Source organism: Pseudomonas sp. MDV22-iso1, from assembly GCF_058145095.1.
Genome location: NZ_JBYVMF010000001.1, coordinates 401958 through 458972, shown reverse-complemented (window position 1 = coordinate 458972; position 57015 = coordinate 401958). Strand labels below are relative to the sequence as shown.

Here is a 57015-nt window from a genome sequence, read left to right as displayed (position 1 = left end):
CTGATCGCCATCCTGGTGGTGCTGGGCATTTCAGTTACGGCCTATCAGATTTTCGTGCTCGGCATTCCCGTGACCGAAGACGCCACCGACGACTTGTGGAACATCGACGCCAAGGTCGAGTTCGTCGCCAGTGCCAAAGACCCGGTCAAGATCCAGATGTTCGTGCCGCCGCTGAGCCGCGATTACGTCAGCCTCAACGAGAGCTTTATCTCCAATAACTACGGCGTGGCCGTGAACCGTGTCGACGGTAACCGCAAGGTCACCTGGTCGGCACGCCGGGCCAAGGGCAACCAGACGCTGTATTACCGCCTGGTGCTGACCAAGCGTTACACCGGTGAGAAAGCCAAGATCAAAGGCCCGACGTTCCGCGACAGCATCGTGGTGGAAGGTCCGGAAAAAATCGCCGCCGAGGCCCTGCTCGCGCCGATTCGCCAGCACTCGGCCGACGTCGAAACCTTCATCGGCGAAGCGATCAAGCGGGTCAACAACGTTAATGACGACAACGTGAAACTGCTGCTGGGCGGCGATCCGTCCACCGTGCACAAGGCGCGCATCGTCGAATTGCTGCTGTCCATCGCCCATGTGCCGATAGAAAAAGTCCATACCATTCGCCTGGTGGCTGACCAACCGCAAACCCCTGAGCTGTGGCTGCGCAGCTTCAACGGCACCGATTGGCTTTACTTCAACCCGGAAACCGGCGAACAGGGCCTGCCGACTGACCGCCTGCTGTGGTGGACCGGTGACGAAAACCTGATCACCGTCGATGGCGGCAAAAAAGCCAACGTGACGTTCAGCCTGAACAACAGTGAAATGAACGCCATTCGCCTGGCCAAGCTGACGGACGAAAACACCGACGCCAACTTCCTCGAGTACTCGCTGTACGGCCTGCCGCTGCAGACCCAGCAAACGTTCATGATCATGGTGATGATCCCGATCGGTGTGCTGGTGATCCTGATCCTGCGCAACCTGATCGGCCTGCAGACCCTGGGTACCTTTACCCCGGTGCTGATTGCCCTCGCCTTCCGGGAGACGCAGCTCGGCTTCGGGATCGTGCTGTTCACCATCATCACGGCGCTGGGGCTGTCGCTGCGTTCCTACCTTGAGCACCTGAAGCTGCAGATGTTGCCGAGGCTGTCCGTGGTCCTGACGTTTGTGGTGGTGCTGATCGCGGCCATCAGCCTGTTCAGCCACAAGCTCGGACTCGAACGCGGGCTGTCGGTGGCGTTGTTCCCGATGGTGATCCTGACCATGACCATTGAGCGCCTGTCGATCACCTGGGAAGAACGTGGCGGCGGTCATGCCATGAAAGTGGCGATCGGCACGCTGTTCGCCGCTTCCCTGGCGCACCTGATCATGAGCGTGCCGGAACTGGTGTACTTCGTGTTCACCTTCCCGGCGATCCTGCTGATCCTGGTGGGCTTCATGCTGGCGATGGGTCGCTATCGCGGCTACCGCCTGACTGAACTGGTGCGTTTCAAGGCGTTCCTGAAGAAGGCTGACGCCTGATGTTCGGTTTCTGGAAGACCTGGAAAGCCCTGGAAGCCCGGGGCATCATGGGGATCAATCGGCGCAACGCGGACTATGTGCTCAAGTACAACAAGCGCAGCCTGTACCCGATTGTCGATGACAAGATCATCACCAAGGAACGCGCCACCGCTGCCGGCATCCATGTGCCGGAACTGTATGGCGTGATTTCCACCGAGAAAGAAATCGACAAGCTCGACGAGATCATCGGCGGACGCAGCGACTTCGTGATCAAGCCGGCCCAAGGCGCAGGCGGTGACGGCATCATTGTGATTGCCGACCGCTTCGAGGGCCGCTATCGCACGGTGTCCGGCAAAATCATCAGTCATGAGGAAATCGAGCACCATGTCTCCAGCATCCTCACCGGCCTGTACTCCTTGGGTGGCCACCGTGACCGTGCGCTGATCGAATACCGGGTGATCCCGGACCAGATCTTCAAGAGCATCAGCTACGAAGGCGTGCCGGATATCCGCATCATCGTGCTGATGGGCTATCCGGTCATGGCCATGCTGCGCCTGCCAACGCGCCAGTCCGGCGGCAAGGCCAACCTGCACCAGGGCGCCATCGGCGTGGGTGTCGACCTCGCCACCGGCCTGACCTTGCGCGGTACCTGGCTGAACAACATCATCACCAAACACCCCGACACCACCAACGCGGTGGACGGCGTGCAACTGCCCTACTGGGACGGTTTCATGAAGCTCGCGGCCGGCTGCTATGAGCTGTGCGGGCTGGGTTACATCGGTGTGGACATGGTGCTTGACCAGGAAAAGGGTCCGCTGATTCTTGAGCTGAATGCCCGGCCTGGGTTGAACATTCAGATTGCCAACGATTGCGGCCTGACGCTGCGCACCCATGCGGTCGAGGCGCGGCTGGAAGACCTGAAGGCCCGCGGTGTGACCGAGACGGTTGAAGAGCGGGTTGCGTTCGTTCAGGAGATGTTTGGGCATATTCCGCCGGTTGAAGGTTGACCAGGATACTGTGGTGAGGGGATTTATCCCCGCTGGGCTGCGCAGCAGCCGCAAGATCAGACTGCCGGATGTGACTGGAGAACTTAGGGGGCCGCTTCGCAGCCCAACGGGGCGGTGCGACGTTTCGCTAAATCCCCTCGCCACAGGTGTCGTTAGCCGCTCCTGAGGTGTCTTTTCCCGACATCCCCTCTAGGAGCAACTCCCCGAGGGGACTACAATCGCCACCCCGCCTCGCTGGCTGATCTGCCCCTCCCATGTTGACCTGTTCCGTACACTCGCTGCCCTATTGCGCCAACCCCGCCGAGTACTTCGCGGTGATTCGTCACGCCCCCGGTGCCGTGCTGCTCGACAGTGGCCGGCCCATCGCTGATCGCGGTCGCTATGACCTGCTCAGCGCCTGGCCGCTGGAAGAATTGGCGGTGCGGCCTGACGAAAGCGGCAGCGATTTCCTGCAACGCCTGCGCGACCAGCTGGCACAACTCGGTGAAGCGACTGTCCCTCTGGACCTGCCCTTCGCCGGGGGCCTGATCGGTTACCTCAGTTACGACTTCGGCCGGCACCTGGAAATCCTTCCAAGCCAGGCACAGGACGACCTGAACCTGCCCGACGCGCGTTTTGGTGTGTACGCATGGGCGCTGATCAGTGACCACGATTGCGCGACCAGTCAGCTGGTGTTTCACCCGAAACTGGACGAGACCGAGCGCCAACGGCTGATCACACTGTTCAGCCAGCCTGCGGCTCATGCCGTCGAGCCATTCAAGCTAAACGGCCCGATGAGCGCCGACCTGAGTGCTGATGAATATCGCCAGGCGCTGGCGCGCATCCAGCACTACATCCAGGCCGGTGACTGCTACCAGGTCAACTTCGCCCAGCGGTTCCGGGCACAGTGCTCAGGTGATCCATGGGCGGCGTACTGCGCGTTACGCGCGGCCTGTCCGACGCCTTTTTCCGGGTTCCAGAGCCTGCCCGACGGCGGTGCGGTCCTCAGTCTGTCCCCAGAACGCTTCGTGAAAGTCAGTGAACGCCAGGTTGAAACCCGCCCGATCAAAGGCACCCGTCCACGGGGCCTGACTGCAGCTGAAGACGCGGCGAATGCCGCCGAGCTACTGGCCAGCCCCAAGGACCGGGCAGAGAACCTGATGATCGTCGACCTGCTACGCAACGACCTCGGACGGACCTGTCGCATCGGCTCGGTGCGGGTGCCGGAGTTGTTCAGCCTGGAAAGCTACCCGAACGTGCACCACCTGGTGAGCAGCGTCACCGGTGATCTGGCGGACGATCGGGATGCGCTGGACTTGATTGCCGGCAGCTTTCCCGGCGGCTCGATCACCGGCGCGCCGAAAATTCGCGCGATGCAGATCATCGACGAGCTGGAGCCCACCCGGCGCGGGTTGTACTGCGGTTCTTTGTTGTACCTGGACGTGCGTGGCGAGATGGACAGCTCCATCGCGATTCGCAGTTTGTTGGTCAAGGATGGACAGGTATGTTGCTGGGGCGGTGGCGGGATCGTCGCGGATTCGCAGTGGGAAGCGGAGTATCAAGAGTCGATTACCAAGGTGAAGGTGCTGCTCGACACCCTGCAGAACCTCTAGCTTTCCTGATCATTCCCACGCTCCGCGTGGGAACGATCAGCGGCCGTAATTACAGGCTGAGCGCCCGGTTGGAAGCCTTGATGAATTCCTGCTTCAGCTCTTCAAAGGTATGCACCGCCGGGAACTGCGGGAACTCGCGAATCACATTATCCGGCGCATGGAACAGTATCCCCGCGTCCGCCTCACCCAGCATGGTGGTGTCGTTGTACGAATCCCCCGCCGCGATCACGCGATAGTAGAGACTCTTGAAGGCCAGGACCGACTGGCGCTTGGGGTCTCTCTGACGCAACTGGTAGCTCGTCACCCGACCGGTATCGTCGGTAATCAAACGATGACAGAGCAAGGTCGGGAAGCCCAATTGACGCATCAGCGGCTGGGAGAACTCGTAAAACGTATCCGACAGAATCACCACCTGAAAGCGTTCACGCAGCCAGTTGACGAACTCGACGGCGCCGTCCAGCGGCTTGAGCGTGGCGATCACTTCCTGGATATCGGAAAGCTTGAGGCCGTGCTCGTCGAGAATCCGCAAGCGCTGCTTCATCAGCACGTCGTAGTCGGGAATGTCCCGGGTAGTGGCCTTGAGGGATTCAATCCCGGTTTTTTCGGCGAAGGCGATCCAGATTTCCGGGACCAATACACCTTCAAGATCCAGACAGGCAATTTCCACAAGACACTCCCATTTGTATTGTTTATTGAGTCGAGCGAGTAAAAAGACTGCCGAACTCTAGCGACTCGCACGGGCCGGCGCAACGCAGAGGGCGCGCCAGCGACTGCAGGATTTTGTTACCATCTGGCCCATATAGAGCGCCCAGCGCCACCGACCTGTAGGAAGCCGCCCTGATGAGCCCATCGTTCGATGTCGTGGAACTCGCCACGACCTATGCCAATAAATCTGCACAGGACATCCTGAAACTCGCGTTCGCCGAGTTTGGCGATGACCTGTGGATATCTTTCAGCGGTGCCGAAGACGTGGTGCTGGTGGACATGGCCTGGAAGCTGAACAAAAACGTCAAAGTGTTCAGCCTCGACACCGGCCGCTTGCACCCCGAGACCTACCGTTTTATCGATCAGGTGCGCGAGCACTACAAGATCGAGATCGAGCTGGTCTCGCCGGACTACACGAAACTTGAACCGTTCGTGAAGGAAAAAGGCCTGTTCAGCTTCTACAAGGATGGCCATGGCGAATGCTGCGGCATCCGCAAGATCGAGCCGCTGCGGCGCAAACTGTCTGGCGTGACCGCCTGGGCGACCGGCCAGCGTCGCGATCAGAGCCCCGGCACCCGCAGCGCTGTCGCCGTAATGGAAATCGATACCGCGTTCTCCACCCCGGAACGCACCCTGTACAAATTCAACCCGCTGGCGCAAATGACCAGCGAAGAGATCTGGGGCTACATCCGCATGCTTGAGCTGCCATACAACAGCCTGCATGAACGCGGATTTATCAGCATCGGCTGCGAACCCTGCACCCGCCCGGTCCTGCCGAACCAGCACGAGCGAGAAGGTCGCTGGTGGTGGGAAGAAGCGACGCAGAAAGAATGCGGATTGCATGCCGGTAACATCATCAGCAAGTCCAAGGCGTAATCTGCGAACCCTGCGAGACTGAAAATGTGTACACAAGAATGTCACCATCGGTGCCATTTATGTGTGCACTTTTTGTTTTAGCGCCCTGAAAAGTTACATCCCTCCTGGCTAACCTCCTCCACAACCTTTTCTCTTCCCCCGCACCGCAAAAATAAATACCTGTTCAATCGGTCAATTTATTTCTCTTTTATTTCCTGCATTTATCGAAAACAGATAACAAAACGAAATTACAACTACGTTTGATAGATCGCTAACTGGCATAGATCTGGCTTGAGTGCATACATGTTTTGTATACAACACAAATCAAAACATACACACACTTTAGATCCGCACGCCTGAAGCGCCCTATCCCGTACAGGCTGCAGATGCCCCGTAACCAATGATGCTTATCGCCCGCGACGAAGATTTGTCGAGCCAACGCTCAAGCACAGTCATCGCGACGCCAAGCTTCAGGAGCCTGCCGGAATGCGTACTAGCCTCTTAAACAAGAACATCGCGCTGGATCTACCCTCCTCTCACCCCACTACCGTTCCCCACGATCAGACGTTTCAGAACCCGGTCGTGCTAAGCCCGCGCTTGCACAACAAGGACCTCGCCCCGACCAAGGCCGAAGGTCGACGCTGGGGTCGCTACAGTATTTTCGCCCTGTGGACCAATGACGTGCACAACATTGCCAACTATTCCTTCGCCATCGGGCTGTATGCATTGGGGCTGGGCGGCTGGCAGATTTTGTTGTCCCTGGGTATCGGCGCGGCGCTTGTGTACAGCTTCATGAACCTCTCCGGCTACATGGGCCAGAAAACCGGTGTGCCGTTTCCGGTGATCAGCCGTATCAGTTTCGGCATTCACGGGGCGCAGATTCCTGCATTGATCCGCGCCGTTATCGCCATCGCCTGGTTCGGAATTCAGACGTACCTGGCGTCGGTGGTCTTGCGTGTGTTGCTGACCGCCGTACACCCTGGCTTCGCCGACTACGATCACAACCTGTTCCTCGGCCTCTCGAGTCTGGGCTGGGTGTGCTTCGTCGCGATCTGGTTGGTGCAACTGGGCATTCTGGCTTACGGCATGGAGATGGTTCGACGCTACGAGGCGTTCGCCGGGCCAGTGATTCTGCTGACGGTCGCAGCGCTGGCGGCGTGGATGTACACCCAGGCCGACGCGACCATTGCCTGGTCCGTCCGCGAGCCTCTGACCGGCAGCGAGATGTGGCGCAACATCTTCGCCGGCGGTGCACTGTGGCTGGCCATCTACGGCACGCTGATCCTCAACTTCTGCGACTTCGCCCGCTCCTCGCCCTGCCGCAAGACCATCAAGGTAGGAAACTTCTGGGGATTGCCGGTGAATATTCTGGTGTTCGCGGCCATCACCGTCCTGCTCTGCGGCGCGCAATTCCAAATCAATGGCCGGATCATCGAAAGCCCGACCGAGATCATCGCCTCGATCCCCAACACCTTCTTCCTGGTGCTCGGCTGCCTGGCGTTCCTGATCGTGACCGTGGCGGTCAACATCATGGCCAACTTCGTGGCCCCGGCGTTCGTGCTGAGCAACCTGGCACCTAAATACCTGACCTTTCGCCGTGCCGGATTGATCAGCGCGACCATCGCCGTGCTGATCCTGCCGTGGAACCTCTATAACAGCCCGCTGGTGATCGTGTACTTCCTCTCTGGCCTGGGCGCCCTGCTCGGCCCGCTGTACGGGGTGATCATGGTCGACTACTGGCTTGTACGAAAAGGTCAGGTCAACGTGCCGCAGTTGTACAGCGAAGACCCCAACGGCGCTTATTACTACAGCCGCGGCGTCAATTTACGCGCGGTCGCGGCGTTTATTCCTGCGGCACTGATCGCCATCGTGCTGGCGCTGGTACCGGGATTCCACAGCGTGTCGCCCTTCTCCTGGCTGATCGGTGCCGGGATCGCCGGAATACTCTACCTGATCATCGCCAAACGTCAGCCTCATTACGCCGACGTCAGTGGTGAATCCATCGCGGTCGACAACGCCAGCCACTAAATCCCCGGCGGCCCGGCAGCCTCGGGCCGCAGAACTGCCCCGCTTTAAGGACTTCTCATGCGAATTCTCGTGGTCAACGTCAACACTACCGAATCCATCACCCAGGCCATTGCGCGCTCGGCGCAGTCCGTGGCCGCGCCGGGTACTGAAATCATCGGCCTGACCCCGTATTTCGGTGCCGACTCGGTCGAGGGCAATTTCGAGAGTTACCTCGCAGCCATCGCTGTCATGGACCGGGTGATGTCCTACGACGAACCCTTCGATGCAGTGATCCAGGCCGGTTACGGCGAGCACGGTCGCGAAGGGTTGCAGGAATTGCTCAACGTACCGGTGGTGGACATCACCGACGCGGCGGCGAGTACTGCGATGTTCCTCGGCCATGCCTATTCGGTGGTCACCACCCTCGACCGCACCGTGCCGCTGATCGAGGATCGGTTGAAACTGTCGGGGCTCTGGGACCGCTGCGCATCCGTACGGGCCAGTGGTTTGGCGGTCCTGGAGCTGGAGCACGAACCGCAACGGGCGCTGGAAGCTATCGTGCATCAGGCCGAATTGGCGGTCACTCAAGACAAGGCTGAAGTGATCTGCCTGGGCTGCGGCGGCATGGCCGGGCTGGATGAGCAGATTCGCCGACGCACCGGCGTGCCCGTGATTGATGGCGTGACGGCGGCGGTGACCATTGCCGAATCTTTGGTGCGATTGGGGTTGTCGACGTCGAAGGTGCGGACTTATGCCACGCCGCGGCCGAAAACCATCATAGGCTGGCCGGGGCGGTTTGCTCGGTAGACCGCGTGATCGTTCATCGCTAGCAGGCTAGCTCCCACACTGGATCTGCGGCGTCCACAAATCCCCTGTGGGAACTACCGCACTGGATCTGCGGCGTCCACAAATCCCCTGTGGGAGCTACCGCACTGGATCTGCGGCGTCCACAAATCCCCTGTGGGAGCTACCGCACTGGATCTGCGGCGTTCACAAATCCCCTGTGGGAGCTACCGCACTGGATCTGCGGCGTTCACAAATCCCCTGTGGGAGCTAGCCTGCTGGCGATGGCGGCGCCTCGGTCCCAAGAATTGCTCAAACCGCGCTAAACCGTTGCCCCAACCCCAGCGCCGTAAACTGCTCGATCACAAAATCGACAAACGCCCGGGTCTTGCCCGGTAGCAGTTTGTGCTCCGCGTAATAGATAGAGATATTGCCATCATCGACGTACCAATCCGGCAACACCCGCCGCAAGGTACCTGCCTCCAGGTACCCGATGGCAAACGGCATGCTCACCAGGGCGATGCCCAGTCCCTGGGTCGCCGTGGCGCATGCGGCCTCCGAATCGCTCATCGTCATTCGCGCCTTGAGCGTCAGCGGGCTGTGTTGCTGGGTGCGACTGGTCAACTGCCATGAGCGCACGCGACCTGTTTGCGGTGAACGAATCAGGATGCCTTCGTGCTGTTCAAGATCATCAGGCTCGCCAATCAATTCATGCGCATCCAGGTAGTCGGCTGAGGCCACCAGCACCCGATGGGCCGGGGTCAGCTTGCGCGCCACCACCCCCTGCGGCAGCTCGAAGCCGCCACCTATTGCCGCATCGAATCCCTGGCCGATCAGATCGACCTGACGGTTATCGAAATGCCAGTCCGGATTAATCGCCGGAAAGCGTCGCAAAAACTCACCCAGCATCGGCACGATGTACAGCCGACCGAACACGGTGCCCATGCTGACTTTCAGCGTGCCGGCCAGGCGTCCTTCGGCACTGGCAAGATTGGCGACGGCGTTCTGGATGGTGTGCAAACTGGCGCTGACTTCGCCGAGAAACAGATGACCGGCCTCGGTCAATGTCAGGCTTCGGGTGCTGCGCTGGAACAACCGCACACCCAGCCGCGCTTCAAGCTTGGCGACACTTTTGCCCACTGCCGCCGGGGTCAGGCTCAAGCGTCGAGCGGCTTCGGCAAAGCTGCCGACCTCGGCGCTGCGCACGAAGCATTCGATACTGCTGAAGGTTTCCATAAGCACCACTATAAACTTCTGGTTTACACAGACTATCGCAATTACCGTCTACTCAGACTGTAATCAAGAATCGATACTAGGCTCCATCAACCGAGGCATCTCGCCTCGGGACTTTGGAGATCGACATGACTACTCAGAACCTCAGCGGCAAAGTGGCGTTGATTCAAGGCGGGTCTCGCGGCATCGGCGCAGCCATCGTCAAACGCCTGGCCGCTGAAGGCGCGACCGTTGCCTTCACTTACGTAAGCTCCACCGCAAAAGCCGAAGAATTGCAAAACAGCCTCACGGCCAACGGCGGCAAGGCCCTGGCCATCAAAGCCGACAGCGCCGATGCCGACGCCATTCGCAGCGCTGTCGACCAGACCGTCAAAGCCTTTGGCCGCCTGGACATTCTGGTCAACAACGCCGGCGTGCTGGCAGTTGCGCCGCTGGAAGATTTCAAACTTGAAGACTTCGACCAAACCCTGGCCATCAACGTGCGCAGCGTGTTCATTGCCACGCAGGCCGCCGCCAAACACATGACCGAAGGCGGTCGCATCATCAACATCGGCAGCACCAACGCCGACCGCATGCCCTTCGCCGGTGGCGGTCCCTACGCGATGAGCAAATCGGCACTGGTCGGGCTGACCAAAGGCCTGGCTCGCGACCTTGGTCCACGGGGCATCACCATCAACAACGTGCAACCAGGCCCGGTGGACACTGACATGAACCCGGCCAGCGGCGACTTCGCTGAAAGCCTGATCCCGTTGATGGCAGTGGGCCGTTACGGCAAAGCGGATGAAATCGCCAGTTTCGTCGCTTACCTGGTGGGACCTGAAGCGGGCTACATCACCGGTGCCAGCCTGACCATCGACGGTGGTTTCGGCGCCTGATACGGGTCGGTCAAACGCAAATCAAATGTGGGAGCGAGCCTGCTCGCGATGAGGGAGTATCAGCCGACGTCAATCTCGCCTGATACACCGCTTTCGCGAGCAAGCTTTGCTCCCACAATTGATTGGACATCAAGCCCACTCAAGCGCCGGCAAACCACAGTCAGCGGGTCTGAAAGCCTTCAACGTACGAAGAATCCCGTCGGCGTGTGCGTATTTTTCATCGGCCATCGCCGCATCCGGAATCGCAATGGCGCTCATCCCCGCCGCTTTCGCCGCGGTGACACCGAAGGGCGAATCCTCGAACACCAGGCAATCCTCCGGTGCGACCCCCAAGCGGCGCGCCGCGGTCAGGAAAATGTCCGGCGCCGGTTTGGCTGCGCCGACTTCCGGGTCATCGGCCGTCACGATGAAATCGAACAGTTCAAACCAGTCACGGTGCAGGGTGGTTTTCTGGCCAAACGACTGACGCGAAGAGCTGGTGCCCACCGCGATAGGAATGTTGTTGGCCTTCAAATGCCGAACCAGTTCCTGTGCACCCGGCATCGCCAGCGCGGTCGGAAAACGCTCGCGCATCAGCGGCTCGCGAATCTTTAGAAACTCTTCGGCGGTAATCGGCAGATCGAGCGCCTCGACCACATAACGCGCCAGATCACCCGCGCCACGGCCAATGATGTTCTGTTTGACGCTCCAATCGAAAGTACGGCCATAACGCTGGGCGATGATGGACGTGACTTCGGTGTAAATACCCTCGGTGTCCAGCAGCAAGCCGTCCATATCGAAAATCACGGCCTTGATCGGGCCGATGTCGTTCAGCGGTGCATTCATCGCATCTGATCCGTTTTCAATGACATCCCAATGCGGCAAACGTACGGCCGGATCCGGATTTGATTAAAGGTTTCAGCAGCATATCGAGCGCGGGCGGCATAGGGCAACGAACAATGACAGACGGGTGAAAATTCACTCACCACGTTGACGACGTCATTTGGCGATTTCCCCTACAGCACCCGTCTCTTTCCCCGACTTCTTTCCTCCCGCATCCCACGCAAAGTCTCGCGAAATTTAATCAGTAGGCGCGAGAGGCTGCGAATGTTCGATCCTGACAAGGTTTTGGCCTTGAACAACGCCATCGGGCTGCTGGTCGTTGCCGCCATGAACCCTGCGCAACCCGACGTCGAAGCGCTGATCGCTGACTTTCGACTTTGCCTCAACAACTACGAGTCCTGGGCGGAAAGTTACTGGACAGGCTCTGCGCTAGAGGTCGAGCAAGTCTTCACGGTGGGTGAAGAGCACCAGCTCAGCGCACCGACTCATTCGACGGTCAGTTCTACCGTCGCCACCTGCCCCGCAAGCGGTCCTTTGACGCTGGTGCACCGGTTCGAAACCGCGCGCTTCGTCCCGATCGGCAATACGCCGTTGACGCTCGAACTGATAACCCAGGGGCGAGAAGGTGAGATCCGCCATGGCGCGCCGACTCACCACACCATCGGCCCCAGCGGCATCCTCGAAATACCTGAATGCTCGCGCGGCGAGCGTTACCGCATCACTTTTTTCCCGAACGTTTCCGCGCAACACGTCAAAGCACTTTATGCCTCCTATCAAAACGTCATCAGCGATCTGGAAGGTTGGCTGCGCAACGAATGGACAGCCGAGTTCGCGCCTTTGTGGGCCGGGTTTTCCGAAGCGGGTTTCAGCCAGCGTTACGGCATGCTGCAACAGGCCGACTGGCGCGGTTTCGAGCAGTCGCTGTTCGGTTTATGGGATGGCGTGAAGCAGGTTTATGGCTTGATCGCCGACCTGCAAACCAACAGTGAGAAGCTGCTCAAATACCTGACCGAGGGCGAGCTCGACACCCTGCTCAACGCCTCTGCAGACGCCATCGCCAGCCTGTTGATGATGCTGAGTGACGAGCCGTTGATGTTCATTCATCTCGCCGCGTTCACCAGTTGGCTGAGGATGCTGCCGCCGCAATACATCGCCGAAGTCGTCGCGCAAATTCGCACCGAACTATTGATTGGCTTCCTGCTGACCTGTTTAACAGGCCCGGCAGGTTTAAACGTCGGCATCAGCAGCAAAGTGCTAGGCAAGGTCGATTCGCCACGCGCCAGGCAATGGCTGGCAGCGGCCAGTCTGCGACTGGCGGAGCTCACTAATCGGTCCGACCTGAGTGCTCACGCAGGCGCACTCAAACCCTTGATGGTCACTGCGCGAAATGTCCCATTGAAGCCCGCTGCTTCGGTGCCGCTAACGATTCGCGCCGTCGACTCAAAGGTTGTTCGGGTGGACAATCCGTTAGTCATCGCCCGCCACCCCTCCGTCGCAAAAACCCGATTAAGCAAACAAGAACGCCAGGACGACGCGCCCGACCAAGCGAAGAATCCCAATGGTGACAGCGCTGATTGCGGGCCGCTGACGTGCACCAACGGCTGCCCCGTGTCGATGGTCACGGGCGAAGAGTTGCTCACGCTGATCGATGGTTCGCTGGACGGGATTTTGCCGTTCGACTTCACCCGGCTCTATCGCACCAGCGCAGCAGACATCGATTGCGGGCTCGGCTTCGGCTGGAGTCATTCCCTGTCCCATTCGCTGCACATCGATGCAGATAAGGTCATCTGGACCGACCACGAAAACCGGCGCACGACGTTTCCCCTGCCAACTGCCGAACGTCCGGCGATTCACAACAGCCTGTCCCGTGCCGCCATTTACAAAGGGGACGATTCGCAGGAACTGATCGTCGCCCTGGCCGGTGAGACCGCACGTTTTTTCCACTTCCGTGCAGGGCAATTGGCGACGATCAGCGATGCCTATGGCAACCGTCTGACGGTGCAGCGCGATTTCGCGAACAGAATCGAACGCCTGGACAATGGTGCCGGCCGCTCACTGCGGTTGCGCTGGGATCGTCGACACCTGGTCGCCGTCGACTATCAGAGTTTTCATCCGGCCCCCACGCTGCAAGACGCGTGGCGCACCGAGCAAGTCCTTGCGACCTACCGCTACGACGCCTGTCATCGCCTGGTAGCGGCAAACAACGCGGCCGACGAAAGCGAGCGGTACGACTACGACGACCAGAACGTCATTCTTCAACGGCAATTGGCCGGTGGGGCAAGTTTCTTTTGGGAGTGGGAAAGATCCGGCAAGGCGGCGCGATGCATCAGGCATTGGGCGAGCTTTTCGCAGATGGACACGCGTTACCTCTGGGACGACCACGGCGAGGTGGTGGTTAAGAACGCCGATGGTAGCGAAGAGGCTTACCGGCATGACGAACAGGCTCGTCTGATACGCCGCGTTGAAGCCGATGGCGGCGAGCATCTGAACACCTATGACAGCAAAGGACGGCTGACGGCCGAACAGACGCCACTCGGCGCGATAACCGAATACCGCTATGACGAAGCCGGACGGCTGATTGCTCATATTCCCCCTGAGGAGGAACCCACTTCCTACGAATACCGGAACGGCTTCCTGCACGCACGCCATCGCGCCAACGCGGTCTGGACGTATCAGCGCAATGCTCAGGGTGATGTGACCCGGGCGACCGACCCCGAGGGCCATTCCACCTATTACCACTACGACATAAAGGGACAGTTGCTGTTGATCCGCTACCCGGACAGCAGCGGCCATACCTTTGTACGAAATGCCTTGGGGCAACTGGTTGAAGAGACCTTGCCAACGGGAGGCCAACGACGCTTTTCCTACGACTGCCTGGGGCGTCGGATTACCCATCAGGACGAACACGGTGGCGTCACCCGGTATGAATGGGACGCAGTAGGACGTCTGCTGCAAACCACCTTCCCCTCGGGTGCCAGCCGCGCTTTCACCTACAACGCGTACGGCAAGATCACCGGGGAACGTTGCGAGCTGGGCCGCGTCACGCGTTTTGAGTACGCCGCGGACTTGCATCTGGTCAGTCGCCGGATCAATCCCGACGGATCGCAGCTGAAGTACCGCTACGACAATGCGCGACTGCTGCTGACCGAGATCGAAAACGAATCCGGCGAAAAGTATCAGCTGGACTACTGGCCTGGCGGATTGATCCGACAGGAAACCGGGTTCGATGGTCGACGTACCGCTTATGCCTATGACTTGAATGGGCACTTGCTGCAGAAAACCGAGTTCGGCGATGACGACTCGCGATTAGTGACCGGCTACCACCGCAATTCCGCCGGCCGCCTACTGGTCAAGACGTTGCCGGACGGGAAAAAAGTCGAGTACCACTACGATGCGCTCGGCCGCCTGACCCGTGTCGACGACAACAACGATCACCCGCTGGAATTCGAGTACGACGAACAGGATCGCCTGGTCTCCGAGCATCAGGGCTGGGGCACGTTGCGTTACCGCTACAACGCCTGCGGCCAGCTCGATCACATGCGCCTGCCGGACCACAGCAAACTCGACTTTCATCTTGCCCAGGGTGGCGCACTTGCAGCCATCGATCTCAATGGATCACGGTTGTCGTCCCACGCATTTATTGCCGGGCGTGAACGGCAGCGCCAGCAAGGTCTGCTCAGCAGCGATTACGAGTACGACGACCAAGGTCGGTTGACCGCTCACGCTATCGGCCAGCCGTTACGCCCTCTTTACCGCCGAGATTATTCCTACAGCGCAAACGGCAATCTCGACAGCATTGCTGACACCCGAAACGGCAAGCGCAGCTATCAACACGACTTCCTTGACCGCCTGATCCGCGTCCACCACTCCCGCGAGCACCAACCGGAAAGCTTCGTTCACGACCCGGCAGGCAACCTGCTGATGCTGGATCGTCCAGGGCCGATTACGGTCAAAAACCACCGCCTGCTCAAACAAGGCAATCGCCAATACACCTACGACGCCTTCGGGAATTTGATCCGCAAGCGCCGAGGAACTGCGCCGGCACTGGTGACCGAGTACCGCTACGACTGCCAGCATCGACTGATCGGCATCACCCTGCCCAACGGCACGCAGGCCACCTATCGATACGATGCCTTTGGCCGCCGGATCAGCAAGATCGTCGATGGCAACACCACCGAATTCTTCTGGCAAGGCGACAACCTCGTCGCCGAAAGCAGCGCCGAGCACTACCGCAGCTACGTCTACGAACCCGGCACCTTCCGGCCATTGGCGATGCTCGACGGCAAAGGCCCGCGCAAAGCCTGCCCTTATTACTACCAACTCGACCACCTCGGCACCCCCCAGGAACTGACCGACTACAGCGGCGAAATCGTCTGGGCCGCCCAATACACCGCCTACGGCCGCCTGACCCGACTGAACCGCGATACGCACCAGGTTCTCGATCAACCGCTGAGGTTTCAGGGCCAGTACTTCGACGCCGAAACCGGCCTGCACTACAACCGGCATCGCTACTACAATCCGGACGTCGGCCGATACCTGACACCGGACCCGAAACGGTTGGCGGGTGGGCTTAACGGGTATCAGTACACAAGGAATCCGACGGGTTGGGTTGATCCGCTGGGGTTGAATGAGTGTCCCGGGCGGGATGGGTGTAAGAAGCCTTCGTTTGGGGATGAGGATCCGGCTGGGAAGGTTGGGGTTGATGAGGGGGCGGTTAAGGTTCCGTCACCTAAGGAAGAAGGCGATTATCTTTATCGGGGGGATCTTCGCAAACCAAATGAAATATTCGCTGATGGCTTCATCAGCCTTGGAGACAGCACCGATTTATTAATGCATGCGTTGGACAACAGAAACCCTTTGAGTAATTTTGTGAGCACCAGCACGGACCTTGAAGTAGGGATTGATTTCGGTACAAAATTCAGGACTACAAAGGGGTTTTTATATACATTGAATAAAATTGAAGGTCGTGACGTTAATAAAGAACTTGCTAAAAACGCAGGACACTACAGCTACGAACATGAGATCGCCATCCCGAATCTAATTAGAAGCGAAGACATACTCGGCGCCACACCATTAAAGAAAGATGGCTCCTATGTAGGATACTCCGTTCCAAACCCTAAACGGGACACAACAAAATGACCGTGAAAAAAATATCTGTATTGATAGATAACAAAATAGAAAAAGCGGTCTTGGATTATGACGAACATAAACTAACAATAAACCTGAAACTTAAAAACAAACCGGAGAGAAATTATAACGGCTTAGATCTTTACGATTGCTTTGGGAAAATACTCAAAGATCTGCCCAGTATAAATTTTTTATGTAAAGGTGCGAAACTCAATGTGCGCCCATCGACCATGTCATCTCAAATGACTGCTGGCATAATGGCCTATGACCACAAAATAGGAATGCCAGTTGATAGAACTGACATTGTGAATATTTTCGATTATGAAAACCAAAATATTATTAACGACCCGCAACTTCAGAAAGACTACTTCCTTCGATGGGTGAGTTCATTGAAGTAGCGAACTCTAGATTGTGCGCAACAAAACAGGCAAATCAATATAAGTCAACGAAAGAAAACGTAAAAAGAGAAGCTGTTCCGCAATCGAAAACATGCACTCCGAGATCGCATTAGAAAAATGCATAAACTGCCGTAAGTTAGCCCAGCAAAAGCCGGGCTACTTAGTCGGCCTAATTCATCCACCCGCCCCACCACCACTACTTGCACCACCCGAACTACTACCACTCGCTCCAGAACCACTCGACTCCTCAGAGCCACTCCCGGATCCGCTCCCCATCGAACTCCCACCACTCATCGACCCACTTCCCGTCCCAGGACTTGTACTACTCCCATTAGCATCACCCGCATTCCCACTATCAATACTGCCAGGCGGCAAGGCATTTCCGCTCGCTGAACCCGCATTCATTTCAGTAGAAGGCGGCATGCCGCCTTTATCGACCGGCGCATCGTTGCCGGAAGATTGACCAAACGCCACAAATGAACTGACCGACAACACGCCGGCCATTGTCATGGCTGTCAACGTTGACCTATTCATCATGCATCTCCTTAAAAAGACACTGTCCTGATGTCTGGCAGCGTTCGATTTTTAAAGGTGCCACTCAATCGACGAGCGGCACTAAGGACATGCGCGTTTCAGCTGGGTTCACCGGAGGCATCATCACCGGCTATATCGGGATCATCGGGGCTGGCTTCCACGTCGCCACGCTTGACATCGTCATTGGGGACTTGCTCAACGGCTGTGTCATCGTCCGGTGGACGTTGATCACGGCTTAATGAGTCAGTGGGTGATGGCAGTGGGTATTCGGGAGTTTCGTCAACGTCGGAAACATTAGGATCTGAGTTCATGGAGCACCTCTCAAGGGGCCTGAAAGGACAGGCCCTGAAAGTTCGAGAACATCGCAAAGCGCCGCGTTCGATCAAGTGGACGATCGGTCGGTCGACTATTGCTCGTCTTCGTCTAAATCCTCTTCTTCATACTCTGTATTTCCTACATCGCCCGCATCATCGGAATCGTTAAGCGGTACGGTGGCATCATCCATGAGTGATCCCGGATCTTCGTTACCAGGGTCATTGAGATCCTGCCCTTTATTTGGATCGTTGATGTAGGGAACACCGCTCGGTCCTTTTTCTTCATTACCTTCGGTTTCAGGCGTCATGGCATACCTCGCACGGATCGGCGTGAATTAGCGATGCTTGTTCTTGTGTTTATGTTTATTTTTATGGCCGCCGCCGGAATGGGAGCTGCCGTTGTCACTGCCCAGGTTATTACCGACTGCGCCACCTGCCGCGCCGCCGAGGCCCGCGCCAATGGTCGAACCGGTGGAGCCGCCCAGACTGTTACCGATCACTGAACCGCCCGCCGAGCCCAAGCCACCGCCAACGGCCGCTTCAGTGCGGCTACCTTTGGGGGCGCCGACAGCACTGCCGGCCGCGCCGCCGACACCGGCACCAATCGCCGCACCAGTGCTACCGCCCATCTGCCCACCGACGACATTCCCCAGCGCACCGCCAAGGCCACCGCCAACCGCCGCAGTACCGTCGCCGGCCGCCAGCGCCCCTTGAGCGAAGAACACGCCCAACACAAATGCAGACAACGTCAAACGGTGACAACTAAAGCCGCCCACTTCCTTGCCTTCGGTAGTCATGGTGTACCTCTCATTTGTTTGGGTTTGTAAAGGATTTGAGCCGCTGCAGAGACAAACGTTCATAAACGCAAAAACCCGGCACGAGGCCGGGTTTTTTTGGTCGATCAGGATCAGTGACGCTTGTGGCCCTTGGCAAGGTTGCTGCCAACGCCGCCGCCCAACGCACCGCCCAAACCTGCGCCGATGGTGGAACCGGTCTTGCCGCCGAGGCTATTGCCGATCACCGAGCCGCCTGCCGCACCGACACCGCCGCCAATGGCCGCTTTGGTGCGGCTGCCTTTACGTGCAGCAACGGCACTACCGGCTGCGCCTGCAACACCCGCACCAATAGCTGCGCCGGTGCTGCCGCCCATGCTTTGGCCAACCACGTTGCCCAGTGCGCCGCCCAGACCACCACCGATTGCAGCGGTGCCGTCACCGGCCGCCATTGCGCCTTGAGCAACCAAAAGACCCAGAACCAGAGCGGGCAGTGTTAAACGCATGACGAAAACCTCAAAAAATAGGGGGGAACCGAAAGCCGGGCATTGAATGCCTCAGCGGAGGAAACGTCCACACATATCCTCCGTTCTTCGAAATAGGCGACGGTTGGACAGCATTTTTTGAAAAGGTTTTATGACAGGCAAAAAAAAGCCCGCTGGGGAACGGGCTAGGTGTTGCTTTCTAACGGATGAGCTGAGAGTACGTAGGGTCGTGTGAAAAGTTTGTGAAAGATCCTGACTGAAACACGCTCTGTGACATTTTCTTAAGTTATAAAAAACCCCGTACGATGACGGGGTTTGACGAAGGGTTGCTTACTTCCTGGACGGTGCCGCTACCTTGGGTAAAAACTTGGCCTTAGGCCCGGGCCGCACCATGGCTTTCATCTTGCCGACTTTGATTTGATCTTCACCAAAGCTCGCTACGTACTCCGTCTGGCCACACTGCACGCAATTGTTGATCGGAAACTCGGACCCGTCGTCTTCGATATACGGTTCAGTCATCTTCTCGCCCCTTCAAAAGCGGGATCGACACCGGCAAGCCCTATTTGCCCGAAAAATATCGACCACCAAGGATTTTGAGACTAGCCGGTCATTACTGGACCTGTCATTCAGATGGCTTCATGCCCGACGAATGGACCGCTTTTTTATTTGGACAAATACCGAGCCAGCGCCTCGAATGCTGGCAACGTCACCGGATCATTCGCGGAGTTAGCCGCCACGGGATGGGAGGCGTAGCGAACGATCACCAGCTCGTCCTTCGGGTCCACATAGATGCGCTGCCCATAGACGCCTCGCGCCATGAATGCACCACCCTCCTTGTCCGTTACCCACCACATCGAGCGATAGCTCCAGCCTTTCAGCAGGTCATATCCCGCCTTGGCGAAAGCCTGTTTATCGGCTCCAAGACGGATGTCCTCGACCACCGCCTTGGGCACGATCTGCTGTCCGTTAAACCGACCGTCATTGCGCAGCATCTCGCCGAAGCGGGCCAGGTCCCGCAAACCAGTATTCAAACCACCACCGGCGAACGGCGTCCCGATCGAGTCCACGGTGAAATACGCATCCTGCTCCGCTCCCAGGCGACTCCAGATCCGTTCCGACATTAACTGCGCGACGTTACGCCCGGTCACCCGAGCGATCACCCATCCCAGAACGTCGGTGTTGATGGTCTTGTAAGCGAAGGCCTCACCGTGTTCGCCCTGTGGTTTTACCGTCTGCAAGAACTCGTAGTAACTTCTCGGACCGGTGTAATCCTTGGGTTTGGGCAACGGACTCCCGGCGTTTGCATGGGCCCAGACCTCCGCGTTCGGATCGGCATAGTCCTCGCTGTACTTGAGGCCCGTGGTCATGTCGAGCACCTGGCGCACCGTGGCGTTACCAAACGCAGAACTCGCCAACTCGGGCACATACTCGGCCACACGCTTGTTGGGGTCGATCTGGCCTTCTGCGACCAGCATGGCGCCCAAGGTGCCGACTACCGACTTGGTCACCGACATCGCGGCGTGCTGACCGTCCGGTTTCAGGACGCCAAAGTAACGCTCGTAGACCATTTTCCCACGGTGCATCACCACAATGCCGTCGGTGTAAGTGGCAGCAAGGGATTGCTCCCAGGTCATCGGCTCCTTTGCGCCCAACGGCGTAAAGCTGATCGCGTCGATGTCCTTGCGCAGCGCGCTTTCCAGCGCAACAGGCGCGCCAAGGCCGCGGGAAACGTTGATCGTGGGCATCAGCTGTCGAAAGTTCGAGACGCTCCAGCGCATCGCCGGGAACTGGAAATAGCTGCCATCTTCGAAACGCACCGTGCGATCGGCGGGAGGGGGTGAGCCGACCATCCAGCCCAGTTTCGCGGGATCGCTGGCAGTGGCGTCAGGGAACGCTGGCGGCGTGGAGGCGTTGGCGATCGACGAAAGAACGGAAATCAACAGAGCGGCCGCTGATTTGATAACAGGGTATGAGGCAAAAGCGTTGGGCATGAGGTCGAGTCCGTTCGATGAATTTGCAATAAGTCTAAAGCGAAAAGGCGTACGCAAGTTCCGACTCACAAACTATTCATAAATCAGCGGCGACTGAACGACCCGTTGCGCTTCGAGACGCTGATCGCGTTCATCAAGGGTCAACGACTGCACCACCACGCCTTCCAATTCGGTCTGATTTATCCATTCGAGCAGTACTTGCGCATCACGGCGCGATATCAGCGCATCCTTTGCCGATGGCGACAGCGCCAGCCGAGCGTCCAATGCCCCGCCGATCAATCAGCGCCCCCGCCACCACACTCCATGGAAACAGGCCCTCGGATTACACAAGCACTCCGCTGGATTCCATCCCCTCTCCACCCTCGTCCAAGTAAAGATCAACCAAATCATTGAGTCGGCAGCTTTTCCAACGCGGCACGCAGTTCATCAGCATTGGCAAATGCCTTCTGTGCCACCAGGGTGCCGTTTTCAAGCTGCAGCCAAAGTACCTTGTCTTCAGCTCCAGGGTAATTAGCTGCAACACTGCCATCGCGGTCGAGCACGACACGGTAGCTGTAATTACGCATGGACGGAATCGCAATGAACTTGCCGATCAACGAAGGCATTCGCTGCACATCAGCGAGGAAGATGACGTTACGTGCTTCCATATAGCCTTTAGGTTCATTTTCCAATGCAGCCTTCACCATCTTGGAGCCGTCCATACTTCGAGCTACCAGCAAGACGTGGGTTTTTTCGTCCAGGGTGTACGGTTGGTCGTGCTGATCTTGTAAGGTCCAGGGTGTTAGGCGCTCACCAATAGTGGCCGCCATGGCCTGCATGGACAGCGCGCTCAACAGCAGCACAAGTGCAATTCTCACCGTTTAATACCTCTTTATTCAGGACAAAGTATTCGAATCGTGTTTAGCCTGAAGGCCTCAGGCACGCGAGGAGGTATGGTATCTGCGCTGACGGGGTAACGATATCTGCATTGTTACGGGTCATGTCGAGAACGAAGAGGGACGCAAGATTAGATGAGTCTGGCAGCTTCCAGAGCTTATTCAGGCGCATGCAAGTAGTCCCTCGAACGAGTTGTATGAAGGACAACCCACCAATACCCACTAACGATGAGGGGACTGGCTCCAGAACGCTCACCGTCGGGAAAACGGACCAGAATTTCATAACATTCCGATTGGCTTTTTTTCAGACGCCAGAAACCACAAACCCCCGACTTTCTCTAGGAAAATCAGGGGTTTGTGTTTACTTAATGTGGCGGTGAAGGAGAGATTCGAACTCTCGATACAATTTCTTGTATACACACTTTCCAGGCGTGCTCCTTAAGCCACTCGGACACTTCACCGTATCTCTTCAAACAAGTTCTGTCTGTCGAGGCGCGCTAATGTAGTCGAAACCTTTTCCGATGGCAAATATTTTTTTCAGAATTTTCATGCGGTTAGCGATTTAGTGGTTCCGGCTGTCTGCACGCCATGGCATACCTGCCAATCTCCGGCTCGGCACGGCCTTCTATATAGAGGCGAAGGTCTGCCGGGTGTGGCTGGCCAAGCCTGGCGCGTGGGTAAAGGGTGACTGGCGAGTCAGTCACGGCGCTTTACCTGGCCTGCGACGGTGGGTAACGTCTGCTTCAACTTTCATACAAGGAATAGCGTCATGAGTGAGTTGATTTCCTACCACCTCGAAGACGGTATCGCGACCCTGACCTTGAGCAATGGCAAGGTCAATGCCATCTCGCCGGACGTGATTACTGCGTTCAACGCTGCGCTGGATCAGGCCGTGACTGATCGCGCAGTGGTGATCATCACCGGCACACCCGGCATTCTGTCGGGCGGTTATGACTTGAAGGTGATGACGTCGGGTCCGAAAGAAGCCGTGGCGCTGGTGACGGCAGGTTCAACACTGGCCCGTCGCCTGTTAGCCCACCCTTTCCCGGTGATCGTGGCGTGCCCTGGGCATGCAGTCGCTAAAGGTGCGTTCCTGCTGCTGTCAGCGGATTACCGCATCGGCGTCGAAGGCGCCTTCAGCATCGGTCTGAATGAAGTGCAGATCGGCATGACCATGCACCACGCCGGCATCGAACTCGCTCGTGATCGCCTGCGTAAGTCAGCGTTCCATCGCTCGGTCATCAATGGCGAGATGTTCAATCCGCAGAGCGCGGTTGATGCAGGCTTCCTCGACGTGGTGGTCTCAGCGGATGAATTGCAGACCACCGCGCTGGCGGCAGCTCGTCAGTTGAAGAAGATCAACATGACCGCGCACAAGAACACCAAGCTCAAGGTGCGCAAGACCTTGCTGGAGACGCTGGACAACGCGATCGTCCTCGATCAGGAGCATATGGGTTAAGTCCAAAGCTGCTCCATAGAAAAGCCCGACCGTCGTGTCGGGCTTTTTCTTACACGCTGTGTTGAAAAGCCTTCCACTGCTCTAGAACACGTCTGACCTATAAGTCGGAAACATGCGCTCAAACATCGCCTATCTCCTACCTCTATAGCGGCAATTGCTGAATAGAGTGCACATCCGTACACTGCGCCACCTTTCGTCTCGGTGGGCCAGTAGATGCTGTTTGTGTTTCGTATGTTATTGATGGGCCTGCACTTTATCCTGGCGGGTGTGCTGGGTGTGATTCTGGGTGTGTGCCGCCCGTTCAATCCGGACAACAGCCGCTTGTGCGCGCGTTTATACGCGTGGCCGGCCATGTGCATTTTGCGCCTGCGGGTAAAGGCGGAAGTCGGCCCCCTGATGGACAAGCAAGACAGTTGCGTGATCATCGCCAACCATCAGTCCAACTATGATCTTTTTGTGCTCGGCAACGTGGTGCCCCGTCGCACCGTGTGTATCGGCAAGAAGAGCCTGAAGTGGGTACCGCTGTTCGGCCAGTTGTTCTGGCTGGCCGGCAATGTATTGATCGATCGCGGCAATGCGCATAAGGCGCGTCAGTCGATGCTGACCACTACCCATACCCTGCAAAACAAGGACACCTCGATCTGGGTGTTTCCGGAAGGCACGCGCAATCTGGGCGAAGACCTGCTGCCGTTCAAGAAAGGCGCGTTCCAGATGGCGATCGCTGCCGGCGTGCCGATCATTCCGGTGTGCGTCAGCAGTTACGTCAAACACATGCGATTGAACCGCTGGAACAGTGGGAAGATTCTGATTCGCTCGTTGCCGGCCATTTCTACAGCGGGAATGAGCCTGGATGACATGCCCCAGCTGATCGCTCAGTGCCGCGAGCAGATGCGCGAGTGCATCGCCTCGATGGACCGGCAACTGCAAGCTGCCTGAAAACAAACCCGCCCTGTGCGGGTTTTCTTTTGCCGGCGAACTCTCCCGATTTTGCTGACTCTCAACCTGCAGACAAGGCTAAGCTGATCACTGCCTGCCACGGCCATTTGCCAATAAAAAACTGCCAAGAAGAAGTGAACCAACATCATGGGTAGAGTTGTTGCTGCTGCGGTTTACAGCGCGGGTAAGAAAGTCACCAATATCACCCTGGACGAAGGCGCAGCCTGGGCTGCAAAGCCTGACCACTTTGTCTGGATCGGCCTTGAAGAGCCCAGCGCTCAGGAACTGACCAACCTGCAACGGCAGTTCAATCTGCACGAACTGGCCATCGAAGATGCCCTGGAAAAACACAGCCGCCCGAAGCTTGAGAGCTTTGGCGATGCACTCTTTATCGTCACCTATTCGCCCATCCGTGATGATCAGGGGAAACTCGAGTTCATCGAGACTCATATCTTTGCCGGCAACGGTTACATCATCACCGCACGCAACGGCCACTCGGCGTCCTACGCCTATGTCCGGCAGCGTTGCGAAGCGCGCCCGTTGCTGCTGGAGCATGGCGAGGACTTCGTCCTCTACGCCATCCTCGACTTTGTGATCGAGAACTATCAGCCCGTGGGCGAAGCGATTCATGCCGAGATTGATGAGCTGGAGCGCAACGTGTTGTGCAGTGCGCTGAACGAACGCGACATCCAGAAGCTCCACGGCCTTCGCCGCGATGTCCTGCGTCTGCGTCGTTATGCTGCGCCGATGGTGGAGATCGGTGAGGAGTTGCAGAAGCTGAGTTTTCCGTTCATCGACAAGAACATGCGTCCGTATTTTCGCGATGTGCAGATCCACGTCACGCGACAGATGGAAGACCTGACCACCCTGGCGGACATTGCCAGTCAGACGATCGAGGTGGGGGTGTTGCTGGAGGCGTCGCGCCAAAGCGTGGTGCAACGCAAGTTCGCAGCGTGGGCGGCGATCCTGGCGTTTCCGACGGCAGTGGCCGGGATTTACGGGATGAACTTCCAGAACATGCCGGAACTGACCTGGCACTACGGATATTTTGCGGTGTTGGGGTTTATTGCCGTGGGGTGCGTGAGTTTGTGGGCGAGTTTCAAGAAATCGGGCTGGCTTTAAAAAAACCGTGTGGCGAGGGGACTCGCCACAACTGCTCACGCCACTTTAAACCGCTTTGGCTTCAGGCTTGTGCGCCACAAACCGCATCATCCATTCCGCCACAGTGGCACCGTGGTGCTGATGCTCAAGACTCGCCACACCTTTCTGATAAATCTGCTCGCCCAGCGCTTGCTGACGGATATCCAGCAAGGCCCGGGAGTAATCGTGAATGAATTCCGGATGGCCCTGGAAGCACAGCACCTGATCGTTGATGTGGTACGCCGCAAACGGGCAGAAGTCGCTGGACGCGATCACGGTGGCATTTTCCGGCAGTGCAGTGACCTGGTCCTGGTGACTGATCAACAACGTCAGCTCTTCCACCACCGGGCTCATCCACGGCGCCTTGGCCGCCAGTTTGTAGTTGTGCGTGCCGACGCCCCAGCCTTGGGTGGCTCGCTCACTCTTGCCGCCCAGCAACAGCGCCAGCAACTGATGACCGAAACACACGCCCAGCAATTTGTCGCCGCGCTCGTAGCGGTTCAGCAGATAGGTCCTGAGGGTTTCGATCCACGGATCGGTGCCGAAGGAGTCGGCTTTGCTGCCCGTTACCAAATAGGCATCGAAGGTCAGGTCGTCACTGGGGTATTCGCCCTGCATGACGTTGTAGACCGTGAAGTCGGCCGCGATAGGCTGTTGCGTGAACAGACGCTGGAACATCTGCCCGTAACCCTGATATTGGTCGACCAGTTCCGGACGCAGGATGTCGGTTTCCAGAATGCAGATGCGTAACGACATAAAAAATACCTGACACGTGATGGGAATAATGCACACCCCAAAGCCTGCCTCGAAACACGGCAACAAGGCAAGCCCCGAAAGCGTCATCCTCCCTTAGAACGTGCTTCCCTGCGCCGCCTTCTCCAGCAGTAATGCCGGTGGCGCGAAACGCTCGCCGTACTGCTCGGCCAGGTATTGCGCACGGGCGACGAAGTCCTTCACGCCGTACTGATTGATGAATTGCAGCGCGCCCCCGGTCCATGCCGCGAAGCCGATACCGAAGACCGAACCGACGTTGGCATCCGCCGTGGAGGTCAGCACGCCCTCTTCCACGCAACGCACCGTTTCCAGGGCCTGCACGAACAACAACCGATCACGCACGTCCTTGGTCGAAATCTGCCCGTCGGCTTTCTCGAAACGGGTTTTCAGTTCTGGCCACAGGTGCTTCTGTCCGCCGGCGGGGTATTCATAGAAACCACCCCCCCCGGCTTTGCCCGGACGCTTGTATTCATTAAGCAACAGGTCGATCACCGCGAACGCCGGGTGCTCGACCAGCGGCTTCCCTTCGGCCTGCAGGTCCTTGGCGGTTTGCTGGCGAATATGGCTCATCAGGCTCAGGGACACCTCATCGGAGATCGCCAGCGGCCCGACGGGCATGCCGGCCTTGCGCGCCTCGGTTTCGATCATCGGCGCGCTGACACCTTCGCCGAGCATGGCGATGCCTTCGTTGGTGAACGTACCGAAGACGCGAGAGGTGAAAAAGCCGCGACTGTCGTTCACTACAATCGGGGTTTTCTTGATTTGCAGGACAAAATCGAAGCCGCGGGCCAGGGTTTCATCGCTGGTATTGAGGCCTTTGATGATTTCCACCAGGGGCATTTTTTCGACCGGGCTGAAGAAATGCAGGCCGATAAACTTCGTCTGGTCCGCAACGGCGGTGGCGAGGCCGCTGATGGGCAAGGTCGAGGTGTTGGAGGCGATGACCGCGTCCACGCCGACGATTTCTTGCGCGGTCCTGGAGACCTTGGCCTTGAGCTCACGGTCCTCAAACACTGCTTCGATGATCAGGTCGCAACCGGCCAGATCAGCATCGTTTTGCGTCGGTAGAATCCGCGCCAGAATTGCTTCCCGTTGCTCGGGGAGCATCTGTCCGCGAGCGACTTTCTTGTCGAGCAAAGCTTCTGAGTGAGCCTTGCCCTTCTGCGCCGCCGCCAGCGTGATGTCCTTGAGCACCACGTCTATCCCCGCCGAGGCGCTGACAAAGGCGATACCGGCGCCCATCATCCCGGCACCCAGCACACCGACTTTTTTCGTCACGTAAGGCGCGAATCCCTGAGGTCGCGAGCCGCCGGCGTTGATTTCGTTGAGCTGGAACCAGAACGTGCCGATCAGGTTTTTCGAGACCTGACCGGTGGTCAATTCAGTGAAGTAGCGGGTTTCGATCAAGTGCGCCGTGTCGAAATCGACCTGGGCCCCTTCGACTGCCGCGCAGAGAATTTTTTCCGGTGCGGGCAGGCAGCCCTGGGTTTTGCTGCGCAGGATCGAAGGCGCAATGGCCAGCATTTGCGCGACTTTGGGATTGGAAGGCGTGCCGCCGGGAATCTGGTAGCCCTTTACGTCCCAGCGCTGCACAACGGCCGGATTGGCCAGAATCCAGGCGCGGGCCTTGCTCATCAACTCGTGACTGTCCGTCGCCAACTCGTCGATCAAACCGGCCTGCAACGCCTGTTGCGGCCGGACTTTCTTGCCTTCGAGCAGATATGGCAAAGCCTTTTCGATCCCCAGCATGCGCACCATACGCACCACCCCGCCACCACCCGGCAGCAGGCCGAGAGTGACTTCTGGTAAGCCGAGTTGTACGGAAGAGTTGTCCAGTGCGACGCGGTGATGACACGCCAGGCAGATTTCCCAGCCGCCACCCAGGGCCGCGCCATTGATCGCGGCGACCACCGGTTTGCCGAGGGTTTCCAGGGTGCGCAGCTGGCCTTTGAGGGTCAGTACCATGTCGTAGAAAGCTTTGGCTTCGGGCTTGCCGATTTTGATCAGTTCATTGAGGTCGCCACCGGCGAAGAACGTTTTCTTGGCCGAGGTGATGATGACGCCGGCAATCGAGTCTTTTTCAGCAACCAATCGGGCGACACAGACGGCCATGGCTTCGCGGTAGACCGCGCTCATGGTGTTGGCGCTCTGGCCCGGCATGTCGATGGTCAGGACGACGATCTGGTCCTGGCCCTTTTCGTAACGGATGGCTTCGGTCATGGCAATTCTCCTTGAATTCGGGGCTCAGAGGCGTTCGATGATGGTGGCAATGCCCATACCGCCACCGACGCACAGCGTCGCGAGGCCATAGCGCAAGTGCCGGGCTTCCAGTTCATCGAGCAAGGTGCCCATAATCGCGCAGCCAGTGGCGCCCAAGGGGTGGCCCATGGCGATGGAACCGCCGTTGACGTTGACCTTCTGCGGATCGATGGCCATGTCCTTGATGAATTTCAATACCACAGAGGCGAAGGCCTCGTTGACCTCGAACAGGTCGATGTCTTCGGCCCGCAACCCGGCCTTGGCCAAGGCTTTGCGCGTGGCCGGCGCGGGTCCTGTCAGCATGATTGTCGGATCGGTGCTGGTGACTGCCGTGGCGACAATTCGCGCCCGCGGTTGCAAGCCCAACGCCCTGCCCTTCGCCTCAGAACCGATCAGCATCAACGCTGCGCCATCGACGATCCCGGAACTGTTGCCCGGCGTGTGCACGTGATTGATCCGCTCCACATGGCTGTAGACCCTCAGCGCCGTGGCATCGAACCCCATCTGCCCCATCATTTCAAAGCTCGGTTTGAGCTTGCCCAGGCCCTCGAGCGTCGATTCGGCCCGGATGAATTCGTCGTGATCCAGCAAGATGATTCCGTTCTGATCGCGCACTGGCACCAGTGACTTGTTGAAGGAACCGTCCGCCCGAGCCCGTGCAGCCTTCTCTTGCGAATGCAGCGCGTAGGCATCGACATCCTGACGGCTGAAGCCTTCGAGCGTGGCGATCAGGTCGGCCCCTACGCCCTGCGGCGTGAAGTGGCTGTGCAGGTTGGTCTCAGGGTCCAGCGCCCAGGCGCCGCCGTCGCTGCCCATCGGTACGCGGGACATCGACTCGACGCCGCCGACCACCACCAGGTCTTCGAAACCTGAACGCACTTTCATTGCGCCGAGGTTCACGGCCTCCAGTCCCGATGCGCAGAAGCGGTTGATCTGTACACCCGCGACGCTCACGTCCCAGTCCGCCACCTGTGTCGCCGTCTTGGCAATGTCCGAGCCTTGATCGCCGATGGGCGTCACGCAGCCCAGCACCACGTCGTCGACCTGACTGGTGTCCAGGGACGTGCGTTGTTGCAACGCCGTCAGCAACCCGGCCACCAGGTTCACCGGTTTGACGCTGTGCAAGGCGCCATCAGCCTTGCCCTTGCCCCGGGGCGTGCGCAACGCGTCGAAAATCAAAGCTTCGGTCATGACGTCCTCATTTTTCTTGTTGTTGAGATCTTCCGATCTTTTGATCTTTGAGAAGCCTTCACCATAGGCCGAGCCCTCGCAGATTCAATGACCACAACGCTCAGCGAGATTGACGGACACGCTCAGACGGACGGTAGTGAGCTACCGGATTAACCGTTTCAGGTCACCGAGCTGTCTAGCAAAAGGGCGGCAAAGAAGCTGGCAATACGCCTCATGTCTTTTTAAAAGCATTGGGCGCTATATCCATATGAAATGGATCTAAGCCACGGGTGACGCGGGCCCTAAGGTGAACATGTACGAAGTTGTCGTCGGGTTTTGCCGAGGCGCTCGTCAGACAGGAAGTGAATCGCTCTGCCGTCATGGAAGCAATGCAGGCAGGCATCAGGAAATAACAATAAAGGCGGTCAAGCCATGTTCAAACAATCGAAAGTACGTCAAGCCGGTCTCATTCTTTTCGCCACCACGCTGTTGTTGATCTTGCCGAACCTGACCAAGGTGCTTGGCTAGAAATCTCTTAAAATACGGCGCAACTATTTTATCGCCTCATGAAAATGTGAATGGCTCGCTACCCGGGCCGACGTGGGTGTGCCAACCTTTGCGGCACTCCCACGACATGGACGGCGATCTTTTGAAAACGCTTCTTCTGCTCGGGGCCTTGCTGCTCAGCACGCCCCTCTTCGCCGCACAGCTGGAACTGCAGCTGGGCGCGAACCAACGCACCTGGCAAACCGAGGAGCTGCTCAAGCACCCAAACGTCCAGACCATCACGATTGCCAACGACGTTTCCTACAAGCGTGAAATGACCTATCGCGCGGTGCCCTTGGCGGCGTTGTTGACCGGCATCACGCCTGACGACCATCTGCAAGCCGTGGCGCTGGACGGGTTCGCTGCTGAGTTGGCCGCCGGGCCGTTGCTCAATAACAAGGGTGCCAGGGCGTGGCTGGCGATTGAAGACCCGGCCAGGCCCTGGCCGGAGCTGTCTGAGGGCAAGCACAGTGCGGGGCCGTTTTATCTGGTCTGGACGGATCCGCAGGCCGGCAATATCAGCCCTGAACAGTGGCCATTCGAGGTGGCAAGCATCAAACAACTGGCACCTGTGGCCGAGCGCTTCCCTGCCCTGTTACCTGATCCCGCGTTGAAATCGGACGACCCGGTGAACCAGGGGTTTGCGTTGTTTCAGAAAAATTGCCTGGCCTGTCATCGATTGAACGGTGCCGGGGATTCGCAGTTTGGGCCGGACCTGAACATTCCGTTCAACCCTACCGAGTATTTCGGGGCTGATTTCCTGAAGCGCTATATCCGCGATCCGCAGAGTCTGCGGCAGTGGCCGCAGGCGAAGATGCCGGGGTTTACGGAGCAGGTGCTGCCGGACGGGGATCTGGAGATGTTAGTGGGGTATTTGAAGCACATGGCTGGGCGCAAGGTTAAGCCCTGAAATCAGGTTGCCCGGGCCGCTACCTCGTGAGCAGACACCTACTGGAGAACACATTCTCCTGTAGGAGCTGCCGAGTGAAACGAGGCTGCGATCTTTTGATCTCGACCTTTAAAACAAGATCAAAAGATCGCAGCCTCGTTTCACTCGGCAGCTCCTACAAGGGATCGTCGGTGAACATAGAGTTGTATGTTGCACCGGACAATTGCGTCAGGAATTACTGCTCTTGCACCGAGATAAACGGCATCGGCGTCGGCGATACAAACACCTTCGCGTGCATCTGTTCACTCCCGCCGCCCCGGCGCATTCCGCGTACCGGGCACGCGTCCAGATAATCCAGACCCACCGCCAGTTTCAGATGCCGTTCTGGCCGCGCCAGCTCGTTAGTCACGTCGAAGCTATACCACGCGTCATCCAGCCAGGCTTCCGCCCAGGCGTGACTGGCCAGGTGCTCGCTGTTCTCGCTGTACAGATACCCCGAGACATAACGCGCCGGAATGCCCAGGCTACGGGCGCAGGCGAGGAAGGCGTGGGTGTGATCCTGGCAAACGCCTGAACGTCCGGCGAAGGCCTGAGCAGCGCTGGTGTCGACTTCAGTAGAACCCGGCGTGTACGTCATGTAGGCATTCAGGCCATGCATCAGGTCGATCAGTGCCGTGCGATCTCGACGCTTTTTGCACTCTTTGTCCGCGAACGCACGCAAGGCTTCGTCAGGCTCGGTCAAGCGCGTGAATCGCAGGAACGGCAGCGCCGATTGACTCTCGTGCTCGGCCTCTCGCAGCTCGTCGATATCGACCTGGCCACGGGCGCCAATGATGATCGCCTCATGGGGCTCGTCCATGGTCAGTACGTGCAGAATATTGCCGAACGGATCGAGTTGCGCACGCACCGGGCGCGGCAGGTCGAGTTGCCAGCTGAGCACGTGCTGCCGCTCGCTGTCGTGGGGTGTCAGCCGCAGGTACTGGATGCTCGCCCGCACCTGATCTTCGTAGTGATAGGTGGTTTCGTGGCTAATGGAAAGTCTCATGCAGCCTCCAGGTAAGAAGTGTGTATGGCGTTACCCAACTGGCGCACCAGCGGGATGAACTCGGTCAGCCAGGCGTGCAGGCCTTCGTCGAGAATTTCATTGATGCCGGTGTAGCGCAGGCGTGCATCCATTTCTGCGGCCAGGCGTTGCGCGGGACGTCCGTTGGCCCCGGGTAACTGGGCAAGAATCTGGTCGATTTCTTCCGTGCAGGCGCGCAGGGATCGTGGAACGTCCGCACGCAGCAACAGCAACTCGGCCACGTGCCGGGCACCGGGTGCATCACGGTAGATTTCGGTGTAGGCCTCGAAGGACGACAAGGCCCGTAACAATGCGCTCCACTGGTAATACGCGTGAGCCGTGCCGTCGCTCACGGCTTCCGCCTGATCACCGGCCATTTCGTATCGGGCGTCGAGCAGGCGCAGCGTGTTGTCCGCCCGTTCGATGAAGGTGCCCAAACGAATGAATCGGAAGGCATCGTTGCGCATGATCGTGCCGTAGGACGCGCCGCGAAACAGGTGGGAACGCTCCTTGATCCATTCGCAGAAACGGCTCATGCCGTAGCGACTCAGGCCCTGATCGGCAATCCCGCGAATTTCCAGCCAGGTGGCGTTGATGTTTTCCCACATGTCGGCTGTGATTCGGCCACGCACCGCATGGGCACTGGCCCGCGCCGCACCGAGGCAACTGTAGATGCTCGCCGGATTTGCTGCGTCCAGGGCGAAGAAATGCAGTAAGCGTTCGGCATGCAGATCGCCGTGGCGCTCGAGGTAATCGTCCAGGGTGCCGGTGATCAGCAGCGGCATCGCGAGTTCGTGCAACCCGTCACCGCGGCCATCCTGCGGCATCAGTGACAGGGAGTAACTGATGTCGAGCATCCGTGCGAGGTTCTCCGCCCGCTCCAGGTAACGCGACATCCAATACAGATCCGAGGCAGTTCTACTTAACATGGCAAGCTTCCTTCAATCCTCGACTACCCAGGTGTCCTTGGTTCCGCCGCCTTGGGAGGAATTCACCACCAAAGAGCCTTCGCGCAGGGCGACACGGGTCAAACCACCGGGCACGACCCGGGTTTCCCGGCCAGACAATACAAACGGACGCAAGTCGATGTGGCGTGGAGCAATGCCGTTTTCAACAAAGGTCGGACAGGTCGACAGCGACAAGGTCGGCTGCGCTATGTACGCGTGGGGCTTGGCCTTGATGCGTGCGCGGAACGACTCGATTTCCGCAGCGGTCGCCGCCGGCCCGACCAACATTCCGTAGCCGCCGGACCCCTGGGTTTCCTTGACCACCAGATCTGGAAGATTGGCCAGCACGTGGGAAAGTTCAGAAGGATTACGGCACTGGAACGTCGGCACATTCTTGAGGATCGGCTCTTCATCCAGGTAAAAGCGGATCATGTCGGTGACAAAGGGATACACCGACTTGTCGTCCGCCACCCCGGTGCCGATGGCATTCGCAAGCACCACATTGCCCGAGCGGTAGGACGACAGCAGCCCCGGCACGCCGAGCATCGAGTCCGGGTTGAACGCCAGCGGATCGAGAAAGGCATCGTCGAGACGACGGTAAATCACGTCGACGGCTTTTGGTCCGTCGGTGGTGCGCATGAACACCTTGTCGTCCCGCACGAACAGGTCCGCACCTTCCACCAGCTCAACGCCCATTTCCCGCGCCAGAAACGCATGCTCGAAAAATGCACTGTTGAAGCGTCCCGGCGTCAGCACCACCACGCTCGGGTTATCGATCGGGCTGGAGCTTTTCAGCGTGTCGAGCAGCAGGTTGGGATAGTGGTCGATGGGCGCAATGCGCTGGGCCGAAAACAGTTCGGGGAACAGCCGCATCATCATCTTGCGGTCTTCGAGCATGTAGCTGACGCCGCTCGGCGTTCGAAGATTGTCTTCGAGCACGTAATAGGTGCCGTCGCCGTCACGCACCAGATCGACGCCGGAGATGTGGCTATAGATATCCCGGTGCAGATCAAGCCCTTGCATCGCCAACTGGTACTGCTCGTTGGCCAGCACCTGCTCGGCCGGAATGATGCCGGCCTTGATGATGCGCTGCTCGTGGTAAAGGTCGGCGAGGAACATGTTCAACGCCTTGACCCGCTGGATACAGCCGCGCTCAACGACGCGCCACTCGCTGGCGGGAATGCTGCGCGGGATGGTGTCGAAAGGAATCAGACGCTCCGTGCCCTGCTCGTCACCGTAGAGCGTGAAGGTAATTCCGGCGCGGTGAAACAACAGATCGGCCTCGCGTCGACGTTGCGCCAGAAGCTCGTCAGGCGTCTCGGCAAGCCAGCGGGCAAACTCCCGATAATGCGGGCGGACCTGGCCGCCGGCATCGTACATTTCATCAAAATAGGTGCGGATCATGCCGTACTCCTTGTCACCCGGACATCTAGGCATCGCAAGGCCCGTGCCATCGGCATAAACGCTTTGATATCAATCGGTTGGATAAACGCCTCAGCCATACCGCACCAATCCTGTGCGGCAAATGCCCCAACCTGATCGCCCCCGCTCCATTGCGAAGCAATGCTGTCGCTATCACCAGCATAGTCAGAGTTGATTTCACTGCTTGGCTGAGGCCGCGGATAATTGGCGCATTCGCTGGAAAAGCTCACCGAACTTCCCTTTTAGCCGCCTGTTTTGGGCGGCTTTTTTTTGCCTTTTGAAATGTTATGAATCAAAGACAAGAGCAAAAGATGTTTATCAAGCGCAAACGAAAACGGCCAACCCGAAGGTCAGCCGTTGCTGAGTAATGTTGCTGTTCATAGTGTTATGCGAGTAGCCCTCGTACCTCCTGCTTCACGCCCCATCCTTCGATGATGCCGCCCAGAGGCTCAACCACCGCCTCGAAACCCTGCTCGAAATCGCCAATGTCATCGTAGGTGGCGTACATCACCTTGCTCAGTTCCAGCGCCCAGGCGCCGTCGTCGCGCACGCTGATTTGCGCATTCAAGGATTCACCACGGTAGTGACCTGCTGCTCTGCGAGCCCGCTCCTCGTCGGGAAAAATGGCGTAGAACTCGATGGGATGGAATTTTGAAAAGTCGAAACCGCCTTCTTTCATGCGGCGCAGCACGCTGCTGCTGATGTCTTCTTGATAGGCTGTGCTCATGAAACGTCCTCCTGAATCCGATGGATAGACTTTCCGTACTCCCGACGCCCTCAGCCGATTGGTGAGGGCGATACGACAACCAGGTTGCCGATGGGAACAAGCATGTAGCTGACAAGACCAGACCTTAGCGATCCAATCGCTGATCTCGCTTGCAGAGTAGCCCTTTGACCGAGCAGCTGCCAAGGCCTGTTATCAATGTGACAGGAGTTGTATCAGACGGGAGTAATGCCGAGGATTTGTATGCTGTTCTGGGTTTTGAGACTTTTGACGCTTGCATCATCGGTTCGCCCTTCCAGATCGTTCAGATCCAGTTCGGCAGCGACCGGCAGGAGACGGGCCTTGATGAGTTTGGCGGCGTGCTCGTTGTCCGGGCACTCGTCGCACTCAAAGACTTCGTCGACTGTTTCACCGTGATCATCCACGAAAGTGATTTTCCACTTTTGCATCACTGCCTCCTCGATAAAACCCGCAAGTGGGCTTACATGTATCTGGACTTTTACGCTGAGTGATCGTTCAAACGGATGCGCGCTGACATGAAAAAATAGAACGTGTGGGAGCGAGCCTGCTTGCGATGACGGCGGCATATTCAGCAAGCATGTGACAGACAGACCGCATCGCGATGCAGGCTCATTCCTACAGAGAAAAGTGTCGGATTTGCATGTTCGATCAGATCCGCACATTACCCCGTGGTCCGGCGATGGCCCAGATAATCAGGCCCAGAACCGGCAGCAGCAGAATCAGCAGCACCCAGACGATTTTCATGCCGGTTGATGCGCCACTTTTCAGTACGTTGATGATGGCCCAGATGTCCAGGGCGAGAATAATCAGGCCAATCAGACCGTTGAACGTGGAACCCATGGTGACGCTCCCTAAGAGTGGTTTGCCCTCTTAGGATAGCCGGCCCTCACAAGGGTTCCGTTTTATTAGCCGTTTGCTGGCTTAAACGTGGATGGCGACTTTGAGCGCTTCCAGGGATGGCGCAGCGGCAATGCCGATTTTGGCGCACAGCTCAAGCACGCGCGGTACATCGTTGCCGAACACGAGCACCACTTGCAGCTCGTCATCGAGCAGCTGGCTGAAGTTCATCAGCACATAGCCGCCATTCTCTTTGTTCATGCTGCCCATCTGCACCTGAATGCGATTAAGCGCGGTCAGGTCCTCGGTTTTGGCCAGCTGCTTGGGCTTGATGTTGAAGTCGACACCCGGGCCGAACGAGGCGACGATCTGGGCGAACAGATCCATGTAGGTGTCCGCCTGGAACAACACCGTCTCCGGCAGACTGCCCACCACCACCCATTCGCCCAACGGGATCGGGAAGGTGTCGTCGTAGTTGATGTCCGGATTGGCCGTCAGAAATGCCACTGGATCGGCGTAGGCCTGGGCCGCTTCGTCTGCCACCTTGAGGATTTCGTCATCGCTCATGCACCCGGAGCTGATTTTAGTGATGAGTTCGACGAGGGCGGCTTTCATGGGATGGAATCCTGTAGCGAGGGAATTTTGAAGGCGCGAAGGATAGCGCATAACGCCCGGCAATTCCCGTACACCGCCTCGCAGGGAACCTTGACGCACATCAAGATTCGTCGGCCTCAGTAGCGGCACAATAATGGCACCTTGCCGAAACTGTTTCCGCTATCAGAGAAGACCTCCATGGGTGCCTGGCTTAGCAACATCTCGTTGAAGTACAAATTCTGGGCGGTCAACGCCGTCGCCTTCGTCACCACCCTGTTGCTGGTGTTGTACGCCGTACAGCTCGAACAACAGGCGCGCAGTCACGCCGCCCAGGCGTCAGCCCAGGCCCAGGCACGATTGCTCAATGCCTGGCCTGCCGGGCAACCGCTGCCCAAGGTCGATAACCTGCTGACGTTCAGGCGTGGCGAAGCGCCGATGCTGGAGGGTCAACCGATACAGGAGCTGGCCAGTGCCAATGGCTGGGTCGAATTGAATTCGATGCCGGTGTTTGGCGATAACCCGCTGATGGGCGCCGACGTCTTCACCCGGACCGACGGCCAATCCGTCGCGCTGGTTGCGCATGGCCCGAGCCTGACCCAGGTGTTCGGCGAACGGTTCGCCAACTATGCGGTGGCGGTGTTTATCCTGATGCTGGCCATGCTGGGCGCCTCACAGTTGTTGATCCGCTTCCTGCTCAGCCAACTCAATACGTTGAAAGACGTGATGCTGCATGTTGAAAAAACCGGCGACCTGTCCGCGCGTGTCCCACTGGCTTGCACCGATGAAGTCGGGCAGATGGCCAGCGCGTTCAACGCGATGCAGGCCGGTTATCAGCGCGTGGTCACCACCGTTGCCAGCACTGCGCGGCACCTGGATGACGGCGCAGCGCGTCTGGCGTCGAGCATGGACGAGGTGCGTCACGGCATGCTCGGCCAGCAAAGTGAAACCGATCAGGCCGCCACTGCCATCAACGAGATGACCGCCACTGTTTATCACATCGCCCAGCACGCTGGCGCAACCCGCGACCTTTCGCAAACCGCTGACACCCTGGCCGGCAGCGGTCAGGCCGTGGTCAGTCGTGTGCAGCTATCGATTGCCGGGTTGTCTTCAGGGGTGCAGCAAACCGCCGGAATGATTCAGCGCCTGGCCGAGGACAGTCAGAAGATCAACGGCGTGGTCGGGGTGATTCACAGCATCGCCGAGCAGACCAACCTGTTGGCACTGAACGCCGCCATTGAAGCGGCTCGTGCCGGTGAAATGGGCCGTGGTTTTGCGGTGGTCGCGGACGAAGTGCGCAACCTGGCCAAACGTGTGCAGTCTTCGACAGACGAGATCACGATCATGGTCTCGGCGCTGCAAGCCGGAACCCGCGACGCCGTGGATTTCATGCAGGACAGTTCGCTCAAGGCTGACGAATGCGTGCAACAAGCGCTGGAGGCCGGCGCGGCACTGGCACAAATCACCAGCGCCGTGGCGCAGATGCGCGAAAGCAATACGCAGATCGCGGTGGCGGCCGAGCAGCAGAGCCAGGTGGCGGAAGAGATGAACCGGGCGGTGGTGAGTATCCGGGACGTGACCGAGAACACGGTGGCGCAGACCGTCAACTCGGCGACTACCAGCAATGAGTTGGCGGCGCTGGCAGGGGAATTGAGTAAGGCGATAGGGCAGCTCAAGCTGTAAGGGGCCCTTTGCGAGCAAGCTCCCACAGCTTGTTTTGTGTTGACTGTCCTTTTCGGGAACCCCACGAACTTGTAGGAGTGAGCCTGCTCGCGATGGCGGTGGGTCAGGCAAAGATGTTGTCGACTGACAGGACGCCATCGCGAGCAGGCTCACTCCTACAGTTTGTTTTGTGTCGACGGGCGCGATCAGCATCAACCCTTTGCCCATGATCGCTATCACATCGATAGCCAACCTCGATTCGCCACCCCTCCCCGCCGGGCCTATTCTTCAATCATGTGTTCAACACGGATTGAGGAGAAACATCATGGGTAAACGTCATCCCAACCTTCCCGCCTGGCAATGGCGTGCGTACCCGAACAATCATCAGCACCCGACCAATCTGGTGCTGCACCTGATTGCCGTGCCGCTGTTTATCGTGGCGTTTCTGCTGATTGTTACCGGAGTGTTCGGCCTGAACCTGGTGAACATCGCCATTGGTGTCATCGGCCTGCTGGCAGCACTGGCCCTTCAGCGCCATGGCCACCAGCTCGAAGAGCAAGCCGCTGAACCGTTCAGTGACCGCAAAGATGCGCTGTCGCGTTTGTTTGTCGAGCAGTTTGTGACCTTCCCGAGGTTTTTCCTCAGCGGCGGCTGGTGGCGCGCCTGGCGTGAGCGCCACCGCCGCCATTGATCAGGCGAAAATCGTCACGGTTTGCCGACTCATCGCAATCAACTGCCCGTCCGCGCTCCACAGCTTCGCGGCTGCATGACCGTAGCCGTCAGCGGCGTATTCGATGTCGACGAGGTACTTGCACCAGTCCAGCGTGCTCAGTTCAAGGACCGGCTGGACGAATTCGATGGTCCAGGTCAGCGTGCTGCCCATCGCCGGTTTTTTCAGGTGCGGCAACAACGCCGGCGGCCAGGCATCGACCAGCGCCAGGATATGCGACTCGCTGACAGGCTCTTCTTTCACGTCCCCGCGTAAACGCACCCAACCGCCCATTTCCCGCGACGTGTTGCCGGTGAACGGCAGGCCACCGACGCTCCAGCGCATCGCCAGATGGCGCATGAATTCCGGGGTGATGCCCTTGATGTACGGTAACTCCTGGCAGTTGTCCCAGTGTTTCATTTCCGGCGCGGGTTCGGCGGGTACCGACACTTCGGACGGGCGTGACGCACCGAAGCTGCCCTGGATCAGCGTTACGACCTGCCCCTTCTGCATGGCCCGGCCCAGCACCTGACTGACGGCCTTGCCTTCGCGCAAGACATCCACTTCAAAACTGACTGGCACGTCCGGCTCGACCGGCCCGACAAAGGTGATTGCCAGCGATCGTACCGGGCGATCGGCCGGCACTTTGGCGCGCATGGCTTCATATTGCAGCGCGGCGACAAGGCCACCGAAACTGGCGCGCCCTTGAGCCCATTCAGCCGGAATAGACAGCTCCAGCGGCTGGCTGCGGACGGCGTCGAGCAGATCGGAAAAACGCATGAAGACCTCGGAGCAGAAAAAGAATGGAGGAATGTTAACCAGCCAGAGAGGGCGATACAGCGCTTATACCGGCCAAAAGCACTGACATAAGAGCCTTGGATGCAGGGTCGCGTTCGGACGATCCTATGCACGCGGTTCCCTGTAGGAGCTGCCGAAGGCTGCGATCTTTTGGTTTTTGGCTTATTTGACGGCGCAGAAGATCAAAAGATCGCAGCCTTCGGCAGCTCCTACAGGGGACCGCGTTTATTCCAAAAAAAAACGTACGCAGACAGAGTGTTCGACAGCCACAGGGGGACCGCGTGGTTTATTTGAAGCAGGCAGCGCTGAGTTTGTCGAGAACCCGATCGGCGCTACGTTCAGCCTCGGCCATGGTTTTGTGCCAGGTCGCGACGCACGGTTGCAGATCCGCTTCCTCTTCGGCATGGGCCAGCCATTGCCAGCAATCGTGCCAATCGCCCAAAGCCCCTTGCGCCGATTTCAGTCGCGGCATCGCCGCTTTCGGCAGGCGATCCAGCCCGGGATAGGATTCGATGCCATAGCGCACGCGCTTGATCAGCAAGCGCAACCGATGACGGTCGTGGGCCGGATCGTGCAGCGCTTCATCGAGTTTTTTCCACTGTTTGGCCAGGCGTTTTTCAACGCGCTTGCGCAATCCCTTGAGCAAACCCTGGCGCTGGGAGGCCCGAAGAAAGCGCGAAAACGCATCGATGATCATCAGCAGCTGCGCAAGCTCGGGACTCGCGGCCACGGCGGGATAGGCTTCGGCCATCTGCGCCATGCGCCGTTGCGCCGCTTGCGGTTGATCATGCTCAAGCAGATAGGCCGCCAGCACTTCCCGATCACGTAGCGGTGTGGTCAGGTCGCCCACCCCGGACGCCGCCACTTCCAGCTGTTCGACACCCGGCAATCCGCGCAACGGTCGCAACAAGCTGCGCAAACGGCGCACCGTGGTGCGCAGGTCATGCAACGCTTCCGGGTCCGTCCGGGCATTCAAGCGTGCCTGACAGGCCATCAGACGGACTTCAATGCCCAGTACCTGAGCCACTAACCGATCAACCAACGCAGACATCGCTTTCTCCCTGATTCGAATGGCCCTGGAGCATCACATCATGCCTTATCGCCCGGCGCGTGACTCACGAATGTAGAAGCGCGCTTTCTCGGCCTTTTTGGTGCAGCCTTCGTACGCCTCGAACTGCTGCTGGGTCTTGGCGCCCGTCAGCAGGGACAGCGCCTTGGAGTAGCTGACCGTACCGGCGAAACCCTCGGCCTTGGCCAGGTCCAGCTCATGCCACGCCGCATCGATACCGCTGCCGCAGCTTTCACGGTACGCGGTTTTGCCGGCACAACCGGCGAGCGCCAAGGCAATCATAGGTACACAGATCCAGGCTTTCATCACTCACACCTCAAAGATAGGTAAACAGTCGTGCAGGTAAGACGGTCTGGCGCAGGAAAAGTGCCTTGGCCCCACTGCTGAAACTACAGCGCTGGCGAGGATACTCATCTGGCGCCACGGGGTGTCGAAAAAACGACGTCTTCACCCTCTCGAGCGACCTTGGCGATTGTAGCCTGCCCCCCGTTGGGTGCATTGTTAAACCTTGTCAGACGAGGGCGATTCATGAAAAAGCGTGTCGCACTGGTACTGGGCTCAGGTGGCGCCCGGGGCTATGCCCATATCGGTGTCATTGAAGAGATCGAAAGACGTGGTTATGACATCGCGTGCATCGCTGGTTGCTCCATGGGGGCAGTGGTTGGCGGGATCTACGCGGCGGGAAAACTCAACGATTATCGCGACTGGATCGAGAGCCTGGATTACCTCGACGTCTTGCGGCTGGTGGACGTCAGTTTCCGCCTGGGGGCAATTCGTGGCGAAAAGGTGTTCGGGCAGATCCGCAAGATCGTCGGCGAGATCAATATTGAAGACCTGCGCATTCCGTACACGGCCGTGGCCACGGACCTGACCAATCAGCAGGAAATCTGGTTTCAGGAAGGTTGCCTGCATCAGGCGATGCGGGCGTCAGCGGCGATTCCCAGCCTGTTCACGCCGGTCATGCAGGGCAATCGCATGCTGGTGGACGGTGGCATTCTCAACCCCCTGCCGATCGTGCCGGTGGTGTCGAGCCATTGTGACCTGATCATCGCGGTCAACCTCAACTCCACCAACCAGCGTCACTACCAACTGCCTGTGATCCAGCGGCCGGCAGCGTTCAAAAGCCGTTTCGACAGCTTGATCAATTCCCTGGGCTCGAAGCTGCCGTTCCGCCGTAAGCAGGCGGAGCAATTGCTCGCGCTGGAACAGGAAGCGCTGAAAGCGCAAGGGGCGGATATCAATCCGTGGATCGAGTCCGCCGAACCCGAAGCGCAGCAACCGGCTGCGGCGCCGGAATCCACGGGCGCGCCGAAGTCTGCCACGGGCTCGTTCATCATCGATAACGTGGGGCCGGCGTCCCTGCTGGATTTGATCAACCAGAGTTTCGAAGTGATGCAGACGTCTCTGGCGCAGTACAAGATTGCCGGCTACCCGCCGGATATCCTGATCAACGTGCCGAAGCGGGTATGCCGGTTTTTCGAGTTCTACAAGGCGCCGGAATTGATCGCTCTGGGGCGGGAGATTGCTCGGGATACGATGGATCGGTATGAGGCTGAGCAGTCGCGGGATTCTTGAAGATCCTCGGTGAATGTCAGGGCCTCATCGCGGGCAAGCCCGGCTCCCACAGGTTTTGCGATTATCACAATAGGTGTGAACGATGCTAATCCTGTGGGAGCCGGGCTTGCCCGCGATGGGGACCGATCAATCACTGCAAAATCTAAAGGTTATCTTCACTCAACAACCGATACCCCACCCCCGCCTCGGTCACAATAAACCGTGGCTGTGTCGGATCATCCGCCAGCTTCTGCCGCAAATGCCCGACGACAATGCGCAGGTAGTGGCTGTCTTCGGTATGCGTCGGCCCCCAGATATCCTTCAACAATTGCTGCTGGGTAATGACCCGCCCCGGATGCCGTGCCAGCTGTGCGAGCACCGCGTATTCCTTGCGGGTCAAGGCGACTTCGACGCCATCGAGCAACACCCGGCGATACGCCAGGTCCACGGTCAACGGCCCGAAGGTCAATGCCGCTTGCTGTGCTTCACCCGCCGGCGCCTGACGCAGCAACGCACGCACCCGCGCCAGAAACTCCTGGATGCCGAAAGGCTTGGTCACGTAATCATTGGCACCACCGTCCAGCGCTTCGACTTTCTGCCCTTCGCTGGCGCGTACCGACAGCACCAGCACCGGCACCGCCGACCACTCGCGAAACTCGCGCAACACCTGCTGACCGTCCATGTCCGGCAGGCCAAGGTCGAGCACCAGCAAGTCCGGTTTGTTCAATGCAGCCTGCGCCAATCCTTCAGTGCCGGTACCGGCTTCCAGCACTTTGTAGCCCTGGGACACGAGACTGATGCGCAGGAATTTGCGGATCTGCGGTTCGTCGTCGATGACCAAAATGGTCGCGGTCTGGCTCATGGTTTCTGATCGCAGCTGGGAAATGTGCAAAGGGTATCAGGCTTCATCTTCAGCGCTCAGCTTCAAATGAAGGCTGTTCTTGCAGAGGCAAGTGCAAGGTGATGCAGGTGCCGCGCCCGTCTATCCCGTCGGCGACACTGATTCGCCCACCGTGGGCACCAACCATCCCCTGACAAATCGCCAATCCCAGACCGGTGCCCTGCCCGCCCCGATCACCCCGTGCGGCGGTGTAGAACATGTCGAAAATCTTCGCTCGCTCCTCTTCCGGAATACCGGGCCCTTCATCGCTGACCGAGAAAAACAATTCACTGTCGTCGGCACCGGCACGCAGCAACAGTCGCCCGTGAGCCGGTGAAAAACGCGCGGCATTTTCCAGCACATTGACCAGCGCCTGTTCGATCAGCGCGGCGTGGACAAACAACAGCGGCAATTGCGCCGGCACTTCGGTGCTCACCTGCAACGGCGCGAGCACGGCGCGCAGGCGGTTCAGCGAACTGCCGACGATGTCCGCCGGCGACACCCAATCCCGCGCCAGCTTCAGCGCGCCGTGGCCGAGACGCGTCATGTCGAGCAGGTTCTGAATGTAGCGATCCAGACGCTCGGCTTCATCGCGCGTGCCTTCGAGGAGTTCGCGACGATCCTCCAGCGGGATGGCTTCACCCAGCGCCAACAAGCTGTCGATGCTGCCACGCATGGACGTCAGCGGCGTGCGCAAATCGTGGGACACCGACGCCAGCAGGGCGCTGCGCAGTTGCTCGGTTTCGCCGTGCAGGCGTGCTGCTTCCAGGTCCTCAGCCAGTTGCGCACGGGCCAGTGCCTGGGCCAGCGGCTGGCTCAACGCGGTGAGCAAACGTCGACGCTGGCCGCTCAAGGTCTGACCCTCTTTGGCGCAGACGCCGAGCAACGCCAGCGGACCGTCTTCCACCGACAGCGGCCACCACCACCAGCGCCCGAACGGCAATGTCCCGGTACCCGCACCTGCCGGTTGATCGTGCTGCCAGGCCCAATCAGCCGCCGCGCGTTCGGCCTCGGAGAAGGTCAACGGGCCACCGGTTTCAACCTTCCAGCCGCCCTGCCCGTCCTGATTCAGCAGGCACAGTTGAACATCGCTCCAGCCATTGAGGTGCTGCGCCGCCGCACTGACCACCGCCTGGCGATCGGTCGCGGCCGTCAATTTGCGCGACAGGTCGAGCAGTTCGCTGGTCTCTTCCTGCGTGTCCCGCAGTGCCTGTAGCTGTCGCCGTTGGCGCGCGGCGAGATTGCCCGTGAGCGCAGCCATCAGCAGAAAGAACAGCAAGGTCAGCACGTCTTCTTCGCGCTGGATGCTGAAGGAAAAATTGGGCGGGATGAACAGGAAGTCATAGGTCAGAAATGACATGGCCGCGCAGGCCAGCGCCGGTCCGAGGCTGCTGCGCACCGCCACCAGTAACACCGCCGCGAGGAACACCAGCGAGATGTTCGGCAGCGGCAACACGCTTGCCACGCCCCAGGCCAGCGCACTGGCGAGCAACGTCGCCACCAGCGCCAATGCGTAATCAAACCACACCAGCGCCTGCGGCGATCGCTGGCGTGGTGCGTGCAGTTCGTGATCGCTGTCGAGGACGTTGATTTCCAATCCACGGGCATCGCGCAACAGACGCGAAGCCAGGCCGCCGCCGAACAAACGTCGACGCAAACGTTGCCGGGATTGACCGACCAGTACCAGGCTGGCGCGACGCTCGGCAGCATGCTGGATCAGGGTTTTCGCGACTTCTCCAGCCCGTAGCAGCACCACCTCTCCGCCCAGGCGTTCGGCCAGTTGCTGGGCACTTTGCAGGCGCAGGCGTGACTGCTCGTCGCGCACGCTGCCGTTGTCCACATGCACCAGGCTCCACGGCAGATGCCGCCGCTGAGCGACCCGACTGGCATGACGCACCAGGCGCTCGGCCTGTTGATCACCGTCGACGCCCACCAGCAAACGCCCGCGCACCGCGGGCGCTGCCTGGCCCAGTTGGCGGTAGCCCTGGGCCAGATCATCGTCGACCTGGGCGGCGGCAGTTTGCATCGCCAGCTCACGCAGGGCGGTGAGGTTGGTCTGGGTGAAGAAGGCATCGATGGCGGCGCGGGCCTGTTCCGGCACGTAGACCTTGCCGTCGCGCAGACGCTCGAGTAGCTCGCGGGGCGGCAGGTCGATCAGCAGCAGTTCGTAGGCTTCCTGCAGCACCCAGTCCGGAAGCGTTTCGCGAACCTGCACGCCCGTGATGCCACGCACTTGATCGTTGAGGCTTTCCAGGTGCTGGACGTTGACCGTGGTGAACACATCGATGCCGGCGGCGAGCAGTTCCTGAATATCTTGCCAACGTTTCGCGTGGCGACTGCCAGGGGCGTTGCTGTGGGCCAGTTCGTCAACCAGCACCAGTTTCGGCTTGGCCGCAAGCAAGCCGTCGAGGTCCATTTCTTCGAGCATGACGCCCCGGTATTCCGAGCGCACCAACGGCTGTTGAGGCAGGCCACCAAGCAGCGCTTCGGTCTCGGCACGACCGTGGGTTTCAACCACGCCAGCGATGACTTTCACGCCCTGGCGCAACTGGGTGTGCGCCGCTTGCAGCATGGCGTAGGTCTTGCCGACACCGGGGGCGGCGCCGAGGAATACTTTGAGCCGGCCACGGCCATCGCGGGGTAAATCGGCTAACAATGCGTCGGCTCGGCCGGAGTCGCTCATGCTTTCATTTCTCTTTTTTCAGGTAAGGACGTGGCGTTTGTTCAGCCGTCATCGCGAGCAGGCTCACTCCTACATTGGATCTTCAGTGCACATGAATCCTATGTGACAGAGGATCCTTTGTCCGCCGTATGAGCGGCCTGCTCGCGATTGCTGGCACCACCGATCTACAGGTTCTCAAGCGCCATGTTCAGCGCCAACACATTCACCACCGGCGGCCCCACCAAGGGCTGCTCGATGTTTGCATTCATCAATTGCTCAAGCGTAGACACCGGCAGATTCCGCGCCGCCGCAACACGCGCCAGTTGATAGCTAATCGCCGCCGGTGGCAAGTGCGGGTCGAGGCCGCTGCCAGAAGTAGTGAGCAGTGCCAGAGGCACCGGTCCCTGCCCTGGCACCACCAGCTTGCTGGCGTCGTCGATCACCCGAGTGGCCAGGGCCGGATTGCTCGGCGAGAGGTTGCTGGCGCTACTCGAAATTGTGGCGAAGGCACCCGCGGATGGACGTGGATGGAACCAGCTGTCACCGGTGAAATCCTGGGCGATCAGCGAAGAGCCACGGACCTTTCCGGCCTCGTCTCGTACGAGGCTGCCGTTGGCCTGGTCGGGGAAAGCCACCTGGGCCACGCCGGTGACGACCAGTGGGTAGGCGACGCCGGTGATCAGGGTCATGAGGACCAATAGGCTCAGGGCCGGACGTATCATTGTGGACATTTCAAAATCCTCGAAATAGAAAAACATTTATCAGGGACACACATCACCTGTGGCGAGGGGATTTAGCGAAACGTCGCACCGCCCCGTTGGGCTGCGCAGCAGCCCCAAAAAGCTTTGACCTCGTTTCTTCCAACTCGCCGCATCCAATGGGTTGAGGACTGCTGCGCAGCCCAACGGGGATGAATCCCCTCGCCACAAAAACACCACCGCACCGCCGTACCGGTCAAACCAGATTTAACGCCGTGAGCAGCATGTCGATCGCCTTGATCCCCACGAACGGCACCAGTAACCCGCCCAAGCCATAGATCAACAGGTTGCGTCGCAACAGCGCCGCCGCACTCGCCGCTTGCACCCGCACGCCGCGCAACGCCAGCGGGATCAACACCACAATGATCAAGGCGTTGAACACAATCGCCGACAGAATCGCGCTCTGCGGGCTGGTCAGGTGCATGACGTTCAGCACACCCAGTTGCGGGTAGATCGAGGCGAACAACGCCGGCAGGATCGCGAAGTATTTGGCCACGTCGTTGGCGATGGAAAACGTTGTCAGCGCGCCGCGCGTCACCAGCAGTTCCTTGCCGATTTGCACCACGTCCAGCAGCTTGGTCGGGTCGCTGTCGAGGTCGACCATGTTCGCCGCTTCCCGAGCCGCTTGAGTCCCGTCGTTCATCGCCATGCCGACATCCGCCTGGGCCAGCGCGGGCGCATCGTTGGCGCCGTCGCCGCACATCGCGACCAGTCGACCGTCGTTTTGCTCGTGGCGAATGCGCGCCAGTTTTTTCTCCGGCGTCGCCTCGGCCAGCACGTCGTCGACGCCCGCCTCGGCCGCAATCGCCGCAGCGGTCAACGGGTTGTCGCCGGTGACCATGACCGTACGAATCCCCAGTTTGCGCAGCTCGGCAAAACGCTCACGAATACCGGGCTTGACCACGTCCTTGAGGTGTATCGCGCCGAGCAATTTTCCGTCGGCGCACACCAGCAACGGCGTGCCGCCACTCTGGGCAATCTTGTCGATTTCCCGGGACAGCGCCGGTGCAAGATCAGCGCGTTTCAGGCCGACGAACGCCAGCAACGAATCCACTGCACCTTTGCGATACACGCGGCCTTGATAGTCGACACCGGACAGGCGCGTCTCGGCGCTGAAGGGCACCGCCGTCAGGGTTTCAGCGGATGGCTCTGGTTGTGGATGAAGGCCGCGCAGGTACTCGACGATGGATTTACCTTCCGCCGTGTCGTCCGCCAGGGAGGCGAACAACGCGCCCTCCGCCAGCTCCTTGCTGCTCACCCCTGGCGCCGCATACACAGCCGTGCAGCGACGGTTGCCGAAGGTGATGGTGCCGGTCTTGTCCAGCAGCAAAACGTGTACGTCCCCCGCCGCTTCCACGGCGCGACCGGACTTGGCAATCACGTTCAGGCGCACCAGTCGGTCCATGCCGGCGATACCGATGGCGGACAACAGACCGCCAATGGTCGTCGGAATCAGCGTGACCAATAACGCCACCAGGAACACCAGCGGCAGGCTGCCATTGGCGAAGTGGGCAAACGGTTGCAGGGTAACGACCACCAGCAGGAAGATCAGCGTCAGGCCGATCAACAAGATGTCGAGCGCGACTTCGTTCGGGGTTTTCTGGCGTTTGGCGCCTTCGACCAGGGCGATCATGCGGTCCAGGGTCGACTCACCGGGGTTGGCGGTGATCCGCACCAGCAGCCAGTCCGACACCAGGCGAGTGTTGCCGGTCACTGCCGAACGGTCGCCACCGGACTCACGAATCACCGGCGCGGATTCACCGGTAATGGCCGCTTCGTTGACGGCCGCAATGCCTTCAATAACCTCACCGTCACCGGGGATCATTTCCCCCGCTTCGACGCGCACCACGTCGTCCTTGCGCAGGCTGGTGGCGGGCACGATCTGGAAGGTGCCATTGGCGGTCTTGCGTCGAGCGCTCAAACCTTCGCTGCCGGCTTTCAGGCTGTCGGCGCGGGCCTTGCCGCGTCCTTCAGCCAAGGCTTCGGCGAAGTTGGCGAACAGCACGGTAAACCACAGCCACAAGGCGATTTGCGCCGCGACGAAAGTGGGTACCGCCGCATCTGGAATGAAGCACAAAACGGTGGTCAGGATCGCGGTCAGTTCAACGACCAGCATCACTGGCGCACGCTGCAGCTGGCGTGGGTCAAGCTTGACGAACGCTTGCACGAGCGCCGGGCGCCAGAGGGCCGAGATCGCGGTTTTCGGTTGTTCCGGCGCCTTGGCGGCGGCCGGTTTGATTGCGGGCATATTCATCATCAGCTCCTTAAAAGAACCAGGCTCAGAAGCCCATGCTCAAGTGTTCGGCAATCGGACCCAGCGCCAGGGCTGGCAGGAACGTCAGGCCGCCCACCAGCAAAATGGTCACCGTCAGCAAGGTGACGAACAACGGGCCATGGGTCGGAAAGCTGTTCTGGCCGATCGGGGCGGATTTCTTCATTGCCAGGCTGCCAGCCAACGCGAGCACCGGAAGGATGTAGCCGAAACGACCGATCAACATGCCCAGGCCGAGCATCAGGTTATGGAACGCGGTGTTGGCACCCAAACCGGCAAACGCAGAGCCGTTGTTGGCACTGGCCGAGGTGTAGGCGTAAAGCAACTGGCTGAATCCGTGAGCGCCCGGGTTACTCACCGCAGCGACCGGACCTGGCAGACTCGCCGCGATAGCACCCAGCACCAGCACACCCACCGGCATTACCAGCAAGGTCACCACCAGTAACTGGACTTCCCGGGCCGCCAGTTTTTTGCCGAGGTATTGCGGCGTGCGACCGATCATCAGGCCGGCGAGAAACACCGCGATCAGTACGTTGAGCAACATGCCGTAGAGCCCGGCGCCGACGCCGCCGAAGATCACTTCGCCGACCATCATATTGACCATCGCGACCATGCCGCTCAGCGGGTTGAGGCTGTCGTGCATGCCATTGACCGAGCCGTTGGATGCAGCCGTCGTGGTGACCGACCAGAGCACCGTAGCGGTGGTACCAAAGCGTGCTTCCTTGCCTTCCAGCGGCGCAGTCTGTTCGACGGCGACGTTGTTCAGGGTCGGATTGGGTTGGTACTCAGCCCACAACGAGGTCGCGCCACCGATCAAAAACAGCGCCAGCATGCAGGCGATGATTGCGCGGCTCTGACGCAGGTCTTTTACGTAATGGCCGAAGGTGAACACCAGCGCGACCGGAATCAGGATGATCGACGACACCTCGAACAGGTTGCTCCACGCCGTCGGGTTCTCGAACGGGTGCGCCGAGTTGACCCCGAAGAAGCCACCGCCATTGGTACCCAGTTGCTTGATCGCAATCTGGCTCGCAGCCGGACCGAGCGGAATCACCTGGTCGACACCTTGCATCGTCACGGCATTCACGTAGTGAGCGAAGGTTTGCGGCACGCCCTGCCAGACCAGAAACAGCGCCAGCAGCAGGCACAGCGGCAGCAAGCCGTAGAGGGTGGCACGGGTCATGTCGACCCAGAAGTTGCCCAGGGTTTGAGCCGACTTGCGACCGATACCGCGACACAACGCAACCAGCACAGCGAGACCGGTGGCGGCGCTGACGAAGTTCTGCACGGTGAGGCCGACCATCTGACTCAGGTAGCTGAGCGTGGCTTCACCACTGTACGACTGCCAGTTGGTGTTGGTCATGAAGCTGACGGCGGTATTGAACGCTTGCGTCCACTCCTGGCCCGGCAGGTTCTGAGGGTTGAGTGGCAGGTAATCCTGAAACAACAGAATCGCAAACAACAGCAGAAATCCTGCAAGGTTGAACGCTAGCAGGGCCAGGGTGTACTTCTGCCAGCTCTGCTCGACCTGCGGGTCAACGCCGGCCACGCGATAACAGCCGCGCTCCACCGGACCGAGGATCGGAGTCAGCCAGGTGCGCTGCCCTTCCATCACCTTGTAATAGAACCGCCCCAGAAACGGTGCCGGTATCAGCACGATGGCGAAGAAGGCGAGGATCAGCCAATAGTCATAACTGTGCATAGCCGCTCCTAGTTCCGGTCCGCGCGCAACAGCGCAACCAACAGATAAATGAACAGTCCCACTGCCAGCAGCAGCGACACTCCGTCCAGAACGCTCATGGAAGTTCTCCGTGTTACGGCGTATTGCCGCGTGTGGAGTCATTGTCGGGAAGGAGGGTGTAAAGGCGCGAGATCGAGGGGTGTGGAGGGGCGTAAAGAAGGTGTAAAGAGTGGGTTTGTGGGGGTGTTACAGCATTGCCGCTCGCGTACTACCAGTCATTTGACCGAGAATGTCGTCCATCGAATTTCAACGCCAGAGAAAACACCATGAATGTAATCGCCACCGATTTGCCCGGTGTTCTTATTATCGAACCCAAGGTATTTGGTGATGAACGTGGCTTCTTCTACGAAAGCTTCAACGCCAGGGCGTTCGAAGAAGCTACCGGCCTGGAAATCCAGTTTGTCCAAGACAACCATTCACGTTCACAAAAAGGCGTGTTGCGGGGTCTGCATTATCAATTGGAAAACACCCAAGGCAAGCTGGTCCGGGTAACGTCGGGGGAAGTGCTCGACGTGGCGGTGGATATCCGCCGCAGTTCACCGTACTTCGGGAAATGGGTGGCGGTTCGGTTGTCCGCCGAAAATCATCGTCAACTATGGGTGCCGGAGGGTTTTGCCCACGGTTTCCTGGTGTTGAGCGATTTTGCCGAGTTCCTTTATAAAACCACTGATTACTACACCCCCTCTGCAGAGCGCAGTATTCGTTGGGACGATCCAGACCTGGCGATCAGCTGGCAATTGGACGGAGCTCCACAACTGTCCGCCAAGGATCAAGCGGCAATTTTTCTCAAGGATGCAGAGGTATTCTCGTGAATTCAGGGCAAAACAATATGCGTATCCTGATTACCGGTGGTGCCGGTTTCATTGGCTCGGCGCTGATTCGCGAGCTGATTACGCAAACTAACCATGAAGTGCTCAATCTGGACAAGTTGACTTACGCCGGCAATCTCGAGTCCTTGACCAGCATTGCCAACGACACGCGTTATGAATTCGTCCAGGTCGATATCGTTGATCAGGCTGCCGTAAGTGCAGTGCTTACACGATTCCAGCCGCAGGCAATCATGCACCTGGCCGCGGAGTCCCACGTCGACCGTTCAATCGACGGTCCATCAGACTTTATCCAGACCAATATCGTCGGCACCTACAGTATGCTGGAGGCGGCACGCGCCTATTGGCAGGACCTGGCCGAGCCAGAAAAAAGCGCATTCCGTTTCCATCACATCTCGACAGACGAGGTCTACGGCGACCTGCCGGGTGTTGATGACCTGTTTACGGAAACGACACCCTACGCTCCAAGTTCGCCCTACTCCGCCAGCAAGGCGGCCTCTGACCATCTGGTTCGAGCCTGGCAGCGCACCTACGGTCTGCCGGTGCTGCTGACTAATTGCTCGAACAACTACGGTCCATTTCACTTTCCTGAAAAGTTGATTCCATTGGTCATCCTCAATGCCTTGGCCGGGAAACCGCTGCCGGTGTATGGCAATGGTCTGCAAGTACGCGACTGGTTGTTCGTCGAGGACCACGCCCGGGCGCTACTCAAGGTAGTAACGGAGGGTACCGTCGGCGAAACCTATAACATCGGCGGCCACAACGAACAGAAGAACATCGACGTAGTGCGCGGCATCTGCGCCTTGCTCGAAGAGTTGGCACCGCAAAAACCCGATGGCGTTGCGCAGTACGCGGACCTGATCACATTCGTCCAGGATCGCCCGGGACACGACCGGCGCTATGCAATCGATGCCAGCAAGATCGAGCGCGATTTGGGCTGGGTTCCCGAAGAAACCTTCAGTTCTGGCCTGCGCAAAACCGTTCAGTGGTATCTGAGCAATCTCGAATGGTGTCGCCGAGTCCAGGACGGAAGCTATCAAGGCGAACGCCTCGGCGCTCTCAATACTCGGGAGCTGCACGCATGATGAAGGGTATCGTTCTGGCAGGGGGATCAGGCACGCGCCTGCATCCGATCACACTTGGGGTGTCCAAACAGCTTCTGCCGGTTTATGACAAACCGATGATCTATTACCCGATCTCGGTTTTGATGCTGGCCGGCATCAAGGACATTCTCCTGATCTCCACCCCACATGATCTACCGCAATATCGCAATCTACTGGGCGATGGTAGCCAATTCGGGGTGAATTTCAGCTATGCCGAGCAGCCCTCGCCAGATGGCCTAGCCCAGGCTTTTCTGATTGGCGAAGAGTTCATCGGTAACGATCCGGTTTGCCTGATCCTCGGCGACAATATCTTTCATGGCCAACACTTTGGCGAGCAGTTGCAGAGCGCGGCAAACCGTCCCTCTGGTGCCACCGTCTTTGGTTACTGGGTCAAAGACCCCGAGCGCTTCGGCGTGATCGATTTCGACAGTGCAGGCCGCGCATTGTCCATTGAAGAAAAGCCGAAAAAACCGAAGTCCAGCTACGCGGTCACCGGCCTGTACTTTTACGACAATGATGTCATCGAAATTGCCAAGGCAGTGATGCCTTCAGCACGCGGCGAGCTGGAGATCACCGACGTGAACAATGCCTACCTCGCGCGCGGTGATCTGCAAGTCGAGCGTTTTGGGCGCGGTTTCGCCTGGCTGGACACCGGTACCCACGACAGCCTGCTCGAAGCGTCACAGTACGTGCAGACCATTGAGCACCGCCAAGGCTTGAAAGTGGCCTGCCTTGAAGAGATCGCGTACGAAAACAAGTGGATCGACCGCGATCAATTGCTGGACCGCGCCCACTATTTCGGCAAGACCGGTTATGGCCAGTACTTGGCCATGGTGGCCGGTGAAGCGAAATGAAATTCATGGGTATGCAATGAAAATCCTTATCAGTGGCCAACATGGTCAGGTTTCTCGCGAATTACAGCTGCGCCTTGGCGCGCTCGGAGAATTGATCGTACTAGGGCGCGACCAGATGGATCTGACGCAACCCGATCAGATCCGTAAACAGGTTCAACGAGTGCGTCCCGACCTGATCGTCAACGCCGCCGCTCACACTGCAGTCGATTTGGCAGAAAGCGAGCCCAAAGCCGCGTTCGCCATCAATGGTGTCGCCCCAGGCATCTTTGCCGAGGAAGCGTTACTACTCGGTATCCCATTGATCCATTACTCCACCGACTATGTATTCGACGGTTCGAAGCCGGAGCCCTATTCCGAAGACGATGTGCCCAATCCGCTAAGTGTTTACGGTCAAAGCAAACTCGCGGGTGAGCGCGCGATTACCGCAGTGCAAGGTCAGCATCTGATCCTGCGCACAAGCTGGGTGTACTCGACCCACGGCCGCAATTTCCTGCTGACAATGCAGCGTCTGCTGCAGGAAAAGCCGGAACTGCGCATTGTCGCCGACCAGATCGGGGCTCCCACTTGGGCGGGCACTATTGCCAACAGTACACTGGCCCTGATCGAGCGCTGGCAGGGCGGCGTTACGGGCGCTTGGGGGACTTACCACCTGACCGCTCAGGGTGAAACATCGTGGTTTGGCTTTGCCCAGGCCATCGGCAATGCGTTGCGCGAACGTGGGCAACCTTGCGCAAGCCTGCTACCGATTCCATCCAGTGACTATCCGACTCCCGCCACCCGGCCGCTCAACTCTCGCCTGGATTGCACCCGGCTGCAAAGTGAATGGGGGGTGGTTCAACCTGAATGGTTAAGCGCGTTGCATGAATGTTTGGCTAAACAAACCGATTAGGACACACCGCCGCTTTGGGGCGATGAAGTTTACTGCCGCACGATTTTGCAGCAGTTCCTGCTTGGGGCCGCTGCGCGCCCCAGCGGGAGTAAATTCCCTCGCCACAGGGTTAACGTCATGCCTTGCAAGTCTGCTCGCGAAGACGGCATAACAGGCACAAGCGCTCCCAACTGGCGCATGCAACCACTCCTCATCAGCGCCCAACATCCTCGATACGACAGCTTTCCGCGCTTTACGACGCACAAATCCACACTGGCACGCGCACTGCACGCGACCTCCCCGAGCTTTCCAAACCGTTCAGGGAGCAAGCGCATGAACACACAACTCAAACCCACGCTCGGCACGCTACACCTGTGGGGCATTGCAGTCGGGCTGGTGATTTCCGGTGAGTATTTCGGCTGGAGTTATGGCTGGGGCGTGGCCGGTACTCTCGGTTTTCTGGTGACATCGTTCATGGTCGCCACGATGTACACCTGCTTCATCTTCAGTTTTACCGAGCTGACCACCGCGATACCCCATGCCGGTGGTCCCTTTGCCTACAGCCGTCGTGCTTTTGGCGAGAAAGGTGGTTTGATCGCCGGGCTGGCGACACTGATCGAATTCGTGTTCGCCCCTCCGGCGATTGCATTGGCAATCGGCGCTTACCTGAACGTGCAGTTCCCCGCTCTCGATCCGAAACACGCGGCGGTGGGGGCGTACATCGTGTTCATGGGGCTGAATATTCTTGGGGTGAAACTGGCCGCGACCTTTGAGCTGGTGGTCTGTGTGCTTGCGGTCGCGGAACTGCTGGTGTTCATGGGCGTGGTCGCGCCGGCGTTCAGTTTCAGCAACTTTGCCCTCAACGGCTGGGCGGGATCTGATGTGTTCGGGGCGCCGGCAATTGCCGGGATGTTCGCAGCGATCCCCTTCGCCATCTGGTTTTTCCTGGCCATCGAAGGCGCCGCCATGGCGGCTGAAGAAGCCAAGGACCCGAAACGCACGATTCCAAAAGCTTACATCAGCGGCATCCTGACCCTGGTGGTACTGGCGATGGGGGTGATGTTCTTTGCGGGTGGCGTTGGCGACTGGCGTACTCTGTCGAACATCAACGATCCGCTGCCGCAAGCCATGAAAACCGTGGTTGGCGAAAACTCCGGCTGGTTGCACATGTTGGTCTGGATCGGCCTGTTCGGCCTGGTGGCGAGTTTCCACGGAATCATCCTGGGCTACTCACGGCAATTCTTCGCGTTGGCCCGGGCCGGTTATCTGCCTAAATCCCTGGCCAAACTCTCCCGTTTCCAGACCCCGCACCGGGCAATCATTGCTGGCGGCGTGATCGGGATTGCAGCGATTTACAGTGATGGCTTGATCAACCTCGGCGGAATGACGTTGACAGCGGCGATGATCACCATGGCGGTGTTCGGCGCCATCGTGATGTACATCATGAGCATGCTCAGCCTGTTCAAACTGCGTAAAACCGAACCGAATCTCGAGCGGACGTTCCGCGCGCCATGCTATCCACTGGTGCCGTTCATTGCGCTGCTGCTGGCGGTGGTGTGCCTAGTGGCGATGGCGTGGTTCAACACGCTGATCGGGTTGATTTTCCTCGGGTTCATGGCGGTGGGTTTTGTGTACTTCATGCTGACGGCGCAACTGCGTGCGGACGCGCCGGCGGATGCGATGTTGACCGGGCTATAACGTGGTGGGGCGTGTAAGGCATATCAGGCATAGAATGGAACCACTGCGAAAATAAATCGCTCAAAGTGGTATGCACGATCGGTTGGCGAACTGCGCCACCGGCCTGCCCCTCAAGGAGAGCCCTATGCCCTGGTATGCCTGGTTGATTCTGGTCGTTGCAATCGGCTCGATCGTTGGTGGTTTGATGATGTTGCGCGACACCGCCACCAAGGTCGATCTTACCGAAGAGCAACGGAAACGCGTCGCTGAACGCAATGCGGAAATGGATGCCAAGGAAGCGCAGGACCGCTGAAGTGTAAATGTGGCGAGGGAGCCGGCTCTCTCGCCACATGTGTTTCTACTTTTCCCAATCGGCTTTTGCGACCTGCAAGCCATGCATCCCGTTGTACGCCGCACGTTCCGGCTGACTCCAGCCTTCAAGCAACGCATCCTCCAATCGATAAATTTCCACGCCCAGCGGACGACACACGCTCAGCGGATCCTGTGCTTCCGGCCCCCACATGGCCAGTGACAAATCGCCACCGGGACAGGTCGAGAGCGCGCACAGCAGATCGATCTCGGCAAAGAACTCCAGGTAATCGCCCTTCTTCGCCGGACACGCCTTCATGAAGTACATATCGTCATGATTGAGACCGGTGCACTGAAAAATATTCAGCACGTCATGCACATCGAACTCTGTCAGACCGTGGGGCAGCACGGCGCGGGTCAGGTTCGAATGACAGTGGTGATGGAAATCCTCACCCGTAAGCATTTTATTTACATACGGATCGCAGCGAGTGCCGAGCAAATCGTGCAGGCGTCCACCATGCTCGTCGATGCCATAACCGGCCAGACTGTCATCCGTAATGGTCACCAATGGCCGTAAAAATGGCAGGTTCGACCAGAGCCGGTCATGGGTGCTGACATGGGCGCCCTGCAACT

General features: G+C 58.8%; 53 protein-coding genes and 1 tRNA gene (2 of these 54 running past the window's edge). 22 read left to right on the top strand and 32 right to left on the bottom strand.

Annotated features, from left to right (window positions below; all coding sequences use genetic code 11):
• The 3 genes from rloB to pabB form a co-directional block, all read left to right on the top strand.
• Positions 1–1506, top strand: the 3' portion of a protein-coding gene (gene rloB, locus AC3ZVB_RS02100; protein ID WP_162438306.1) for an osmotic stress tolerance membrane protein RloB. Its footprint begins 30 nt before the window's first position; only the last 1506 of its 1536 coding nucleotides appear in the window; its start codon lies off the left edge, out of view; its stop codon occupies positions 1504–1506.
• Positions 1506–2492 (top strand): alpha-L-glutamate ligase-like protein, encoded by a 987-nt coding sequence (locus tag AC3ZVB_RS02095; RefSeq protein WP_490145647.1) that lies wholly within the window; start codon positions 1506–1508, stop codon positions 2490–2492. Before rloB ends, AC3ZVB_RS02095 begins: the two co-directional genes overlap by 1 nt.
• A gap of 254 nt (positions 2493–2746) precedes the next feature.
• A complete protein-coding gene (gene pabB, locus AC3ZVB_RS02090; RefSeq protein WP_490145646.1) occupies positions 2747–4084 on the top strand; it encodes an aminodeoxychorismate synthase component I in 1338 nt (445 codons plus the stop codon).
• 49 nt (positions 4085–4133) lie between these two features.
• Here the strand turns inward: pabB and thrH are convergent, their stop codons facing one another.
• Positions 4134–4751 (bottom strand): bifunctional phosphoserine phosphatase/homoserine phosphotransferase ThrH, encoded by a 618-nt coding sequence (gene thrH, locus AC3ZVB_RS02085; RefSeq protein ID WP_194690534.1) that lies wholly within the window; start codon positions 4749–4751, stop codon positions 4134–4136.
• 173 nt (positions 4752–4924) lie between these two features.
• Here thrH and AC3ZVB_RS02080 point away from each other — a divergent pair, with 173 nt between their 5' ends.
• The 3 genes from AC3ZVB_RS02080 (at position 4925) to AC3ZVB_RS02070 (ending at position 8458) form a co-directional block, all read left to right on the top strand.
• Positions 4925–5665, top strand: a complete 741-nt coding sequence (locus tag AC3ZVB_RS02080; RefSeq protein ID WP_150764346.1) for a phosphoadenylyl-sulfate reductase — start codon at positions 4925–4927, stop codon at positions 5663–5665.
• Between the two features lie 465 nt (positions 5666–6130).
• A complete protein-coding gene (locus tag AC3ZVB_RS02075; RefSeq protein WP_490145645.1) occupies positions 6131–7672 on the top strand; it encodes an NCS1 family nucleobase:cation symporter-1 in 1542 nt (513 codons plus the stop codon).
• Between the two features lie 57 nt (positions 7673–7729).
• Complete coding sequence (locus AC3ZVB_RS02070) at positions 7730–8458, top strand: aspartate/glutamate racemase family protein (protein ID WP_194690536.1); 729 nt, start codon at positions 7730–7732, stop codon at positions 8456–8458.
• 288 nt (positions 8459–8746) lie between these two features.
• Here AC3ZVB_RS02070 and AC3ZVB_RS02065 read toward each other — a convergent pair whose 3' ends face one another.
• On the bottom strand, positions 8747–9670 hold the full coding sequence (locus tag AC3ZVB_RS02065) for a LysR family transcriptional regulator (protein ID WP_490145644.1): 924 nt from the start codon (positions 9668–9670) through the stop codon (positions 8747–8749).
• Positions 9671–9795: 125 nt separating this feature from the next.
• Here AC3ZVB_RS02065 and AC3ZVB_RS02060 point away from each other — a divergent pair, with 125 nt between their 5' ends.
• Positions 9796–10542 carry a 3-oxoacyl-ACP reductase family protein gene (locus AC3ZVB_RS02060; protein WP_162438299.1) on the top strand — a complete coding sequence of 249 codons (747 nt, stop codon included), beginning with the start codon at positions 9796–9798 and terminating at the stop codon, positions 10540–10542.
• Between the two features lie 129 nt (positions 10543–10671).
• On the opposite strand, the gene AC3ZVB_RS02055 is transcribed toward AC3ZVB_RS02060, so the two are convergent.
• A complete protein-coding gene (locus tag AC3ZVB_RS02055) occupies positions 10672–11367 on the bottom strand; it encodes an HAD-IA family hydrolase (RefSeq protein ID WP_194690538.1) in 696 nt (231 codons plus the stop codon).
• A gap of 261 nt (positions 11368–11628) precedes the next feature.
• Between AC3ZVB_RS02055 and AC3ZVB_RS02050 the strand changes: the two genes are divergently transcribed.
• Together AC3ZVB_RS02050 and AC3ZVB_RS02045 are read left to right on the top strand one after the other, a co-directional pair.
• Positions 11629–16503 (top strand): RHS repeat-associated core domain-containing protein, encoded by a 4875-nt coding sequence (locus tag AC3ZVB_RS02050; RefSeq protein ID WP_490145643.1) that lies wholly within the window; start codon positions 11629–11631, stop codon positions 16501–16503.
• Complete coding sequence (locus tag AC3ZVB_RS02045) at positions 16500–16889, top strand: hypothetical protein (RefSeq protein WP_490145642.1); 390 nt, start codon at positions 16500–16502, stop codon at positions 16887–16889. The genes AC3ZVB_RS02050 and AC3ZVB_RS02045 overlap by 4 nt, the downstream gene beginning before the upstream one ends.
• Before the next feature lie 632 nt (positions 16890–17521).
• Here AC3ZVB_RS02045 and AC3ZVB_RS02040 read toward each other — a convergent pair.
• The 9 genes from AC3ZVB_RS02040 to AC3ZVB_RS02000 form a co-directional block, all read right to left on the bottom strand.
• The gene (locus AC3ZVB_RS02040; protein WP_490145641.1) at positions 17522–17734 is read right to left on the bottom strand and encodes a hypothetical protein; all 213 of its coding nucleotides are present in this window, start codon (positions 17732–17734) and stop codon (positions 17522–17524) included.
• A gap of 95 nt (positions 17735–17829) precedes the next feature.
• On the bottom strand, positions 17830–18045 hold the full coding sequence (locus tag AC3ZVB_RS02035; RefSeq protein ID WP_490145640.1) for a hypothetical protein: 216 nt from the start codon (positions 18043–18045) through the stop codon (positions 17830–17832).
• Between the two features lie 27 nt (positions 18046–18072).
• Positions 18073–18534: a glycine zipper domain-containing protein gene (locus AC3ZVB_RS02030; RefSeq protein WP_490145639.1), complete on the bottom strand. Its 462-nt coding sequence runs from the start codon at positions 18532–18534 to the stop codon at positions 18073–18075.
• A gap of 110 nt (positions 18535–18644) precedes the next feature.
• Positions 18645–19016, bottom strand: a complete 372-nt coding sequence (locus tag AC3ZVB_RS02025) for a hypothetical protein (RefSeq protein WP_059404653.1) — start codon at positions 19014–19016, stop codon at positions 18645–18647.
• A gap of 309 nt (positions 19017–19325) precedes the next feature.
• Positions 19326–19514, bottom strand: a complete 189-nt coding sequence (locus tag AC3ZVB_RS02020) for a hypothetical protein (protein ID WP_162440578.1) — start codon at positions 19512–19514, stop codon at positions 19326–19328.
• Between the two features lie 143 nt (positions 19515–19657).
• Complete coding sequence (locus tag AC3ZVB_RS02015) at positions 19658–20986, bottom strand: serine hydrolase domain-containing protein (protein WP_490145638.1); 1329 nt, start codon at positions 20984–20986, stop codon at positions 19658–19660.
• Positions 20987–21058: 72 nt separating this feature from the next.
• Positions 21059–21250, bottom strand: coding sequence for a hypothetical protein (locus tag AC3ZVB_RS02010; RefSeq protein ID WP_490145637.1), 192 nt, complete (start codon positions 21248–21250; stop codon positions 21059–21061).
• 122 nt (positions 21251–21372) lie between these two features.
• Positions 21373–21843, bottom strand: coding sequence for an FAD/FMN-containing dehydrogenase (locus tag AC3ZVB_RS02005; protein WP_490145636.1), 471 nt, complete (start codon positions 21841–21843; stop codon positions 21373–21375).
• A gap of 389 nt (positions 21844–22232) precedes the next feature.
• Positions 22233–22322 (bottom strand) — tRNA-Ser (locus tag AC3ZVB_RS02000).
• 308 nt (positions 22323–22630) lie between these two features.
• Between AC3ZVB_RS02000 and AC3ZVB_RS01995 the strand changes: the two genes are divergently transcribed.
• The 3 genes from AC3ZVB_RS01995 to AC3ZVB_RS01985 all read left to right on the top strand — a co-directional run bounded on the left by AC3ZVB_RS01995 (position 22631) and on the right by AC3ZVB_RS01985 (position 25378).
• The gene (locus tag AC3ZVB_RS01995; protein WP_490145635.1) at positions 22631–23320 is read left to right on the top strand and encodes a crotonase/enoyl-CoA hydratase family protein; all 690 of its coding nucleotides are present in this window, start codon (positions 22631–22633) and stop codon (positions 23318–23320) included.
• A 213-nt stretch (positions 23321–23533) separates the two neighbouring features.
• Positions 23534–24256: a 1-acylglycerol-3-phosphate O-acyltransferase gene (locus AC3ZVB_RS01990; RefSeq protein ID WP_490145634.1), complete on the top strand. Its 723-nt coding sequence runs from the start codon at positions 23534–23536 to the stop codon at positions 24254–24256.
• A 147-nt stretch (positions 24257–24403) separates the two neighbouring features.
• A complete protein-coding gene (locus tag AC3ZVB_RS01985; protein WP_162440584.1) occupies positions 24404–25378 on the top strand; it encodes a magnesium and cobalt transport protein CorA in 975 nt (324 codons plus the stop codon).
• Between the two features lie 45 nt (positions 25379–25423).
• Here AC3ZVB_RS01985 and AC3ZVB_RS01980 read toward each other — a convergent pair whose 3' ends face one another.
• From AC3ZVB_RS01980 to AC3ZVB_RS01970, 3 genes are all read right to left on the bottom strand, one after another.
• The gene (locus AC3ZVB_RS01980) at positions 25424–26152 is read right to left on the bottom strand and encodes an amidotransferase (RefSeq protein ID WP_162440585.1); all 729 of its coding nucleotides are present in this window, start codon (positions 26150–26152) and stop codon (positions 25424–25426) included.
• Between the two features lie 93 nt (positions 26153–26245).
• Complete coding sequence (locus tag AC3ZVB_RS01975; RefSeq protein ID WP_490145633.1) at positions 26246–28390, bottom strand: 3-hydroxyacyl-CoA dehydrogenase NAD-binding domain-containing protein; 2145 nt, start codon at positions 28388–28390, stop codon at positions 26246–26248.
• 24 nt (positions 28391–28414) lie between these two features.
• Positions 28415–29620 carry an acetyl-CoA C-acetyltransferase gene (locus AC3ZVB_RS01970; RefSeq protein WP_490145632.1) on the bottom strand — a complete coding sequence of 402 codons (1206 nt, stop codon included), beginning with the start codon at positions 29618–29620 and terminating at the stop codon, positions 28415–28417.
• A gap of 613 nt (positions 29621–30233) precedes the next feature.
• Here AC3ZVB_RS01970 and AC3ZVB_RS01965 point away from each other — a divergent pair.
• A complete protein-coding gene (locus tag AC3ZVB_RS01965; RefSeq protein WP_490145631.1) occupies positions 30234–31055 on the top strand; it encodes a c-type cytochrome in 822 nt (273 codons plus the stop codon).
• Between the two features lie 214 nt (positions 31056–31269).
• Here the strand turns inward: AC3ZVB_RS01965 and AC3ZVB_RS01960 are convergent, their stop codons facing one another.
• From AC3ZVB_RS01960 to AC3ZVB_RS01930, 7 genes are all read right to left on the bottom strand, one after another.
• Complete coding sequence (locus tag AC3ZVB_RS01960) at positions 31270–32079, bottom strand: transglutaminase family protein (RefSeq protein ID WP_490145630.1); 810 nt, start codon at positions 32077–32079, stop codon at positions 31270–31272.
• Positions 32076–33026, bottom strand: coding sequence for an alpha-E domain-containing protein (locus AC3ZVB_RS01955; RefSeq protein WP_162440590.1), 951 nt, complete (start codon positions 33024–33026; stop codon positions 32076–32078). The genes AC3ZVB_RS01960 and AC3ZVB_RS01955 overlap by 4 nt, the downstream gene beginning before the upstream one ends.
• Positions 33027–33038: 12 nt before the next feature.
• The gene (locus tag AC3ZVB_RS01950) at positions 33039–34448 is read right to left on the bottom strand and encodes a circularly permuted type 2 ATP-grasp protein (RefSeq protein ID WP_162440591.1); all 1410 of its coding nucleotides are present in this window, start codon (positions 34446–34448) and stop codon (positions 33039–33041) included.
• Positions 34449–34851: 403 nt separating this feature from the next.
• Positions 34852–35193 carry a ribonuclease E inhibitor RraB gene (locus AC3ZVB_RS01945; protein WP_162440592.1) on the bottom strand — a complete coding sequence of 114 codons (342 nt, stop codon included), beginning with the start codon at positions 35191–35193 and terminating at the stop codon, positions 34852–34854.
• A gap of 212 nt (positions 35194–35405) precedes the next feature.
• Entirely contained in the window at positions 35406–35639 is a 234-nt protein-coding gene (locus AC3ZVB_RS01940) for a hypothetical protein (protein ID WP_162440601.1), read from the bottom strand.
• Positions 35640–35859: 220 nt separating this feature from the next.
• A complete protein-coding gene (locus tag AC3ZVB_RS01935) occupies positions 35860–36051 on the bottom strand; it encodes a PLDc N-terminal domain-containing protein (RefSeq protein WP_028622263.1) in 192 nt (63 codons plus the stop codon).
• 81 nt (positions 36052–36132) lie between these two features.
• On the bottom strand, positions 36133–36663 hold the full coding sequence (locus AC3ZVB_RS01930; protein WP_490145629.1) for a hypothetical protein: 531 nt from the start codon (positions 36661–36663) through the stop codon (positions 36133–36135).
• Between the two features lie 177 nt (positions 36664–36840).
• Between AC3ZVB_RS01930 and AC3ZVB_RS01925 the strand changes: the two genes are divergently transcribed.
• Together AC3ZVB_RS01925 and AC3ZVB_RS01920 are read left to right on the top strand one after the other, a co-directional pair.
• On the top strand, positions 36841–38322 hold the full coding sequence (locus AC3ZVB_RS01925) for a methyl-accepting chemotaxis protein (protein WP_490145628.1): 1482 nt from the start codon (positions 36841–36843) through the stop codon (positions 38320–38322).
• Positions 38323–38626: 304 nt separating this feature from the next.
• Entirely contained in the window at positions 38627–38992 is a 366-nt protein-coding gene (locus AC3ZVB_RS01920; RefSeq protein ID WP_194690556.1) for an Mpo1-like protein, read from the top strand.
• On the opposite strand, the gene AC3ZVB_RS01915 is transcribed toward AC3ZVB_RS01920, so the two are convergent.
• The 3 genes from AC3ZVB_RS01915 to AC3ZVB_RS01905 form a co-directional block, all read right to left on the bottom strand.
• Positions 38993–39790 carry an acyl-CoA thioesterase gene (locus AC3ZVB_RS01915; RefSeq protein WP_162440596.1) on the bottom strand — a complete coding sequence of 266 codons (798 nt, stop codon included), beginning with the start codon at positions 39788–39790 and terminating at the stop codon, positions 38993–38995. It lies immediately after the preceding gene.
• 304 nt (positions 39791–40094) lie between these two features.
• Positions 40095–40859 (bottom strand): CHAD domain-containing protein, encoded by a 765-nt coding sequence (locus tag AC3ZVB_RS01910; protein ID WP_490145627.1) that lies wholly within the window; start codon positions 40857–40859, stop codon positions 40095–40097.
• 45 nt (positions 40860–40904) lie between these two features.
• Positions 40905–41183, bottom strand: a complete 279-nt coding sequence (locus tag AC3ZVB_RS01905; protein WP_194690559.1) for a hypothetical protein — start codon at positions 41181–41183, stop codon at positions 40905–40907.
• 222 nt (positions 41184–41405) lie between these two features.
• On the opposite strand from AC3ZVB_RS01905, the gene AC3ZVB_RS01900 reads away from it, so the two are divergent.
• Positions 41406–42452, top strand: a complete 1047-nt coding sequence (locus AC3ZVB_RS01900; RefSeq protein ID WP_162440599.1) for a patatin-like phospholipase family protein — start codon at positions 41406–41408, stop codon at positions 42450–42452.
• A gap of 142 nt (positions 42453–42594) precedes the next feature.
• On the opposite strand, the gene AC3ZVB_RS01895 is transcribed toward AC3ZVB_RS01900, so the two are convergent.
• The 6 genes from AC3ZVB_RS01895 to kdpF all read right to left on the bottom strand — a co-directional run bounded on the left by AC3ZVB_RS01895 (position 42595) and on the right by kdpF (position 50803).
• Entirely contained in the window at positions 42595–43293 is a 699-nt protein-coding gene (locus AC3ZVB_RS01895) for a response regulator (protein WP_162440600.1), read from the bottom strand.
• Positions 43294–43342: 49 nt separating this feature from the next.
• Complete coding sequence (locus AC3ZVB_RS01890; protein WP_490145626.1) at positions 43343–45994, bottom strand: DUF4118 domain-containing protein; 2652 nt, start codon at positions 45992–45994, stop codon at positions 43343–43345.
• A gap of 164 nt (positions 45995–46158) precedes the next feature.
• A complete protein-coding gene (kdpC, locus tag AC3ZVB_RS01885) occupies positions 46159–46704 on the bottom strand; it encodes a potassium-transporting ATPase subunit KdpC (protein WP_490145625.1) in 546 nt (181 codons plus the stop codon).
• A gap of 223 nt (positions 46705–46927) precedes the next feature.
• Positions 46928–48985, bottom strand: a complete 2058-nt coding sequence (gene kdpB, locus AC3ZVB_RS01880) for a potassium-transporting ATPase subunit KdpB (RefSeq protein ID WP_490145624.1) — start codon at positions 48983–48985, stop codon at positions 46928–46930.
• Positions 48986–49010: 25 nt separating this feature from the next.
• Positions 49011–50705 (bottom strand): potassium-transporting ATPase subunit KdpA, encoded by a 1695-nt coding sequence (gene kdpA, locus AC3ZVB_RS01875; protein ID WP_490145623.1) that lies wholly within the window; start codon positions 50703–50705, stop codon positions 49011–49013.
• Between the two features lie 8 nt (positions 50706–50713).
• The gene (kdpF, locus tag AC3ZVB_RS01870) at positions 50714–50803 is read right to left on the bottom strand and encodes a K(+)-transporting ATPase subunit F (protein WP_007899818.1); all 90 of its coding nucleotides are present in this window, start codon (positions 50801–50803) and stop codon (positions 50714–50716) included.
• 207 nt (positions 50804–51010) lie between these two features.
• On the opposite strand from kdpF, the gene rfbC reads away from it, so the two are divergent.
• The 6 genes from rfbC to AC3ZVB_RS01840 all read left to right on the top strand — a co-directional run bounded on the left by rfbC (position 51011) and on the right by AC3ZVB_RS01840 (position 56386).
• A complete protein-coding gene (gene rfbC / locus AC3ZVB_RS01865; RefSeq protein WP_490145622.1) occupies positions 51011–51556 on the top strand; it encodes a dTDP-4-dehydrorhamnose 3,5-epimerase in 546 nt (181 codons plus the stop codon).
• 17 nt (positions 51557–51573) lie between these two features.
• Entirely contained in the window at positions 51574–52656 is a 1083-nt protein-coding gene (gene rfbB, locus AC3ZVB_RS01860; RefSeq protein WP_490145621.1) for a dTDP-glucose 4,6-dehydratase, read from the top strand.
• Positions 52653–53528 (top strand): glucose-1-phosphate thymidylyltransferase RfbA, encoded by an 876-nt coding sequence (gene rfbA, locus AC3ZVB_RS01855; protein ID WP_490145620.1) that lies wholly within the window; start codon positions 52653–52655, stop codon positions 53526–53528. Before rfbB ends, rfbA begins: the two co-directional genes overlap by 4 nt.
• A 16-nt stretch (positions 53529–53544) precedes the next feature.
• Positions 53545–54417, top strand: a complete 873-nt coding sequence (gene rfbD / locus AC3ZVB_RS01850) for a dTDP-4-dehydrorhamnose reductase (protein ID WP_490145619.1) — start codon at positions 53545–53547, stop codon at positions 54415–54417.
• Between the two features lie 312 nt (positions 54418–54729).
• The gene (gene eat / locus AC3ZVB_RS01845; RefSeq protein WP_490145618.1) at positions 54730–56094 is read left to right on the top strand and encodes an ethanolamine permease; all 1365 of its coding nucleotides are present in this window, start codon (positions 54730–54732) and stop codon (positions 56092–56094) included.
• A gap of 124 nt (positions 56095–56218) precedes the next feature.
• Positions 56219–56386: a DUF2897 family protein gene (locus tag AC3ZVB_RS01840; RefSeq protein WP_081744012.1), complete on the top strand. Its 168-nt coding sequence runs from the start codon at positions 56219–56221 to the stop codon at positions 56384–56386.
• A 45-nt stretch (positions 56387–56431) separates the two neighbouring features.
• On the opposite strand, the gene AC3ZVB_RS01835 is transcribed toward AC3ZVB_RS01840, so the two are convergent.
• Positions 56432–57015: the 3' portion of an urea carboxylase-associated family protein gene (locus AC3ZVB_RS01835; protein WP_490145617.1), read on the bottom strand. Its footprint extends 268 nt past the window's final position; only the last 584 of its 852 coding nucleotides appear in the window; its start codon lies beyond the right edge, outside the window; the stop codon is at positions 56432–56434.

Coding starts and splice junctions, on each gene's coding strand:
- AC3ZVB_RS02045 (WP_490145642.1), top strand. CDS start 16,500: ATGACCGTGAAAAAAATATCTGTATTGATAGATAACAAAATAGAAAAA.
- AC3ZVB_RS02035 (WP_490145640.1), bottom strand. CDS start 18,045: ATGACGCCTGAAACCGAAGGTAATGAAGAAAAAGGACCGAGCGGTGTT.
- kdpF (WP_007899818.1), bottom strand. CDS start 50,803: ATGAGCGTTCTGGACGGAGTGTCGCTGCTGCTGGCAGTGGGACTGTTC.
- AC3ZVB_RS01935 (WP_028622263.1), bottom strand. CDS start 36,051: ATGGGTTCCACGTTCAACGGTCTGATTGGCCTGATTATTCTCGCCCTG.
- AC3ZVB_RS01975 (WP_490145633.1), bottom strand. CDS start 28,390: ATGACCGAAGCCATCCGTTACGAAAAGGGCCAGGACCAGATCGTCGTC.
- AC3ZVB_RS02030 (WP_490145639.1), bottom strand. CDS start 18,534: ATGACTACCGAAGGCAAGGAAGTGGGCGGCTTTAGTTGTCACCGTTTG.
- AC3ZVB_RS01955 (WP_162440590.1), bottom strand. CDS start 33,026: ATGTTAAGTAGAACTGCCTCGGATCTGTATTGGATGTCGCGTTACCTG.
- AC3ZVB_RS01900 (WP_162440599.1), top strand. CDS start 41,406: ATGAAAAAGCGTGTCGCACTGGTACTGGGCTCAGGTGGCGCCCGGGGC.
- AC3ZVB_RS01995 (WP_490145635.1), top strand. CDS start 22,631: ATGAGTGAGTTGATTTCCTACCACCTCGAAGACGGTATCGCGACCCTG.
- AC3ZVB_RS01925 (WP_490145628.1), top strand. CDS start 36,841: ATGGGTGCCTGGCTTAGCAACATCTCGTTGAAGTACAAATTCTGGGCG.
- rfbD (WP_490145619.1), top strand. CDS start 53,545: ATGAAAATCCTTATCAGTGGCCAACATGGTCAGGTTTCTCGCGAATTA.
- AC3ZVB_RS02065 (WP_490145644.1), bottom strand. CDS start 9,670: ATGGAAACCTTCAGCAGTATCGAATGCTTCGTGCGCAGCGCCGAGGTC.
- AC3ZVB_RS02055 (WP_194690538.1), bottom strand. CDS start 11,367: ATGAATGCACCGCTGAACGACATCGGCCCGATCAAGGCCGTGATTTTC.
- AC3ZVB_RS02070 (WP_194690536.1), top strand. CDS start 7,730: ATGCGAATTCTCGTGGTCAACGTCAACACTACCGAATCCATCACCCAG.
- AC3ZVB_RS02020 (WP_162440578.1), bottom strand. CDS start 19,514: ATGACTGAACCGTATATCGAAGACGACGGGTCCGAGTTTCCGATCAAC.
- AC3ZVB_RS01980 (WP_162440585.1), bottom strand. CDS start 26,152: ATGTCGTTACGCATCTGCATTCTGGAAACCGACATCCTGCGTCCGGAA.
- AC3ZVB_RS01930 (WP_490145629.1), bottom strand. CDS start 36,663: ATGAAAGCCGCCCTCGTCGAACTCATCACTAAAATCAGCTCCGGGTGC.
- AC3ZVB_RS02075 (WP_490145645.1), top strand. CDS start 6,131: ATGCGTACTAGCCTCTTAAACAAGAACATCGCGCTGGATCTACCCTCC.
- AC3ZVB_RS02095 (WP_490145647.1), top strand. CDS start 1,506: ATGTTCGGTTTCTGGAAGACCTGGAAAGCCCTGGAAGCCCGGGGCATC.
- eat (WP_490145618.1), top strand. CDS start 54,730: ATGAACACACAACTCAAACCCACGCTCGGCACGCTACACCTGTGGGGC.
- AC3ZVB_RS01905 (WP_194690559.1), bottom strand. CDS start 41,183: ATGAAAGCCTGGATCTGTGTACCTATGATTGCCTTGGCGCTCGCCGGT.
- AC3ZVB_RS01950 (WP_162440591.1), bottom strand. CDS start 34,448: ATGATCCGCACCTATTTTGATGAAATGTACGATGCCGGCGGCCAGGTC.
- AC3ZVB_RS02080 (WP_150764346.1), top strand. CDS start 4,925: ATGAGCCCATCGTTCGATGTCGTGGAACTCGCCACGACCTATGCCAAT.
- AC3ZVB_RS01990 (WP_490145634.1), top strand. CDS start 23,534: ATGCTGTTTGTGTTTCGTATGTTATTGATGGGCCTGCACTTTATCCTG.
- AC3ZVB_RS01890 (WP_490145626.1), bottom strand. CDS start 45,994: ATGAGCGACTCCGGCCGAGCCGACGCATTGTTAGCCGATTTACCCCGC.
- AC3ZVB_RS02040 (WP_490145641.1), bottom strand. CDS start 17,734: ATGAACTCAGATCCTAATGTTTCCGACGTTGACGAAACTCCCGAATAC.
- AC3ZVB_RS01960 (WP_490145630.1), bottom strand. CDS start 32,079: ATGAGACTTTCCATTAGCCACGAAACCACCTATCACTACGAAGATCAG.
- AC3ZVB_RS02050 (WP_490145643.1), top strand. CDS start 11,629: ATGTTCGATCCTGACAAGGTTTTGGCCTTGAACAACGCCATCGGGCTG.
- AC3ZVB_RS01940 (WP_162440601.1), bottom strand. CDS start 35,639: ATGCAAAAGTGGAAAATCACTTTCGTGGATGATCACGGTGAAACAGTC.
- kdpA (WP_490145623.1), bottom strand. CDS start 50,705: ATGCACAGTTATGACTATTGGCTGATCCTCGCCTTCTTCGCCATCGTG.
- AC3ZVB_RS02060 (WP_162438299.1), top strand. CDS start 9,796: ATGACTACTCAGAACCTCAGCGGCAAAGTGGCGTTGATTCAAGGCGGG.
- AC3ZVB_RS01985 (WP_162440584.1), top strand. CDS start 24,404: ATGGGTAGAGTTGTTGCTGCTGCGGTTTACAGCGCGGGTAAGAAAGTC.
- AC3ZVB_RS02015 (WP_490145638.1), bottom strand. CDS start 20,986: ATGCCCAACGCTTTTGCCTCATACCCTGTTATCAAATCAGCGGCCGCT.
- AC3ZVB_RS01840 (WP_081744012.1), top strand. CDS start 56,219: ATGCCCTGGTATGCCTGGTTGATTCTGGTCGTTGCAATCGGCTCGATC.
- AC3ZVB_RS01920 (WP_194690556.1), top strand. CDS start 38,627: ATGGGTAAACGTCATCCCAACCTTCCCGCCTGGCAATGGCGTGCGTAC.
- AC3ZVB_RS01895 (WP_162440600.1), bottom strand. CDS start 43,293: ATGAGCCAGACCGCGACCATTTTGGTCATCGACGACGAACCGCAGATC.
- AC3ZVB_RS02025 (WP_059404653.1), bottom strand. CDS start 19,016: ATGCGTTTAACACTGCCCGCTCTGGTTCTGGGTCTTTTGGTTGCTCAA.
- kdpB (WP_490145624.1), bottom strand. CDS start 48,985: ATGAATATGCCCGCAATCAAACCGGCCGCCGCCAAGGCGCCGGAACAA.
- AC3ZVB_RS01915 (WP_162440596.1), bottom strand. CDS start 39,790: ATGCGTTTTTCCGATCTGCTCGACGCCGTCCGCAGCCAGCCGCTGGAG.
- AC3ZVB_RS01910 (WP_490145627.1), bottom strand. CDS start 40,859: ATGTCTGCGTTGGTTGATCGGTTAGTGGCTCAGGTACTGGGCATTGAA.
- rfbB (WP_490145621.1), top strand. CDS start 51,574: ATGCGTATCCTGATTACCGGTGGTGCCGGTTTCATTGGCTCGGCGCTG.
- rfbA (WP_490145620.1), top strand. CDS start 52,653: ATGATGAAGGGTATCGTTCTGGCAGGGGGATCAGGCACGCGCCTGCAT.
- AC3ZVB_RS01945 (WP_162440592.1), bottom strand. CDS start 35,193: ATGAGCACAGCCTATCAAGAAGACATCAGCAGCAGCGTGCTGCGCCGC.
- AC3ZVB_RS01970 (WP_490145632.1), bottom strand. CDS start 29,620: ATGACCGAAGCTTTGATTTTCGACGCGTTGCGCACGCCCCGGGGCAAG.
- AC3ZVB_RS01965 (WP_490145631.1), top strand. CDS start 30,234: ATGGACGGCGATCTTTTGAAAACGCTTCTTCTGCTCGGGGCCTTGCTG.
- rfbC (WP_490145622.1), top strand. CDS start 51,011: ATGAATGTAATCGCCACCGATTTGCCCGGTGTTCTTATTATCGAACCC.
- kdpC (WP_490145625.1), bottom strand. CDS start 46,704: ATGTCCACAATGATACGTCCGGCCCTGAGCCTATTGGTCCTCATGACC.
- pabB (WP_490145646.1), top strand. CDS start 2,747: ATGTTGACCTGTTCCGTACACTCGCTGCCCTATTGCGCCAACCCCGCC.